We start from the raw sequence: 42,349 nt of genomic DNA on the forward strand, positions 1-42,349 counted from the left end.
TCGCCGGCGTCGGCCTCGTCGTCCCGGAGCCGGAACTTCTGGACCTTCCCGGAGGGGTTCTTCGGCAGTTCGTCGACGAAGTAGTACGCCCGCGGTCGCTTGAAATCGGCCAGGTCGTCGCTCTCCCGGCAGAACGCGTCGAGCGCGTCGGCGCCCGTCTCGCCGACGACGTAGGCGACGACGCGCTGGCCCCACTCGGCGTCGTCCTCGCCGACGACCGCGGCCTCGACCACGTCCTCGTGGCGGAAGAGTACGTCCTCCACCTCGGCGGGGTAGACGTTCTCGCCGCCGGAGACGATCATGTCGTCCTTCCGGTCGACGACGTAGAGGTAGCCGTCCTCGTCGCGGTAGCCCAGGTCGCCCGTGTAGTACCACTCCCGGCCGTCGGCCTCGCGGAGCGAGTCGGCCGTCGCCTCCGGCCGGTTCCAGTACTCCCGCATCGTGCAGGGCCCGGTGAACAGTATCTCCCCGATAGCGCCCTGCTCGACGGTCGCGTCGGGGTCGGCGTCCGGCTCGACGATGCGGACCTGGTGGTTGAGCGCGGGCAGCCCGGCCGAGCCCTGCTTAGTGCGCTGCTCCTCGGGACTCTGGAAGGTGCCACAGGGGCCGATCTCGGTCATCCCGTACGCCTGGACGTACTCCTCACAGAGGTGCTCCATGCAGGCGTCGAGCACCTCCTTCGGCATCGGAGCGGCGCCGTACAGTCCCAGCCGGAGCGAGGAGACGTCGTGGTCGGTCTCGGCGGCGGTTCGGGCGACCCCGTTCCACGCCGTCGGCGCGGCGAAGAACACCGACACGTCGTGGGTCTGGATGGCGTCGAGCACGTCGACCGGGTCGAACTCGTGATGGATGACGTTGGTCGCGCCGACCTGGACCCGCGGGAACAGGTTGGCGTGCAGCTCCGCGCAGTGGTACAGCGGGAGCGCCGACAGCCCGACGTCACTGCGGGCGAGGTTCATCTCCGCGATACAGAGCAGGCTGTGCTCCATCATGTTCCGGTGCTCGTGGACGACGCCCTTCGGTCGGCCCGTCGTCCCGGAGGTGTAGATGAACGCGTACGGGTCGTCCTCGGCGACGGGCACCCCGGGTCGCTCCGGGCTCGCCGACGCCAGCAGGTCGTAGAAGTCCAGGTCCCCATCGGGCACGCCCTCGTCGATGTAGACGTACTCCTCGACGGTCTCGAGGTCGTCGCGGGCGCCGTCGACGGCCTCGCGGGTGTCGGCCTCGTACAGCAGTACCTTCGATTCGGCGTCGTTGACGATGTACTCCACCTCGCCGGCCGGGAGCCGGTAGTTCAGCGGGTTGAAGACGGCGCCGAGCTTCGTGCAGGCGTACACCGCGACGACGATCTCGGAACCGTTGAACAGCATCGTCGAAACCCGGTCGCCCTTCTCGACCCCGAGGTCCGCCAGCGCGTTCGCCAGCCGGTTGGCCTTCCGGTCCAGCTCGGCGTACGTCCAGTACTGGTCCTTCCGCGGGTAGACGACGGCGTCCCGCTCGGGGTGGAGGTCGGCGGTCCGTTCGAGCGCGTCCGCGAGCGTGGCGTGTGATGCCATGCTCCGGGCTGGGGGTGCCCGCGACAAAACTGTACGGGCGGGGCGGGGGCGTCCGACCTGTGGAGCCGCCGCGACCGGTCCGGGCACCCCCGCTGGCGAGCAGCCGAGTGAACCGGGTGACGACGCCCCCTCGTGCCGTGCCCCGCGAGACCGGCCGCCGACCCTCGCTGCTCCGGACGAGTTCTCGCGGCGGGTAACGAGTGACTATCCGGATTAACGGGCGATTAGGGCGGGGAAATCACCCGCTCGGGCCCGCTACCGGGCGACGATCGGCCAGGGGTGTCGACCGGCGCCTCCGAGCGAACTATGGATAACGGTTTTCACCGGGGCCGGGCGTGGTGATATCATGGGGGGTGACCGTGCGACAGACGGTGGTACTGCGTTCCCGTCACGGGTCGACAGCGAGGACCGGGGCCAGTCCGAGGTCATCGGCGTCATCCTGGCCACGTCCATCACCGTCGTACTAGCGGCGGTGATGGGCCAGTACGTGTTCGGGATCAGCATCATACAGTCCCCGGAGCAGTCCGTCGGGCCGCAGGCCAGCTTCGACACGACCGCCGAGAGCGACGGCGACCTCAGGGTCCGACATACGACCGGTGACCGCGTCGACCTGGACAGGGTCAACATCACCGGCTCGGACCACGGGGAGTTCCGGAACTCCGTCCTGGACCCGGCCGACGACGACGGCGAGTGGACGGCCAGCGAGTCGATCACGCTCGACAGTGGCAACCTGACCACCGGTGAGACGGTCCGCATCACCTGGAAATCCTCGACCACGGACGACTCCACGGTGCTCCTCAACTACGAGTACGACCCGTAGAGACTCCGGGCCCTACACCCGGTCGATGACGTCGCCGAACCGGGACAGCGCCCGCTCGGGGTCGCCGTCCTCGCGGGCCTCCGAGACGCCGACGAGGACGTGGTCGACGCCCGCGTCGTCCAGCCGCCGGAGGTAGTCGACGAACCACTCCCGGCCCGCCCGGAAGCCCTGGTGGGCGTGCTCGGGGTCGGCGCCGGGGTCGTCCGCGAGTTCGGCCCGCAGCGCCATGAGGAACGGCTTGTCGCCCGCGGCGGCCCGCCAGTCCGCGAGGTACGTCTCCAGCGTCTCCGCGGGCAGGTGGTAGAACAGCCAGCCGTCGCCGTAGGCGCCGAGCCACTCGACCCGCTGCCGGGAGTGGCCCGTCGGGAGCAGCGGGACGGACCCGGTCGTCGGTTTCGGGACGAGGTCCAGCTCGCCGTCGAGCTCGCCCCACCAGCCCGCCCGCTCGGGGAACGGCTCGCGCCAGCACGCCCGCATGACGCGCACGGATTCGCGAAAGCGGGCGCTTCGCTCCGTCAGGTCGACGTCGAACGCGTCGTACTCCGGGTCGCGGTCACCCGTCGCGACGCCCAGCACGAGCCGGCCGTCCGACAGCCGGTCCACGGAGGCGGCGGCCTTCGCGACGTGTGCCGGATGCCGCAGCGGGAGGACGACGCTCGCCGTCCCGAGTGCCACCTCGTCGGTGTGCGCGGCGACGTGACCCAGCCACGGGAAGGTGTCGTAGGTCTGCCCGGTGTCGCGAAAGCGGGGCCAGCGGAAGGGGACGTCGCGAGCCCAGAGCCCGTCGAACCCGACGGCCTCGGCGTGGGCCGCGAGCGCCACCTCGCGGTCGACGGGCGGGCGGGACTGCCGGCTGTCGGTGAGGGGGAAGCCGGTGCCGACGGTGAGGCCGTCGCCGCCGAACAGGCGCTCGAAGCCCGCGTTCCGGTGGTCGTCGGGCACACGCCACCGTGGGGGCGGCGGGAGAAAGTGGCTATCGGTCCGGTTCGGTTACCGGTAGTCCGGAACCAGCGGGGCGCCGAAGGTCCGCTCGGGGAGGGCGCGGCGCTCCCCGCCGTCGGCAGTCGGTCGGGTCTCCTCGGTCTCCGTGGTCGATGTCGGCATCTCCGGGACGAGCGGGGCAGGGGTCATCTCTCGCGTCATACTCCGGGTAATAAGGACGACGGAAATAAGGTTAATGATTGATAATGGGGTATACCGGCAAGGCTGTCCGGAGCCGTCGGTCGGCGGCCCGAGCGCCGCGGCCACACACTTATTCGGCAGGCGGTCAACCCTTCCCGCCACCCATGCGCGCCGCCAGACTCCACGCGTACACCGAGGAGATGAGTGAGGCGCTCAGCATCGACGACGTCCCGCGGCCGACGGCCGACGGGCCCGACGACGTGGTCGTCGAGGTCCAGGGCGCCGGCTGGTGCCAGACGGACAACCACGTCGTCGAGGGGATGTGGACCGACTACGTCCCGCAGGAGCTGCCGCTGACACTGGGCCACGAGAACGCCGGCCGCGTCGTCGCCGTCGGCGAGAACGTCGAGACCGTCGCCGAGGGCCAGCCGGTCATCTGCCATCCGGTCCGGACCTGCGGCGTCTGCCGGCCCTGCCGGCAGGGGGAGGACATGTACTGCGAGAACGTCGCCTTCCCGGGGCTCACCCACGATGGCGGCTTCGCCGACTCCCTCCTCACCAACGAGCGAGCGGTCATCCCGCTCCCCGACGGCGTCGACCCGACCGACATCGCGCCCCACGCCGACGCCGGCATCACCGCGTACCACGCGGTCAAGAAGGCGACCGCCGAGTTGAACCCCGGCGACACGGCCGTCGTCATCGGCGTCGGCGGGCTCGGCCACATCGGCATCCAGTGTCTGGACGCGATGAGCGCCGCCGACATCGTCGCGCTCGACCTGAAGCCGTCGGCCCGCGACCTGGCCGCCAATCTCGGTGCCCGCCACACCTTCGACCCGGCGACCGACGACGTCCCGGCCGAGATCGAGGCGCTCACCGACGGGACCGGCGCCGCACAGGTCCTCGACTTCGTCGGCGCCGACGAGACGACCGCGCTCGGCCCCGACATCGCGGCCCCCGGCGCCGACCACCACGTCGTCGGCTACGGCGGGCACGTCCATCAGCCGTCACAGACGCTGGTCGACGGCGAGTTCGGCTACCGGGGCACGCTGGTCGGGCACTACACCGAACTCCAGGAGCTCGTCGCCCTGGTCGACCGCGGTGACGTCGACCTGCACACGACCCGCTACGACCTCGCGGAGATCAACACCGTCGCGGAGAAGTTGGAGCACGGCGAGATCGACGGGCGGGCGGTCATCACGCCCTGACGCCGGCTCCCCCCCTCACGTCGCACGCGACCCGGACGAGCGGCGACCGTCGTCACCCGGTGGCACCCCGCCACGGCCGTCTCACTCGATGCCGTGGTCCTTCAGGAACCCGTCGGTGATGAGGCTCGCGTAGAACGACTCCACGCGCTCGTCGTACGGGGGGGCGATGTCGATGAGCTCCGCCGCGACCGCCGTCTTGGTCCCCTCGCGGGAGTCCGCCCCCTCGTGCAGTTCGAGGATCCGCTCGTCGAACCGCTGGAGCTCCCGCTCGGCCGTCTCGAAGGCGGCCGCCGGCTCGTCGGGCCAGACCCCGAAATGCGGGAACACGATCCGCTCGGGGTCGAGTTCGCGGAGCCGGTCGATGGCGCCCCCGATCCGCGCCACGCTGAAGTTGGGCAGCGAAGCGGGCGGAATCCAGCGGTCGACATCCCGGAACTGCATGCCCAGGCACTCGGCCGCGAACAGCAGGTCCCGCTCCGGGTTCCAGACCGCGAAGTGGTCCGGCGAGTGCCCCGGCGCGTGGACGAGTTCGAGCGTGTTCGCGCCGATGTCGAGCGTCGTTCCCTCGTCCGACACCGTGACGATGTTCCCCTCCGGAACCGGCCCCTGTTCGCCCATCTCCGAGAAATGCTCGCCCATGGCGCGACGGCTGCTCTCGACCAGCCCGGCGGGGTCGGCCAGATGCGAGGCCGTCAGTTCGTGGATGTGGACGTTCAGCTCCGGTGCCGCGTCGACCAGCGCGCCCGCCCCGCCACTGTGGTCGGTGTGGACGTGCGAGAGGACCAGATGCTCCAGATCCGCCGGCGCGACGCCGCACGCCGAGAGCCCCTCCATCAGTCGGCCGGCGCTGGCGGCGGTGCCCGCGTCGACCAGCGTCGGCTCCTCGTCGTCGAAGAGGTAGACCGACGTGACGCCGGTGTCGAACATCCCGATGTCGATGCCGAAGACCCCTTCGGCGACCTCGAAGGTCGTCATGCCGCAGTGTTGGATGGCATCCGAAAAGCCCGTTTCGGCGGGGACGCGGCTACGTCGAACCGGTCCGATGTCCGCGTGACCGCGCTCGCGCGGCTGACGGAGGACCTGCCGTCGATGGCCGCCGCCGAGATCGAGCACCGGTGAAGTGGGCCCACCGGGGGGCATCGAGCCGGGACGGACGGCCCCCGGCTACCGGGGGACACGTCGCCCCGGGAGTCGGAGGGGTCCGGGGGCCGGTGGGGCCGCCGGTCATCGGTCCTGCTCGTCCGGCCGGGCAGGCCGGGAGCCATCGGCGCCGCCGTCGGTGGCCCGCGCCTGCCGGTCACGGACCCGCTCGACGGTCGCGGCCTCGTTCGCCCGGAGATCGGCGAGGAAGCCGAACAGGTCGGCGAAGTCGTCGCGGTCCTCCTGCACGAGATGCTCGACGTAGCGGCGCTTGCGCCGGAACTCGCGCTCGACGTCGGCCACCGGGCGGTCGGTGGCGCGGCCGAGGCGGTCGAAGACCCGCGTCCGGTCGCTCGCGGTCGCCTCCCGGTCGGCCCCCCCGGACCCGTCGAGCGCGAACGCGTGCCGGAAGCTCCCGTCGTGCTCGCGCTCGGCGACCCGGTTCCAGTAGATGGGCGTCCCGTCCTTCTCGATGACGCCGTGGTCCCGCCCCCGCTCGCCGGGCGTGTCGAGGGCAGCGTACTCGGTCTCGGAGCAGAACTCGACGGCCTCGGCGACGTAGCGCTCGCCGGCCGCGTGCCTGGGGAAGACGACGAGGTCGATCTCCCGGAGAAGGTAGGCCGGCAGCCCCTGCTCGACCACGCGGTTGACGAGCTTCTCCACGTCCTCGGCGTGGGTGGTGCCGAGGATGCCGTGGCCCGTGTTCAGGCTCTCTCCGAACGTCTCGAAGGATGCGGGGGTGTTTATCTCGGCTATCACCTCGGTATCCGGGTTCAGGTAGTTCGCTTCCGTCATCAGGTCGGCCATTGTCACGCGTTTGAACTCGTCCTGGTGGTCGCGCGTCGACAGCGAGACGCCCGTCTCGTGGGGAAGCCGGACCTCGCGGGAGCCCTCGTCGATACTGACGGGTCGGTCCTGGTAGTCGATGAACGGCATATGGGCGTTCATCAGCGTCGTCTTGCCCACCCCGGTCGGCCCGGAGAAGAGGACGACGCCGTGGTGCTCGTAGAACTGCCACAGCAGGGCCACGAGGTCGACCGAGAGGGCGTCACGGCGGACGAGGTCGACCGGCGTGAGCGCGCCGGGCGCCTGCTTCCGGATCGAGACGTGCGGCCCGCCCTCGGTGATGGCCGGTAGGGCGACCGCACACCGGATGGTCTCGTCGACCCCGGGCGGGTCGAGGTTCACCTTCGCGGAGGGCTGGCTGGCGTCGAGTTCGACCCCGTCGGCGGCCGCCAGCTTCCGGACCACGTTGATGAACGTCGGCTCGTCCGCGAACGAGAGGTTGGTCGGGACGCGCCGTTCGGGGCCGTCGCGACCGGGGCCGGGGCGTCGGTCGTCGGCATCGCCGGCCTCGCTGCCCGGGGCGTCGCTCCGGGGGACCACCTTCACCCGCTCGCCGACGCGGTTGGCCTCTACGTCCTCCAGATGTGGGTCCCGTATCGGCACCGTCAGCGGCCCGTAGCCGACGAAGTCACGGAAGACGTAGTAGACGAGGTCGTCCAGCCGGTCGGTCGCGTAGCGCTCGTCCGCGGGCGGCACCGCCAGCCCGTGTTCGGCCAGCGCCGACCGGAGCCGGTGCCGGGTCGCGGCGAGCCAGGCACGAGTGTTCCGTGCGGTGAGCCGCCGCGAGAGTAGTTCCTCGGCCCGTTCCCGAACGAACGCCGCCCGGTCACGGTTCCCCGTTCCCGTCGGCGCGTCCCCGACGCTCACGCCGTCGCCACCGAGGACGACGCCGGTCCCCGTCTCCCAGACGCGCTCCTTGCATGCGGCGACCAGCGCCTCGTCACCGGGGAGCAGATCGGGCTCCTGGACCGCGTACTTCGACACGAACGGGTCGCCGCCGAGGGTGTGCTCGCGGTACCTGACGACCGGTACCTCGAACCCGCGGAAGTCGACGGTGTACCGGGTCGACCGCTCGCTGGCGAACCGCGACAGCAGTTCCGCGTCCGGGTCGACGACGCCGGTCCGGGCGGGGGCGAAGTCGGCCGTGTGGACGATGAGACGCCCGTCCGTCCGCGGCTCCTCGCCGTCGTCACTGGCCCAGGTGGCGTCGCCGGCCGCGTCGCCCCCGGCCGGCCGGGTATCCGCGACCTCGATCCGCTCGTCGAGCGCCAGCGGCGTTAGCTCCCCCAGACAGCGAACCTCCCGGAGCGCGTGGTACTCGACGCGCCGGCGCCCGTCGGCCGACAGGTCGAGCAGCCGGTCCAGCACCCGCTCGTGCTTCCCGTCGAACCCCTCACGGACCCGCTCCCTGGCCCCTTCCCGGGTGAGCGGCCGGTCGGGCGGCGCGTCGGCGAAGTAGTCCCGTAGCCGGTCGAGTCCTGCTTCCCCGGCCCCGGACAGCGACGGCTCCCGGACGGCGTACGAGAACGCGACACCCGACCCGTGGCGGTCGCCGGAGCGCTCGCGGACGGTCACGACGACGCCCGGTGCTACCTCGTACTGCGCCCGGACGCCCGGCGCGTACCAGGCATCCGGGCTGTCCGGGGGCTCGGGCGCCGGCACGGTCGGTGACTCGGTCACGGGCAATCCGTCCGAGTTTTCGGACTTAAATCTATGGAATCAGAGATGAACTAATGCCCGCTCGCGCCCATACGTACACCAGGGGCTCGCCAACGCCGCGGCCGCCGGTATCCGACCCGCGTTCCCCCGGCGGAGCGGCACCGTGACGCCCCGCCCTCGCCCGGGTTTTTAACCGTCTGACCGGCGTCTGACGGGATACTAAGCGGTTTTGAGTATTTATCTAGTTGATATGGGCGAGGCGACCAGACTGGCGGTGAGCAATCAGAAAGGGGGGGTGGGGAAGACAGCAGTGGCGATCAACGTTGCCGGCGGGCTGAGCGACCGGGGCCGTGACGTGCTGTTGGTCGACCTCGACCCGCAGGGGAACGCCACGGAGAACCTCGGGATGCGCGAGCGGTACGACGACGAGCCGCCGTCGCTGTTCGACGCGCTGAGCGACCCCTCGATGCGGGACCGGATCGGCGACCTCGTCGTGGAACACCCGGAGATGGACGTCATCCCCTCGAACATCGACATGACGGCGGTCGAGCCGGAGCTGACCCTGTCCCGACGGTCCGGGGAGCAGCTCGACCTCGCGTTGGGACACGTCGAGGACGCGTACGACTACGTCATCATCGACTGTCCGCCGTTCCTGGGCAACCTGATGGACAACGCGCTGTACGCGGCTCGACACACGCTGGTCCCGGCGCTCGCCGAGACCACGAGCAAGCGCGCGTTCGAACTGCTGTTCGACCATATCGAGGCACTGGAGCGCGACTACGACATCGGGATTCGCGAGTGCGGGGTCGTGGTCAACCGCATCGACGTCCGGAAGCGGCAGGCGACGGAGATGCTCGACTGGATCGAGACCGCCTTCGAGGACACCCCCGTCTGGCGGGAGCGGGAGCGAGCCGCCGTCCAGCGGGCGCTCGCGGAGGGCGGCTCGCTGTTCCTCGAAGCGCCGGACTGCGACCAGTGCGGGACGTTCGCCGAGATCGCCCGGACGCTCGACCGGCAGTTCGAGACCGTGGAGCCACAGCCATGACCGACGACCGCTCCGAGCGACTCCGGAAGCGACGCCGACGGTCCCGACACGCGGACGACGGTGATTCCCCGGAGGCAACCGACGCTGCCGAAGAGCCGTCGGAGGCCGACGGCGGGCGCCGGGACGGCGCCGAACCGGCCCAACCCGCCGAACCGTCCAAACCGTCCGAACAGCCCGACGGGGACGTGGCGACCAACGGCGAGGCAGCCGCGGAGTCCGGGGACGATGCGGCCCGCGGGAACGGCGACGCGACGGACGGCTCGGTCAAGGACAGCCAGGTCGGGACCTACATGTACCTCCCGAAGTCCCAGACGCGGTCGCTCAGCCGCGTCTACAACGTGCTGAAGGCGGAGTACGAGTACGAGTTCGACGAGCCGTTCGAGAAGAACCGCCACTTCTACCCTCTGGTCGTCCGGTACGGGCTGGTCCGGCTGGAGGGGATGGACGCCGCGGCGGTCCGGGACCGACTGGAGGAGTTGGAACGATGAGCGGTATCGACGACCCGGCCCGGATGGTCTCGGAGTTCTACCGGTCCGTCTTCTACCGTATCGAGAACCCCACCCTCATCATCGGCCCGGAGTTCGTCGTCCGGGACGCGAACCCCGCGGCGGCGACGTTCCTCGGGTGCGACGACCCCGACGAGGTGGTCGGGACCCACGTCCAGGAGATCGTCGTCGACGAGGACGTCATCGCCGCGGTCGCCGAGCGGGTCAGCCGGGACGACCGCTGGACCGGGGAGGTGCGCATCCGGACGTTCGACAGCCGCATCTACTTCGGCAAGGGCTCGGCGGTGCCCGTCGAGGCCGATGACGGCGACCAGTACATCGTTGGGCTGTTCACCGACCTCACGCAGCGCCGGCGTCACACCCGCTCGCTGAAGGTCCTCAACCGGGTCCTCCGGCACAACATCCGCAACGAGGTGAACGTGCTGCTCGGCCACGTCGAACTCCTCCGGGAGTACGTCGGGGCGGAGGGGGAGGAGTCCCTCGACGCGATGTCCGAGACCCTGCGCGACCTGATCGACCGTGCGGACGTTGCACGCGAACTGGAGACCACGATACGGGGGAACGACCGGGACGTCCTCTCGTCGGTCGACCTGACGGCCCGCCTCGAACGGGCGGTCCGGACGGCCGAGGCCACCCTCGACGCGACGTTCGAGTACGACCCCGACGGGTCGGTCGCGGTCATCGCCGACGAGGCCGTCGGGACGATGCTGGACGAGGTTCTGGAGAATGCCGTCGAGCACAACGACGCCGACCGGCCGCGGGTCCGGGTCACCACGACCGTCGACGAGGACGAGGCCGTCGTCAGGGTGGCGGACAACGGCCCCGGCGTGCCGCCCGGGGACCGCGACCGGATCTTCGGGCGCGAGGAGATTGACCAGACTCACCACGGCCAGGGGTTCGGCCTCTTCTTCGTCGACCAGGTGATGATGAACTACGGCGGGCAGATCGAGGTGGACGAGTCCGACCTCGGCGGTGCCGAGTTCAGGCTCCGGTTCCCGCGGGCGCGGTGAGCGCCCCGCGGCCGCGATGAGCGGCCACACGGGCGCCGGGGACGCCCCCGGACGGGATGGCCGGCGGCCGGCTCACTTGTAGCCGCGGGCCTTCACGTCGACCTCGAGGAGGTAGCGGATGCCGTCGATGAAGCCGTCGAGATCGACCGAGTCGACGCCGTGGTCAGTCGCCGTCAGGTCGCCGTAGATATCGTTCCACGTGCGGAGGAGGTCGTGCTCGATGTCGGTCCCCCTGATGCGCTCCACGAGGCGGTCGACCGGGACGGACCCGGCCTGGAGCTCCGCCCGCGTCACCACTCCCTGCTCCATCGCCTCGACCACCACCCGCGAGGTGAAGTCGCCCTCCGCGAGCTCCCGCTCCCAGGTCGTGACCCAGTTACCGATCCGCACCAGGCGCTGGGCCTCCCAGGTCACGTCCCGGAGCGTGGGGAGATCCGCCGTGTCGAAGCCCGGTGAGAACGCGAGGTCGATGTCCACGTAGAGGTAGAGCAGCATGTTGTGGGTGTCGTACAGCTCGGCCCCCGTCCGGCTGGCCAGGGCCGGGGACTCGTTGACGAGCCGGTTGAAGTCCATGCTGTTGAGCGACTGCCGGAGGTCGAAGTCGAACAGCTCCCCGAACCGGTCGCGGCGCGGCGCGTCGTCGAGATGGCTCTCGGTCGCCTCCCAGGCGTGCCGGAGGAGTTCGTAGGCCCCGTCGTCCACCCCGGCCGTGGGGGCGCTCGCCCCCGCGAACGGGATCTTCCGCCCGGCCTCGAACGTCTCGCGGTCGCGGTGGCGCTCGGAGAGGTCGTCCAGCACCGTCATGAACACGGAGAGGCCGAACTTGGCCCGCCGGGCCGCCGCCGTGTGACGGTCCGGCACCGACGAGAGCCGGAACTCCGGGAAGACGTGCCACAGCCACTTCCACAGCAGCCGGCTCCGGTCGGTCGTCACCTCGTCGTAATGGTCCAGCAGGGGCTGCAGCTCCGCCGGAACGCGCTCCCCGTGGAGCTGCTGCAGAACCCCCGTCCCACCCTGTTCGAGTGTGGTCGCCATACACTGTCACACGACCCCGTATGTGAAAATGTTTTCCCTGTTAGCAATGTATGGCGGTAGCAAGACAAAAATATTTGTCATAGGTTGGATATTCGAACTCGTTTTCATATGTTCGCCAGTAGAACCGTCCGCACTCGCCGAGCGCGTTCGGACGGCTCAGGTGGTTTGGACGGTTCGGGTAGTTTGGATAGTTCGGACAGTTCGGATACGGTCCGCCGTCACCCGGGACGGATACCGACCACGAGGCCCCCCTCACACCGGTTCGACCGACCGCCCCCGGTTTCGGGTCCGTGTCGCCCGACACGTCGCTCACCGAGCGGGATATCGGTTCGACGGGGCGCGTCGGAACCAGTCGTGGGTGCCCCACACCCCCCCCTCGCGGGAACCGAGCGCTCGGCTCGGACCGAGGCCGCCGGTCGCGTCCCCGGGGTGGGCAGGCCAGCGGCCGTCAGTCGACGGTCCCGACGCCGCCCGGCCGTTCGCGGTCGGTACCGCTGACGGCCCACAGCCGGTCGGGACCGGTCGGCATGGGCGCCACCCATCTTGACGATGGACCTCACGCGCGTATCATGCTACCCCCCGGAAGTCGTGCACGGCGTGCACGGCGCGCCTCGGTGAGCCCGCGTGTGGTCACCTCACGTCCGGCCTCGCCCCCTCCGGCGGCCGTCGGGGTCGGCCGCACTCCGACAGGTTGTGTAGTCACCTCGCCACCATCGTAATTATGTCCCAGGACGACGCGTCCGAGCCGCTGGAAACGGTCCGTTTCCTGGCGCGTGCGGACTCGCGGGTCCACATCGTCGAGGCACTCCTGGCGGGCCCGGCGACCCAGCGCGAGCTCCGGGCGCGACTGGACGGCTCCCGGACGACGGTCGCGCGGGCGCTTCGCTCGCTGGCCGAGCGCGGCTGGGTCGCCGACGAGGACGGCACCTACCGGCTCACGCGGCTCGGCCGGCGCATCGGGAGCGAGTTCGTCGGGCTGCTGGGGGCGGTCCGGACGACCGAGGAACTGGAGACGTTCCTCACCTGGTTCCCCACCGACCTCGACGCCCCCGACTTCGGGTCCGCGACGGACGTCACGGTGACCACGCCCGGCGACGGGGAGCCGTACGCGCCGGCCCGGCGGCAGGCCGAGATCCTCCGAACGGCTGACCGGCTCCGCATCCTGCTCCCGTCGGTCGACATCGAGGCGACCCGGTCGCTCGCCGAGCAGGTCACGGAGCGGGGACTGGCGGTCGAGACGGTCGTCGACCCGGCGCTGGAGGCGACCATGGCGACCGAGGAGTTCGCCCCGCACGTCCGGCGCACCATCGAGACCGGGCGGTCGACGGTCCACGTCGCGGCGTCGTCGGTTCCCCTCTACCTCGGACTAGCGGGTGACGGCCGCGTCCAGGTCGGCGTTGAGGACGACGAGGGGTTTCCCCGCGCGCTGGTCGAGACGACCGACGACGCGGTCCGGGCGTGGGCGGAGGCGACGTACCGGGAGTACCGCGAGGCCGCCCGCGAGAGACCGGCCGCCGAGTTCTGAGCCGGTCGCCTCACGCCACCCGGAGCGAGACGCTCCCCAGCGAGCCGAACGCGGCGGTCACGGCGTCACCGGGCCCGACGGGGACCGCCTCCGTCAGCGAACCCGTCGAGACCAGCGCCCCGGCCGGAACGTGGTCGTCCCGTTCCGCGAGCCGTCCGGCCAGCCACGCGACCGCCTCGGCGGGGTGGCCCAGCACGTCGGCCCCCGTGCCGGTCGCCCGGAGCGACCCGTCGACGCGTAGCTGGACGGCCGCGGACCCCCAGTCCGTCGCCGTCGGGTCCGCGGCCGTGGGACCCGGGCGGAGCCGTGCCGCCAGCGCGTTGTCGGCGACGGCGTCGGTCGCCGTGAGCCCGCCGTCCATCCGCCTGTCGACCACCTCGATGACGGGGACGACGGCACGGGTCGCCGCCAGCACCTCGTGGACGGCCGGCTCGCCGGAGAGGGGCTCGTCCATGACGAACGCGAGTTCGGGCTCCACCCGCGGCTCGATGAGTTCGTCGCTCGCCACGACGTCCGCGTCGAGGAGCGCGTCGTCCAGCAGCCGGCCGTGTGCGGGCTCGGCGACGCCGTACTGTGCCTGTATCGTCCCGTTGGTGAACCCGAGTTTGTAGCCGACCGGCTCGGCGCCCGCCTCGCGCCGCCGGGCGAGTGTGGCCGCTTGGACGGCGTACGAGTCGCCCATCGAGAGGTCGTGGCTCGCCGAGAGCGGCGCGACCGGGTCGGCCGTCGCGTACGCCTCGAACAGCCGGTCCCCGAGCGCGTCGGTATCGGTCACGGGCCCCGTTTGGAGGGCTACCGGCTAAACGCTGTGGCCGGGTGGCCCGACCTACAGCGACGCGTCCGGGGCGAGGACGACGTTCGTGTCAGTCGTCCCGTCGACCGGCTCCCAGCCGTCGTGGCTCCTGACCTCGACGGGACCGAACGTGTCCCGGCCGGTCTCCCCGGCGCCGCTCGGCGCCTCGACGAAGTAGGTGAACGCCCCGTCGGCCGCCGGCTCGAACTCCACGTAGGTCGTCCCGTCCTCGGTCCGCTCCGTCCCGTCGCCGGACAGGACGGTCCAGCCGTCGGGGACGCGGTCGCGGAGCCGGACCGGCTTCGAGGCCGAGACGGAGACGTCGACCCGGTCGGTCCCGCCGCCGGTGAACACGCGGGCGTCGTCGCTCCGGGTCACGTCGAGCCGCGGCGGCCCTGCTGCCGTCCCGCAGACGCGGACCGTGTGCGTGCTCTCGCCGGCGGGCACCGACACCGTCAGCGAGCCCCGACGGCTCGCCAGCGTGATTTCGGCGTCGGTCGTCGACGCGACGGCGAGGGTCAGCTCGCGGCCGGGGTCGATGGCGGCCGCCTCCAGCCAGAGCGTCACCTCGTCGACGTCCGCCAGCGTGACCTCGAGTTCGTTCCGGGCCCGTGGCGCGCTCAGCGCGGACTCCCAGTCGATGCCGCGCTTGGGATGCGGCTCGGGCTCGGTCCCCTCGCCCCACGTGACGAGGACGTGGTCCAGGCCCAGGTCGCCGAGTGAGCCGATACCGTAGCCCCAGTCGTCGTCGCCCGCGTCCGCGCCGGTCCGGTCGATGCCGACGGCGATGGCGGCGGCGTCCGTCCGCCGCATCGATGTCAGCGTGAAGCGGTAGTGGACGCGGTCATCGTCGGTGAGGCGGGTCCGGAACTCCAGGGGGTCCGCCGCGTTGTTGACGTAGTCCTCGCCGGTCAGCGGCCCGGCCGCGAGTCGAGCCGCGCCCGGTGGGGCGCCGGATCTCTCGACTGCGGTCGCAGTATCGTACGCACTCGGGCTCCCGCTCGCGTGGCCGCTCGTGAGCCTGCCGTGCGAGCGGCGTCTCGGAGCGATGACGTGGTCGGTCGTCCCGATACGGTAACCGACAACTCTCAGCGAGAGCCGTCAGCAACCAGGGACACGGTGCTCGCAGCGAGTCACCCGTCCCCGGCGGGCGCGGCGCTCCCGGGGGGCGTGAACTCGCCGCGGCGCGTCGCCGCCCGCAGTCCCAGCTCGGCGATAGTCCCGCCGCTCTCGACGGTCCGCCGGAGCGCGTCGAGCGCCCGCTCGAGCCGGTAGTCACTGGCCGCGTCGGCCAGCTCGCGGTCCAGCGCCTCGACCGCCGACCGCGCCGCTTCGCGGGTCTCTAGTGCGTCGTTCGCGACCTCCGCCTCCGCATCGCCGACGACGACGGCCGTCCCCTCATCGACGACGGACCGGGCGTCCCGGCCGAGCGCCCCGAGTTCCTCGGCCGGGAACGCGTCGGGAAGCGTCTCGACGGTCGCGGCGACAGTCCCGACGGTCTCGGCGTTATCGGCGACCCGTTCCAGTTCGCGAGCGGCGGTCCGCAGCTCGAACAGCTCCGACCGGCTCAACCCTAGCGCGTCGATCTCGTCGAGTCTTGAGAGCCCGCGCCCGAAGTGCCGGTCGATCATCGCGTACAGCCGGTCGGCCTCGTCGTCGCGGTCGGCGCCGGGTGGCGCCTCGTCGCCGGCGAGCGCGGCCATCGCGTCCCGGTGCATCGAGAGCGCGGTGTACCGGAGCTGCCGAACGGACTGGCGCACCGACACCTCGCCCGCGTCGAGCAGCGTCTGGACGGTCAGCTCCGTCTCGGTCTCAGTGGTGAGCGCGACCCCGACGAACGCGCTGGCGACCCGCTCGACGGCCTGCCGCTGGGCACGGGTGAACCCCGCCGGCGCCCGGAGGACCAGTTCCTCGAACCCCGCGGCGTACGACGCCCTCACCGTCCGTTCGAGCCGCGCGGGCGACTGGTCGCCGACGGTGAACTGGACCTGGGACGTGGCGTCGTCCGCGGGCGACTCCGGCTCGATTACCAGCTGCTCGTCGCCGTGGATGTCGATGTAGACGGTCGTCCCGGCGGTGATGCCGGTCCGCTCCGCCCACTGTTTCGGAAGCGATACTGTGTATGTCCCGCTGCCGACTTGCTGGACCTTACGTTGCTCCATCAGTAGATCAGCTCCGGGTCGCTCTCGACCATGTACAGCGTTCGCGTGGCGATGTTGACCGTGTGGTCGTCGATGCGTTCGAAATCACGGACGGTGAGGAGCAGCCGGGAAACATTATCCAGCAGCCGTTCCAGCTCCCAGGCATCGGTCGCGGCCTCCCGCTCGATGAGGTCATGAGCGACCGCGTCGGAGGCCCGCGCACACAGCGCGTCGATCTCGTCGTCATCCGCGTGGATGGATTGGCACGCGGCGGCGTCCCGGCCGGTGTACGCGTCGAGGCTCCGGCGGACGAGCGACCGGGCTGCCGACCCGATATCGGAAACTGCGACCTCCGGCGTGAGGTCACCGCCCGTGTCCGCGGCGTACCGGCCGAGGTTCGACGCGAGATCGGCGATTCGTCCGAGGTCGGTGAGAATATCGAACGAGGCGGCGACGAACCGGAGGTCGCCAACGGCCGGCTGCTGGAGCGCGAACAGGTCGATACACCGGGATTCGAGCCCGAGATACCGCCCGTTTACCGCGGCGTCCCCCCCTGCGACCTCCTGGCCGAGCGCCCCGTCGCCGGTCCGGAGTGCCGTCAGCGCCTCGTCGAGTCGGCCGAGCACGAACTCCCCCATCACGGGCACGTCGTCGCGGAGGGCGTCGAACTCGTCCTGGTGCTGCTCCCGAGCCATCGCTCTCACCCGAACTTGCCGGTGATGTAGTCCTCGACCCGCTCGCTCCGGGGGTCCTCGAACACCTGGTCCGTGTCGCCGTACTCGACGAGTTCGCCACCGGTGAGGAAGACGGCCGTCTGGTCGGAGATGCGGGCCGCCTGCTGCATGTTGTGGGTGACGATGACGACGGTGTAGTCCTCGGCCAGCTCCTCGATGAGGTCCTCGATCTTCGAGGTGGCGATGGGGTCGAGTGCGGAGGCGGGCTCGTCCATCAGGATGACCTCCGGGTCGACCGAGAGGCAGCGGGCGATGCAGAGCCGCTGCTGCTGGCCGCCCGACAGCCCGAGGGCGTTGTCGTCGAGCCGGTCCTGCACCTCGTCCCACAGCGCCGCGTCGCGGAGACAGCGCTCGACCAGTTGCTCGCGCTCGTCCTCGTCGCTCCGGTCGAGCAGCCGCGCCAGCAGCCCCGTCTGCAGGTCGCCATGCTTCTCCGGTCCGTACGCGATGTTCTCGCGGATTGATTTGGGGAACGGGTTCGGTGACTGGAACACCATCCCGACGCGCTTGCGGAGTTCGACCAAGTTCACGCTCTCCTGGTAGATCTCCTGCCCGTCGATCCGGACGGAGCCGTCAACCTCGGCGCTCCGGATGCGGTCGTTCATCCGGTTGAGACACCGGAGGAACGTCGACTTCCCGCAGCCCGAGGGGCCGATGAGCGCCGTGACACTCTCCTCCGGAATCTCGATGGAGACCTTCTTCAGCGCGTAGTCGTCGCCGTAGTAGACGTCGAGGTCCTCGGCAGCGAGCTTCGTCCGACCGTCGAACACGTACTCGCGCCACTCCTCGCGGACCTGTTCTTCGGTCTCGCCGCTGGTCGTCTCGAGGGGCTGGTCCGTTGCTGTCTCCGTTCGTTCCGCTGTCTCTGTTGTTTCACTCATGATTGAAGCCGCCTCCGGAAGTAGTACCGCGCGCCGATACCGATCGCGTAGAAGGACAACACCACCACCAGCAGGATCAGTGCCGTCGCCCACTGGAAGTCGGCCGGGTTGGCGACGGTGTCCCCCAGGCCGACGCCGGCCGTGATAAGGGCGTACAGCTGGAACGGGAGCGCCGTCGTCGCCTGCAGCAGTTCAGGGTTGGCGACGAACGGCGGCGCACCCGTGAACTGGAACCCGCCGATGACGTCGACGGTCTGTCCGCCGGGGACGAACGTCCCGCCGGTCATCGTCAGCAGGATGGGGGCCGTCTCGCCGGCGATTCGACCGACCCCGAGGATGACGCCCGTAACGACACCGGGCAGCGCCGCCGGGATGACGACGCTACGGATGGTCTGCCACTTGGAGACACCCAGTGCCGCGCTCGCGTCGCGGTACTCGTCGGGGACCGCGAGGATCGCCTCCCGGCTCGTGATGAGCACCAGCGGGAGGAGCATGAACCCGAGCGTCAACATCCCCGAAATCAGCGACTTGTTCCCCCCGAAGCGTGGGACGAGGAAGGCGAAGCCGAACAGGCCGAACACGATGCTGGGCGTGCTCCAGAGCCCGTTGGTCGCCACCTCGACGGCCTGTGTCAGCCGGCCGCGCTCGGCGTACTCAGTGAGGAAGATCGCCGCGCCGACCCCCAGCGGCACCGCGAACACCACCGCGCCGATGACGAGCCAGACCGTGCCGACGATCGCCGGCAGCACCCCCTGGAAGTCGTTCAGCAGCGCGGCCCCGTTCATGACGAACGGGAGCGAGAACGGGAGCGCGACCGAGACGCCGAACAGTCCGACCTCCGGCCCCACGCCGGGACCGAACTCGAAGCCGGTCAACAGCCCCGGAACCCCCCGCAGGGTGGTGAACGCGATCAGGACGAACAACACGCCGATGATGGCACCGGCGTTCACGTAGACGAGCACGTACGCCCCGATGTGACGACCGCGAGCGCCGAACCCGCCGTACGCTTTGGCAGCGGCCCAGCCGGAGATGAGCGCACAGAGCAGCGTCAGCACGGGGATGACGAACTCCGCGGTGAACGACGCCTGCTGTTCGAAGCCAAGAGCCCACACCCACGACGGTCCGATCGTCCCGGTGACGAAGACGATACCCGTCAGCAGGGTGAGCGCACCCGCCGGGAGCGTCGAGCCGATGTCCTCCCGGGGGAGCGCGGTCAGCGCGAAGGTGCCCCCCCCGACCACGGAGGCGACCAGGAACGAGCCGAGGCTCCCCAGCCCGGCCGTCTGGGAGGCGACCAGCCCGCCGATTACGAACCAGATAGTCGAGAAGGCAGTCGCCGCGACGAGGCCGGCGCTCGGGCTCGGCTCGGTCTCGACGTAGCCGAGATACGAGCCGACGCCGAACGTGATCACGGCGCCCCCGAGCGCCATCAGTATCAGCCCGAGCAGCGTGACGACCGGCACGCCCGCGACGGGCTCGCTGATCGTGATCGCCTCGAACAGCGCCGCCAGCGCCAGCGCGAACAGGAGGACCGCGAGGCCGACCGCCCCCGCCGCGACCGCGTTCGTCTGCGAGGTTCCGCCCGTGACGAGGTCGCCTTCGGTCGCACCCGCCATCAGACATCACCCCCGAACTTCCGGCGCATCCGCCACTCGATGTACTGTGCCCCGATGGAGATGACGAGCACCGTGATGAACAGGATGACGCCTGCGACGAACAGCGCGTCCATCTGGAGCCCGTCGGCCTCCCCGTAGTTGTTAGCAATGAGTGAGGTGAGCGTCGCCTGGCCGTAGAAGACGTTGTACAGCGGCTCCGTCAACTGCGGCACGCCCCGGAGCATGACCGTCGCGGCCATCGTCTCGCCGATGGCCCGCCCCACGCCCAGCAGGACCGCCGCGGAAACCCCCGAGAACGCCGCCGGCAGGGTGATGGAGGTCATCGTCTGCCAGTCCGTCGTTCCCATCGCGAGCGACCCGCTCTTCATGGACTCCGGCACGCTCGAGAGGGCGTCCTCGGCGACGGAGACGACCGTCGGCAGCGCCATCAGCCCGACGACGATCCCGACGAACAGGTACGTCCCCTGTCCGGTGGTCCGGAACTGGTCGGCCGCCCACGGGCTCAGGATGGTGAACCCGATGAACCCGTAGACGATGGAGGGGATACCGGCGAGGATCTCCACGCCGGGCTTGATGACCTCACGGACGACCGGGGGGGCGATTTCCGAGAGGAACAGCGCCGCCGCGATGCCCAGTGGCGCGGCGATGGCCGTCGCGATGAGTGTCACCATCACCGTCCCGTGAATCATCGGGATCATCGAGTACCGGACCGGCGGGGAGACCGCGTCCCACTGCGTCTGCGTGAACAGCCGCAGTCCCGGCACGGTGATGCCGGACACGGTCACGCTCTCGTACTGGATGACGGGGAGCGACTCGACGAAGATGAACACGGTAATCAACAGCAGGATCAGAATTGTCGAGACCATCATCGAGAACGTCAGCACCCGGGCGGTCAGGCCCTGATGGCGTGCCCAGCCGTACCCCGCGCTGCCGAGGAAGACGACGAACGGAACGATCGTCAGCGGCGAGACCGCCAGGAACCCGGCAAGTGCCGCCAGCAGCGAGACCGCCATGACCCCGACCGTGACCAGTGCCTCCGGCTCGGTCTCGTCGACGAAATCGCGGAGCTGGCGGCGCCGTCGCGCCAGCCTGCCCGTCCCGGCGCCCGCCTCGTTCGATGTACGTGCCATGATGTGTGGTGTGCGATGGATCGGAAGGGTCGCAGTCGGTCCTTCGTTGGCGGGGACGCCGTCTCAGGCCTGTTCCGGCAGCTTGTCCGACTCGGATTCGAGGTCCTTCGTCGGAAGCGGAATGTAGTTGTTCTGCTCGACGAAGACGATCTGGCCGAACTCCGTCAGGAACATGTTGAGGAAGGCACCCTCCCGCTTATCCGTCCCACTGGGGGTGCCCTCCGTGATCTTCGTGTACATGTGGAGGTCACGGTTCAGCGGGTACGCGCTGTCGAAGATGGTGTTCTCGGCGTCCTTGTCGGGTTTGTAGACGGTCCCCTCGAAGTTGATCGCGATCGGCTGGACCGACTCGCTGGTGAACGCCAGCGCCATGTACGCGATGGCGCCGTCGTTGTTGGAGACGGCCTCGGCGACCTGCTGGTTCTGCCCGAACCGGGAGGCGACGCCCGGCATCGGGGCCTCGGCGTCACCCAGCATGTTGAGCCGGAACGCCGTATCCGTCCCCGAGCCCTCCGCGCGGCCGATGACGAAGACCTCCTGATCGGGGCCGCCGACTTCTGACCAGTTGGTGATCTCGTCCTGGTAGATCTTCCGGATCTGCTCACCGGTGAGCTGCTGGACGCCGTTGTCGTAGATGTCGCTGCTCACGACGACCGGCTGGCCGTCGCGACCGACGACGTGGTCGACGAACTGCTCCTCGGCCTCGGAGTCGCTGATGCCCAGTTCCGCCGTGATCGGGCCGGAGGAATTCCCGATGTCGACCAGTTCGTCACGGACTGCCTTGCAACCCGTACCGGAGTGACTCAGGCTGACCGTCGTGTTGTACGGCGGGTTCGAGCGCTGCTCCGTCGGCTCGAAGCCGTACAGGCCCGCGAAGTAGTCGGCGAGGTTCTGGTCCGTGTCGAGTTCGTTCCAGCCAGGGACTGTACTCTCATCGTTCGAGCCCCAGTACTCGCCGTCGCTCGTCGGCGCGTTGGCGTTCCAGTAGGAGCTCCCTTTGTTCGAGATCGGGTATACCGTCGAGGACCCCTCGGCGGTGAGCAGTGCTGCACCGCTCCCACCATCGCCGCCGTCACCGCCGCTGCCATCGCTACCATCCTCCCCGTCGTCACCGCCGCTGCCATCGCTACCATCCTCCCCGTCGTCACCGTCGCCGCCATCTCCCGTGCAGCCCGCCAGCCCCGCCGCTCCGATGGCGCCCGAGGTGACGAGGAACTTCCGCCGTGATACGCCGGTGGCCGTTGTGCCATCAGACATCACCTGAATCCATCCGGGATTCGATTAAATCAGTTTATAATACCGATACGGGCCAGTACGCGCCAATATAGAGACAATTAATTGGCCCCGTCACCCCATATTCCGGCCTATTCCAGTATAAAGAGCTATATAACATGTAATACCCCTAAATGCGCTAGTTTTCTCGAACGTAGCAATCTGACAGAAGATATACTAACCTCTGTAGAAACCGAACGGTATGAGCGAGAGCGAGTCCACCGGCCGACCGGTCGAGGACGTGGTTGCAGCGGTCGTCGACGGCCGCGACCGCGACCCCGAGACGGTGCGCGAGGCGCTGGATCCGGTGACCGACGACGGCGTCGTCACGCGCGAGGCAATCGAAGCGGCCGTCTCCGACACCTCCAAGATCGCCGCCACGGCCGAGACGCGGGCCGAGTTGGCCAGCATCGCGTACGATGACGCCGTGGACGCCGCCACGCCGGTCGACGACCTCGCTATCGTGATGAGCCGACTGGACGAGTACGCGGACCGGCTCGACACCGTCGAGGCGCGGGCCGCCGCCCTCACCGACGACCTGCGGGCGCCCGTCGAGCGGCTCGGCGACCTCGGCGCGGTGTACGAGCTGGCGACGGGGCTCCGTGAGACTGCGGCGACCGCGCAGGCCGTCGCCCGGACGGCCGACGAACTCTCCGTCGACCTAGAGGCGTTCGAGGCGTGGCTCGACAGCCCGGAGCGACGGTCCGACGAGTTCGCCGAGGACGTCGACCTCGTCGACGAGTCACTGGCGGAGCTGTCCGACGCGGCCGCCGCGCTCCCAGCGGAGAGCGAGGCGCCCGCGGTCGACTGGGCAGACGCGACCATGCGAGCGCGCGTGCTCGACCTGTTGGTCGCCGACCTCCGTACCGAACTGACCGACCTCCAGACGTGGGCAGGCCGCGAAGACGAACCATTCCGTACCGGCTTGGACGGCCGTGTGGCGGACCTCGAGGGGCGTGTCGAGGACCTGCACGACGTGCTGGCCGAGTACGCGGAACCGGCCTGGCGCGATCGGTTCGGGGACGACCTCGCGGCGTTCGACCGCGACCTCGATGGGTTCGAACCGCCGGTCGACTGGGAGCGCGTGCGGGAGACACTGGCGGCGCGGCGGGAGCGGGCCTTCGAGACCCGCTAGGCGACCCACACCGGCCGGTCGACACGCGTGGTCCCGACCGCCCGGAGCCGGTGTCGGATCTCCACCCGGACCGGCTCACCGCGGACGGTGGTGTCGTACCGGACCCGGACCGACCGGATTAGCCCCGTCTCCGTCACGTCCAGTCGCGCGGTGACGTTCCGGGGTTCGCGCACGGAGAGCGGGACCAGCGTCGCCGGGAGGGTCGGCAGCTCCGTCGAGCGGAGGACGGCACCGTCAGCGGCCGACTCGACCCGGTAGGTCCCGCCCTCGAGGACCTGCTCGCGGAGCATCAGCCATCGCTGGAAATGGCTGGGCGCTGACGGGAACTGCCCCTGTTCGATGCGGTTGCCGGACGCGTCGAAGGTACGAACGTATGTCCCCGAGCCGTTGGTCCAGAGCTCGCTTCGCCCGATGGCGGGCGACAGCGGTCCGGAGCTGTTGATCTCGACACGCTCGAACAGCGTGCCGTCAGCGGCGACCCGCCGGTCCCGATGGATGCGGGTCGTCCAGTTCGTCCCCCGGATAGTCACCGTCCGGGTCAGGTGGTAGCCAGCCGAGCGCCCGCTCGCGTCGGCCGCGAGCAGCCGGTCGGCGTCGATGGCCGTCGGCTCCCCCTCGGTCGCGGGCACGCCCGGCGCGACCGGCGCGTCCTCGGGGACTGACGCCGGTGTCAGGGTTTCCGTCGTCGTCCCACCTGGGGCGGCGAACCCGCCACACCCGGCCAGCAGCACGAGACTGAGGAGGACGACGAGGGGCCGGTGACGGGACATCCGTCGGGGCTATGTCGACGACGGGGTTAGCTCTTGCCCGGATACTCGGTGCATCCGGGATGTATAGGGCACATTGCGATAGAATCGCGGAAGTAATCCAGATATCTATATAGAGTCGGGATACCGGGTGCCGGCGGTGATTCGGCAGGAGCGTCGGCGTGGCGCTCTCGGCCTCACGGGACTCCGAGGCCGCCGGTGACCAGCCGGACACCGACGACGGTCAGCAGGCCCAGCACGACGGCCCGGCGGGCCCGCTCGCTCACGCCGGTCCGGAGCCGCTTGCCGACCGCGACGCCGACGGCGGCCGGGACGGCGGCGACGACCGACGCCCCCGCGACGGCGGGACTCGGGTAGAGCCCCAAGGCCCCCGCGACGGCGACGCGGATGCCGTTCAGGCCGAGGAAGACGAGCGCGACGACGCCGACGAACAGGCCGTGCGAGAGGTCGAAGCTCCGGAGGTAGGCGATGAGTTGGACGCCGACATTGGTGCCGCCGAACAGGAGTCCGGAGATAGCGCCGATACCGACCATCCCGGCGCTCGACGCCCCGACCTCGCTCCTGCTGACCGCGTCGAGGCCCGGCAGCGGGACGACCCGCTGGCTGCTCGCCACGAACCCCAGCGTCAGGACGCCGAGCCCGACCCGGAGCGGCGCCTCGGGGAGGCTCTCGAGCACCGTCATCCCGACGACCGTGCCCACGAGCGCCGCGCCGATGAGCGGCGCGAACCGCCGGCTACAGCTCCGGAGCTCCTCGCCGGTGAGGTCCCGGACCAGCGAGACGTTCACGGCGAGGATGGGGACGATCATGAACACGACCGCGGTCGCCGGCTCGACCACCGTCGCCAGCGCCATCGTCCCGACGACCGCGAACCCGAAGCCGGCGAGCCCGTTCGTCGCGCCGGCGACGAGGATGACCGCCGTCCCGATCGCGACCAGGGTCGGTGTGAGCGCCGCGGTCATCGGTCGCCGCTCCCCCCGAGGCGGGGGCCGGTCGACTCGCGGTGCCGGCGTGGCTCGGACATTCACGCGAACCGTCTCCCCCTCGACACATAGCGGTGCCGACGGACGACGGCGGCGAGGCGGCCGTCGACCGGCAGCGTCCTCTCGATGCTGCTGACGGTCGATTCGACCCCGTCGATCGCCTGGCGGTCGGGGTGATCCCTCGCCATGGGACTCCGTTCGGGGGACCGGAACCCCGGCACACCGGCCGTGGAACGGCGTCGCACCCCGCCCCGGGCGGGTCTCTCCTCGCACTACGGGTACGCCCGTCCCCGCCCTAATGGGGCGTTTAATCAGATATTAGGGATACTGTCGTCGAATCCCTCGCACATCGGGGCAATCAGACGTTCTCAGCGCATACCCGGGCCTCTCGTACTCACCGGGTCGGGGCCGGGACCCGCCTCGCACCGTACGCCGACCTCCGGTGGGAGCGTTCCCGGGCCGCTCGACGCGCTCGGGACGGCTCGGTGCCGGATTCGGGCTCCGCCCCTCGCGCGGCGCCCGCCGTGCCGTCCGTCCCGGTCGCACACCCGACCGGCATCTTATCACCGTGCCGCCAGTTGTTCCGTACGAATGACCGACGACCCGACACGGGTCGCCATCGCCTGCCAGGGCGGGGGGAGCCACACCGCGTTCACCGCGGGTGTACTGCGGGGGCTGTTCCAGGACTGGCCGGACCGCTACGAACTAGTCGGTATCAGCGGCAGCTCCGGCGGCGCGTTCAACGCGCTGGCCGCGTGGTACGGACTCGTCACCGCGGACGAGGAGCGGGCTGCGGCGCTGCTGGGGGCGGTCTGGGACGACCTGGCGGCCGACGGCCTCGGTGACCGGGTCGCCAACGACTGGGTCGTCGGGCTCTCGCGCCTGGAGAACATGGGCGTCCCGGTGCCGGAGGTCAGCCCGTACCGGTCGCCGGGGTCGGAGTTCGGCCAGCGGGAGCTCCGTGAGACGCTCGAACGACATATCGACTTCGACGAGCTGCCGGATCTCTGTGGCCGCCGAACGCCGGAGCTGGTCGTCGGGACGGTCGACGTGAACGGCGGCGAGTTCGAGACGTTCACCAACGAGGCCGTGACGACGGAGGCCGTGCTCGCGTCGGCGGCGGTGCCGAACCTGTTCGAGGCGGTCGACATCAACGGCCACAGCCACTGGGACGGGCTGTTCAGCCAGAACCCACCGATAGACGACCTGCTGACGGTCCCTGCCGACCGCAAGCCCGAGGAGCTGTGGGTGATCCAGATCAACCCGCAGGAGCGGGCCGAGACGCCGACCTCGCTGGCGGAGATCGCCGACCGCCGCAACGAGCTGTCGGGCAACATCTCGCTGAACCAGGAGCTGCGCACCGTCGAGCGGGTCAACCAGTGGATCGACGAGGGGCATCTCCCGGAGAGCGACTTCTCGCGGACCGAGATCACGCGCCTGGAGATGGACGGGGAGTACCACTGCTCCACGAAGCTCGACCGCCGGCCGTCGTTCATCGAGGAGCTGCTGGAGCGCGGCGCGGCCCGGGCCCCGGAGCTGTTCGACGAGTGAGCGGCGGTCGCGCGCGGCCGCCGCTCTCCGCCGCTCGTAGCCTGAGCCCCCGCCTCGTCTTCGGTCGCGACCGGACTCCCCGACCGCCCGGCCCCGTCCGTCGGACTAGCGCCACCCGCCCGGGACCGATGTGGACGGGGATGCCTCCGGGGTCGAACCGGACGGCATCCACGTCCCTGGCCATCTCCGCGAGGAGGACCGCTACGCGATGCTGGACGCGCTGGAGTCACGGACCGTCACGGCCCACCAGGAGATGACGTGGCTCTCCGGCCAGGTCGATCCCGCATCGAGCCAAGATACGAACCGGACCGCGACATCCATGCGTCCGCGAACGGGAACATCAGTACGATAGCGTACGCCCGACCCCCGTCCACTGCCGGGCGGGACGTCATCCGACGGTCCGGCTGGTCGGGGGTTCGGCTCTCCTGAGGTCCTCGACACCACGTCGTCTCAGTGCGATAGCCACGGCACCCGGTCGGCGTCGGTTCCGGACGGTCACTCGCGCGTCGACGGCTTGTCGCCACTGGGTGCCAACGGTCGACTCACCGGTTCGTACCCCTGGTCGACCCGCGTCGCTATACCGGCGTGATCACGTCCGGTCCGTCGGCCCGCGATTCGATCATCTCCCCGCACTCGGGACATTCGTAGTCGAGACGGTCGGAGTGGATATGGATGATCCAGTCCCCGTTGACGTCGCTCTCGTCGTCACAGTTCGGACAGTGGAGCGCTACCTTGCGGTACGGCCGACGCTCCAGCTGGTCGTTGGAGGGAGACATCTTCACGGCTACGGCCTGACGGGGTATAACCTCGCGGTTCTCCGCGTCGGCACGCGACCGTCGGGTGCGCCCGGACGAGGACCCGTGGACCGGGGCGGCCGCGGGGTCCTATCGCCGACTCGGCGGCGCTCGTGACCCGTCCCGGGACCGCCGCGGCTGCCCGTCCCGCGACCCGATACGGGACGGCCCCGAGAACTCGACATCACCCCCGTCGCACAGCGGACCCACGTTTATCCGGCCGGGCCGCGGCCTTCCGCCCATGAGCACCTTCGTTGTCATCGGCGGCGACGCCGCCGGTATGTCGGCCGCCAGCAAGGCTAAGCGCGACGACCCCGACCTGGACGTCGTCGTCTTCGAGAAGGGCGAGTGGGTCTCGTACGGCGCCTGCGGGCTCCCCTACTACGTCAAGGGGGAGATCCAGGACATAGAGAGTCTCGTCTCCGTGACGCCCGAGGAGTTCCGCGAGGAGCGGGATATCGACCTGCGGACCGGACACGAGGTCGTCGCCGTCGACCCCGAGGACCGGACGGTCACCGCCCGCGGTCCGGACGGCGAGGTCGTCCAGCCGTACGACGACCTGCTGTTCGCGACCGGCGCCGCCGCCGTCACGCCACCCATCGACGGCCTCGACCGCGAGGGCGTCTACACGCTGGGCTCGATGTCCGACGGGAAGGAGCTCCGGGAGTACGTAAGCCGTGCCCGGTCGGAGGGCGACCTGCGCCAGCCCGACGAGGGCCCGGCCTGTCAGTTCCTCGGGACCTGCAACGGCCCGGTGGGCGTGGTCGGCGGCGGCTACATCGGCGTGGAGATGGCCGAGGCGCTCGCGGCTAACGACTTCGAGGTCCACCTGTTCCAGCGCGGCGACCGGGTCCTCAAGTCGTTCAGCGAGGCGACCAGCGAGACGGTCCTCGACCACCTCGACGAGCAGGACGTCCTCGTCCATCTCGGCGCGTCGGTCGAGGCACTGGCCGGCGACGACCGTGTCGAGGCCGTCGTCACGTCCGAGGAGCGGGTCCCGGTCGACATGGTGCTCGTCGGGACCGGCGTCGACCCCCGGACGGACCTCGCCGAGGCCGCCGGCGTCGAACTCGGCGAGACGGGCGCCATCGCCGCCGACGGCTACCGCGAGACCAACCTGCCGGACGTCTACGCCGCGGGCGACTGTGCCGAGGCGACCCACGTCGTCACCGGGGAGCCGGCGTACGTGCCGCTCGCGCTGACGGCCAACCGGCACGGGCGCGCCATCGGGCAGACCGTCGCGGGCACGCCGACGGAGGGCGGTGGCGTGGCCGGGACGGCCGCCATCAAGGCGTTCGAGATGGAGGCCGCCCGGACCGGCATCCTCGACCACGATGCGGCCCGCGACGCCGGCTTCGACCCGATCACGGAGACCATCACGGCGAAATCCCGCGCCGGCTACTACCCGGAGGGCGGCAGCGTCCAGGTGACCATGACCGTCGACCGGCCCTCCGGGCAGGTGCTCGGCGGGAGCCTCGTCTCCGAGTACGGCGAGGGCGCCGTCCACCGCAGCCACGCACTCGTCGGCGCCGTCACCGAGGGCGTCGCCGTCGACGAGTTCTCGAACTACGACCTGGCGTACGCCCCGCCGTTCAACACCACCTGGGACCCCGTCCTGACCGCGGCGAAGGTGGTCGACGGGACGCGCTGAGCGTGTGACATCGCGATTCCGGCCGAATCCATCGTACATATCCCGAAAATGATATCTATCCACGAAACGGTGGATGTAACCGAGAAACACGCCGAGTTCCGGGCCGTCGGTGGTGGACGGCGAGTCCGGGGACGGCCGTCGCCCGGACTACAGCGTATCGGGGCCGACGACGTAGTTGGTGTCCGTGCCGCCGAACTCCGACTCCGTCGCGCCCTGCTCACGTTCCTCCCCGCCGAACGTCTCGGGATCGACGGCCTCGGCCGTCGCCGGACCGAACGTGTACTGGCCGGTCTCGGCCGCGCCGCTCGGCGCCTCGACGAAGTATTCGAACGTCACCTCGCCCCCATCCACGTCGCCCGTGGTGACCGTCTCATCGAAGGTGACGACGCCGTTCTCGACGGAGTCGACATCACCGAACTCCTCGTAGACGTCCCAGCCGTCCGGGACCCGGTCGGTCACCGTCACGGCGTCGGTCAGCTCCTCGTTGAACCCGCTGACGGTGATTTCGACCTGGTTGGACCGGCCGCCGGTGAACACGGTCCCGTCGTCGTCTCGCGAGCCCTCCGGCTCGAGGTCGACCGTCCGTGGGTCGAACGCCTCGGCGGGGTCGAAGCTGACGCCCAGGTCGAAGTTCGCCTGGACGTCGTAGCCGTTGACGACGCCGGGGATGTCGACGATCTTCGCGACGACGTAGAACGTCCGCTCGGTCGGGTCGTCCCGCGAGCCCCGGTCCACGTCGACGGACACGGACGCGGTCCCGTCGGTTCCCCGGGCGGAGGCGACGACGTTCGGCTCGCCGTTTGCCGCCGGGCTCTCGGCGTCGTAGACGAACAGGTCGAGATGCGGCGTGTCGCCGGCCAGCCCCCGATTGGCGCCGGTGTAGCCGGTGAAGTCGACCGACACGTCCAGGCTGCCGCCGGGGACGTCGACGTAGCCCGCGACCGCCCGGGAGTCGACCGGGAGGTTCGTGCCGACGGCCTCCTCGGAGGTCGCCTCGTAGGTCTCGTCGCCGAGCACCGGGTCGGTACCGAGCAGGTTCCGGCTGACGGCGTCGACGGCGGCGTCGGGGTTGACGCGGCCGAAGCCCTCGTACGGGTCCCGGCCGCCGTGGGTGTACTGCGGCGCGCTCGGTGGCGACTTGGCCGCGTGGTACGGCGCGGCGGTGAACACGGTCTCGCTGGCGGTCGCGAGGACGACCTGCTTCAGCCGCATCACGTCCTCGAACCCGGTCTCGCTCGGCTCGGGGAGCGCGATGGCGTCGGGGGCATCCTCCTCCATCGCCTGCGCGACCAGGCCGGTGGTGCCGCAGGTGTACGGCGCCGCCATCGACGTGCCGCCCTTGCCGGTGTAGTCACGCGGCGGGTCCCCTTCGGCGTAGGCGGTGTCCTCGTCGCCGGTCTGGACCGCCCGAACGAGTTCGTAGTTACCGGGGATGGGGTAGCCGACATCCACCGGCAGCTCGCCGTCCGCCACGGCGGTCGCGAGCAGGATCGCGAAGTCGTTGACGTCCCCGCCGGGGGCGGTCACATCCGGCTTGCCGTCGACGTCGTCCTCGTCCTCGTCGACGGTCCCGATGCCGCCGGCGGAGTAGGGCGTCAGCCCGTCGAACGGGTCGGTGGCGGCCACCGAGATCGCCTCGTCCATGCCGGCCGGGACGCCGTTACCGTTGGCCGGGGTCATGGCGTTGCCCGCCGCCGCGACCGACAGGATGCCGCCCTCGGTTATCTTCCGGATCGCCGCGGGGATGTTGCTAAGGCTGCCGCCAGCGGCCCCGATGGGGAGGCCGAAGGCGAACCCCCAGGACATGTTGACCGCGCGGGTGTTGAACACGTCAGCGAAGGTATCCGCGAACCCGCCGAGGTCCTCGGTCGGGGCGGACAGCCCCTCGAGCCCGACCAGGCTGAAGTTCGGCGCGATGCCGGGATGGACCGCCTGGCTGCCGCCCGGCTGGCGAGCGCCGGCCGGCGGGGTCCCGTCGATATCCCCGGGGGCGACGTAGGAGCCGTAGGCGATCTCGGTGAGCCGTCCGGCGGTCGGGTTCCCCTCCTGGGCGCGCCCGCCGACCGCCTCGGTGGCGGCGTCCGTCTCGTAGGGTCGCACCCGGATGGTGTAGGTCGCGGTCCCCGCGTCATGCAGCGCCGGCTCGTCGGCGATGATGCTGTCGGTCCGGACGCCGGTGCTGTGGACGACCTCGTCCCCGTAGACGACCTCGAGACGGACGTTGTCGCCGATGGCGGAGGCGAACACGGTCGAGTCGGCCGCGACGTCGACCTCGTACTCGATGAAGTCACCCGGCAGCAGCGCCGCGTCCGGCCGCTCGTAGGTCGTGTTGTCGTAGTCGACGACCGACGCCTGTCCGGTGCCGGACATGATGCCGGCACAGTGGCTCCCGTGGCCGTCACCGTCGCGGGGCCGTCGGGCCTCCGTGTACCGGTTGGCCTCGTTGTACCAGCCGACCGTCTTCGGCGTCGTGGGGTCGACACCCGCCTGTCCGGGGTCGTAATCGATCTCCGCGAACGGGTCGACGCTGTCGGTCGACCCGAACGCGATGTCGGGCTGTTGGATCCCCTGTCGGTTGTTGACCGCGCCGCTGAACTCGTAGCTGGCGTTGGCGTTGATGTAGGTCTCGATGACCCAGCGGTACTTCGCGTCGGGTTCGATGCCGTTGGCGACGACCTGCTCGCCGGCGCCGGTTTGGGGATTGAAATCGGTGCCCGAACGGACGACCTCCCACTCGTCGTTGCTGTTCAGTTTCTCCAGGAACAGCTCGTTGTCCTGGCGCTGGGGCGTCCAGGTGAGCGTCCCCTCGAGTTGCGTGGGTTCGAGGTCCTCGTCGGACTCCTCCTCGGCTACCGTCGTCGGCGTGAACTCCACGATGACGTCGCGGCTGACCTGGCCGGCGTCGGCGACGCCGGGGCCGACCGTACCGGACTCCTTGAAGATCGCCAGCTCGGTGATCTCGACCTCGGCACCCGGGTCGGGGTAGCTGATGTCCTGCTCGTCGGCGTCGGCCAGGACCAGGTTCCCGTTGTCGTCGGTACTGGCGACGACGCCGTTCCACGGCCCGAGGTCGGGATGCCGGGCACTGAGCCCGGAGTCGGTGATGGCCAGCGTCCGGTCCGGGCGGCCGCGATAGCCCCGGTCCCAGACCTTCCGGGCCTCGACCGTCCGCCAGTTGAGGAGCCGGTCGTCGAGTTCGTCGATTCCCTGGGCGGCAGCCGTCCCGGCGCCGCTGGCGCCGAGCGCGGCGGCACCGAGCGCGACGCCCGACGTCTTGAGGAACGTCCGGCGTGGAAGCTCGCTTCCGCTCCGGTCACTGTCATTACTCATCGTATCGGTGACTCGGCAGGGGTGTCAAGAAGGGGTTCTGGCAAATCCGTCCAAAGGAGTGTGTGGGACGGAGGACGGCCGAAACCGGCGGATGAGGGTTCGTGTCACACTCGGCCGGTCACCGGAATCGGAGGCCGACACGGTGCGGAACCGCGGCGCCAGTACGGACGCTCGACCCGGGTCTGTGGGCCACCGGCCGAGCCGACCGGGCCGCCCGACGGCGGGGATGGTGGCTGACGGGCGATGGGGGGCGTCGGCCGCTACCGGCTCTCGGCAGCGTCGGTCTGCCCCCCGCCGAGGGCGTCCGTGACGTAGGCGGTCACCAGCTCCGTGACGGGCGCCCAGCAGCGGTAGAGTCGCCGGACGAGCGCCCCGAGCACCAGCAGCCCCAGGGCGAGGAAGCCCAGGTCGTAGAGGCCGCCGATGTCGAACGCCGCGAACAGGGGTCGGACCGCCCCCGCGAACCCCTCGTACGCGACGAGGACCGCGACGAACCGGACGAGGTACATGGCGCTCGCGCCCACGTGCTGGACAACCGTGTCGGTCCCGCCGAGCGACTGCTCGACCAGCCGCCGGACCGCCGGCGCCAGCACCACCAGCGCTCCGACCACGAGCGCCGTCGCGGCCGCGACGAGTACTGTCACCAGCGACACCGTGAGCGCGTCGAGGAGCCGGTCCGCGCCCGGGAGGAGCGCGACCAGTCCCAGCACGAACAGGAGCCCGACGAGGCCGAGACAGACCGCCACGACCCGCCGGACCGTCGACTCCTCGGCCGCCGGTACGAACCGGAGCGACCGGTCGTCGTCGCTGTCGACCATGGCACCCCGTTGGTTCGTCCCGCGGCCGATATAAGCGCGCTGGCCGCCGTGCGGGACGTTGACGAGGATGGGGGACACCGAACAGGGGTCCCGCCCACCGCGACGGGTCGCCGCGCGGTCCGCGGTCCTCGCGCTCGAGCGCTCGTCTCCGGGGGGCGGGCGGTGTCGGCCACCGCCACGGCGGCTCGTCGACCCTTCGTTTGTTCAGATTCCGTTCAGAACCGTTCGGCGGGCTGAATTCGGCCGAACGGAGTCCCTCTACTAACTACCGGCAGCGGATGGACTCGGATGCGATGAACCTGAGGCAACTCGCCGCGACACTGCTCGCGGTCACGATCGTCACTGCCGGTGCGGCCGGCGCCGTCGCCGCCGCCCCCGGCAACGCGCCCGACGACGCGGGCTCGCAGTCGGACGATGCACAGGACGACGACCACCCCGACGATGCGGACGCTGACGCGATGAACGAGCGCGCCGAGGCGGACCGCGCGAACGCCTCGGACCGTGCGACTGAGGACCCTGACGGGAACGCGTCGGTGCCCGCGGGCTCGGCTGGCGAGCGCGGCCCGCCGTCGGAGCTCCCCGGGCAGGTCCCGGCCCACGTCGGCGAGATCCACAGCAGTATCAGCAGCTACCTCGACGGGAGCATCGACGACCTCGGTCAGGCGCTCGCGGACGTGACCCCGGGGGAGGACACCGAGGATGCTGACGCCGACGAGGAGAGCGACGCGGCCGACTCCGGCAACGGGACGGCCACCGCGACGGCCGACGCCTGATGCGGCCCTCCGGTCACGACTGACCCCCCTCTCCGGTTCGCCGACGCCGTTGACACTCCGACATCGATAGCTCCTCGAGACCTGCCGCATCCACTCGGCAACTCGGTCCCGAGGCCGGTCACGTCCGAGGAGGTCCCTCGGCCGGCATCGAAACTGTGGATGTACACGAAGCGGAGACCTCTGTATCCAGCACGGCTGAGCCGACGCTCCGGGGGACCGTCAGCCACACGCTGCATAGAGCGCACGAGCCGTCCATCGACTCGGCCCGGTAGCCGGTGACCGGGCCGGACGACAGCATCGTATCCGCCATCCTCCCTGCGGGGGTCACCCCGGAAACAGGCTCTCCGAGAGGTACGCGGAGACCGTCCACGTCGGGTGGTTCACGACCTGGTTGATCTTCAGGTCGACGGCGGCCGAACAGAGCAGATACGCCTCCGTTCGTGTCAGCCCGCGGTGCTCGTGCAGGTGGTCGATCATCTGCTCGACGGCCAGCTTCGTCGCTTCCATCAGGCTATCAGCAACGCCGGTGGTTCCGTACACCGGTTCGTCGGCGCCGGTCGGACTGAACGGCCCTGTCGTCTCGAACCGTGGCTGGTCGATGTCCGGATTCGACCTGACCGAGAGCCGTGCAGTGACGAACATCGGTGCTTCGATTCCGGTCACGCAGACCTCGCCGTCGCCCTGTGCGCCGTGACAGTCGCCGATACTGAACAGCGCGCCTGCAACCTCGACCGGCAGGTAGAGCGTCGACCCGGCGGTGAGGTGTTTGATGTCCAGATTCCCCCCGACGCGCCGCGGTGGCGTGGTGCTGTGTTCCCCGTCCTCTGCGGGCGCGACGCCAGCGATTCCCGGGAACGGGTCGAGTGGGACCTCGATCCCATCGACGAATCGCCCGACGCCGTCATCGAGTTCCCAGATGTGGAGCCCCGGTTCGTCGAACTCGGCCGGGAGCAGTCCCTTGCTCGCTGCCGCGGGGTAGAAGTAGGTCACCCCGAACCCCTTGTGCTCGAAGTCGAGCAACTCGATCTCGAGCACGTCTCCCGGTTGGGCACCCTCTACGTGGACCGGACCCGTCAGCGGGTGGCCCTCGAACGACATCGCTCCGATGTCCTCGGCGGTCGAATCCCGGTCGAACGCGCCGTCCGGGGCCCCGCGACACTCGAACTCCACGACCGCGCCCGACTCGACCGTTCGGACGGGGTCGAGGCTGTTGTCCCAGCCCCCGATATGCACGTTGGCCGCACTGTCATCCAGTCGGTAGTCCGTCTCGTATCCGGCGGGCACGAGCGATGGACGACCGGCGGCATCTAAGATGTACCGCTCGGTCGGCCCCCGATCGCGCTGCCCCGAAGGAGCAGCCGAACCCCCCACCCGACCTCTCGACGGATCCGCCCCCGACGCCACATCTGTGGGGGCGTTCCGACCGCGGTTGAGTCGGGAGCGATTCGGCCCTCCGCCAGTACTAAACCCCGATTGCTACGTAGATACGCTATGGACGGAGCGTTCCCGCTCGAGGACCTCATTCGACTCCCGGATTTCCATAACCCCGTCGCCTCGCCCGACGGCGATACTGTCGCCTTCTACTACGACGAGACCGGGCGCGTCGAACTGTACGTGCAGGACCTCGACAGCGGCGACCGCACGCGGATCAGCGACGGAAACGTTCCGCGCAATGCCATCTATCCGCTGGGGTGGCGCCCCGACGGGGACGCCGTCGTCTTCCACGAGGACGAGGCCGGCGACGAACAGAACGATATCCACGAGATGACCCTCGACGGCGAGCGGACCCCGCTCGTCGAGCACGAGGGCCAGTGCCTGTTGCAGGATATCTCCCCGAACGGCGACCTGCTGTTCACCAGCACCGCTGGCGATCAGATGAACTGCTACCGTTACGACCGCGAGGTCGACGCGATCGATCGACTCACCGCCTACGACGAGCCCGTCCGGACCGCTGTATTCGCCCCCGACGGTGACCGGTTCTGTTACGTTACCAACGAAACCGACGAGACGGAGAACCGGGACGTCTACGTTGCGGACATCGCCGACTGCATCGAAACCACAGCACCGGCCGTCGAAGGCGCGGACGCGCCAGGCAACGACCAGCCGGCTCGGAAACTCGACATCGGCGCGGTCGGCTCCCAGACGAGTGTCGCCGATTGGGCGGGTGACCGACTGCTTATCGAGGACGACACCACAGGGTTCAGTCGAGGGGGCATCTACCACCGCAAGAACGACACAGTGACCTGGTACGGGCCGGGTGGCGTTGAGGAGTCAGCCCGTCGTTTCGCGCCCGACGGGGGTGTGATAACGCTGCGTCGCCGCGAGTGCGGGATGGTTCCTGTCCACTACACGGACCCGGACGACGGCTCCGAGTTCGATCTCCAGGAGGGGGTCGTCCACACCACCGGCGGCGGGTTGGACGGTGCGTCTACCTCGAACGGTCGCATACTTACGACGGCTCAGACTGCCGACGGCCGCGAACGCTTGCTGGCCTACGACCATTCGACTGGTGACGGCGACACGGTTATCGGCGCCGATTATGCCGACTTCGATCCCGAGACGTTCATCGACGCCGACTACGTCACCTACGAGTCACACGACGGCCTCGAAATCGACGGCCTGCTGTACGACTCCGGACGGCGTCCATCGCCCGCGCTCGTCATGGTTCACGGCGGCCCGCACGCGCAGAGCACCCGCCGGTTCAATCCGTTCGTCCAGTATCTCGTCGCGAGCGGCTACACGGTCTTCGCCCCGAACTACCGTGGCTCCATCGGGCGCGGTCGTGAGTTCACGGATGCGATTCACGAGGACTGGGGCGGCGACGAGCAGGGCGACATCCGCGAGGCGGGTCGCTGGCTCGGAGCCCGAAACTGGGTCGACGAGGACCGGGTCGCGGTCTTCGGCGGTTCCTACGGCGGCTATTCGACGTATTGCCAGCTCACCATGCATCCGGAGGAGTGGGCCACCGGCATCGCGATCGTCGGCATGACCGACCTCGAGTTGCTGTACGAGGAGTCGATGCCCCACTTCAAGTCCGCGCTGGAGGAGCAGCTCGGGGGAACTCCGGAAGACCGACCCGAGCGCTATACAGAACGTAGTCCCGTCGAGCACGCCGGGGAGATGGACCGCCCGATCTGTATCGTCCATGGCGTCAACGACCCACGCTGCCCTATCTCACAGGCCCGCATCTTCCGCGACGCTCTTCGAGATCGCGGCTGGACCGAGGGTCGAGGAGGCGAGTTCGAGTACTACGAACTCGGCGAGGAGGGCCACGGCTCCACGGACACCGAGCAGCGGATCCGACAGTATCGCATCCTCGTCGACTACATCGACCGCCGTCTGTGATCGGACGTGGTCGGTGAGGCGGCGGTCAGAGGGAGCCGAGCCGTCCGGAACTGAACCGCGGAGACGGCGGGGGAGGCGTACGGACTCGCGAGGGCTTCGTGACACCGCGTGCAACATCCGGACCGGCCCCGGTGCAGTTCGGGGAGCGGTCTCGCCGCGTGTGGGGGTTCGCCAGGCCTGCACGAACCTCGAACCGATCGACCCTGACACGGCAGTTGAACCGTCTCTCGAGGGCGGGCAGAGCGGACTCCCGGACGCCTCGCTGTGCGGCCACCGGCCACCTCTCGGCCGGTCCCGTCCTTCGAACGGGCGAGGCCGTCCCCCCCGGACCCATTCACCGGAGCGCCGTCGTAGCGAACGTGTCCGACTGCTGCGCTCGGTCCATCGGATTTCGCATCAACAGTTTCCCGAGGACGGCATCACGTGTGAACGACGGATGACACCACGAGTGCGACTCGACGAGTGGGAGACACTGACCGCTGAACTACGCCGATTCGGTCACGCGGGTGATCTGACGGTTACTGATGATCGGATCAGTATCGACTTCGGCTCTGCACGTGTCGAACTGTCGCGCGATGGGACGCTCCGGACCGGGATGCCGTTACACGACTTCAGGTACGATGGGGCCGTTGCCGTTGTCGTGGACCACCACGCCGGCACCATCACAGTCGACGCGGATGCGGTACGCTACAGCTTCAGGCGGCCGGACGGGTGACGACCACGGGAACGGATGCCCGACAGGACCGTATGCCAACAGCCATGCGGCTGTCCCTTTCACCCCAACTCGATACGACGCGAGTTCGGTACCGCAGGCAGAGCACGGAGCTATCGAACCGCTGGCTGGTCGTGGGCTCGACGCTGCCCTCACGAGCGGCCCGGATGTGCTCCTCGCTCTCGACCGGGTGCGTTGTGGCCGGGTCGATGACGTCCGACCGCGGCGGGTCGTCGTGGTCGTCGGCGACGACCGTCCCGCTGGCCTGCTCGAAGCGTCGTCTCCGTCCGTCGGTCGGGTCGAGTGCGGTTCGGTCGGTCATCGTTTACCCAGCGTTCGCAGGTGGGTGTGAGCCGCGGCACTCGGGTGAGCGACCACCCGACTACTCACGGTAGCGGCCTGCGTGGCCACTGGGCGGTCCGGTCTCCCCCCGCGGTTCTCGCTCCGCTCTATCCATCCCGAGCAGGTCGACCGGCGCGCAGAGTGGGTGCATCTCGCCGGTCGCATCGACCGAACTGTGACCCCACGGACTCCGGCTCGAAGGGGGTGTCCACGGACGCACCCTCCCGCCACGTTCTGTGAACCGCAGTCGGACTCACAGCACGGCGCGACGGGAACGCGACGGTCGTGACCGGCAGCCGTGCGAGGCGACTGCGTTCCGGCGTTGTGTGGGGAATACGGCGTGTCGGTGGCCGGGGTGCCGTACGCCCCGGTTAGAGGACACGGGGGGTCCCGGGCAGTGTTGGAGTACGGAGGCCGCGGCGAACACGGCGCGCGACGATCGCAAGACACCTCGGACCGGCGTTTGGTGCCTCGTGTCTCCGACTCGTCGTTGGCCACATCCACGCGTACAGGTCGTCGCCGCCCCCCGACGTACACCGTCCCATCGACCTCCGTCGGGACGGCGCCGATCCGCTCGACCAGCCAGCTCGCGGCCTCCCGGACTGCGCTCGGCCCGTCCGCGATCTCCCCGCGCGAGGAGCCCCGCCACCGTCTCGATGGGGTCGTCATTGACATGTCCTGACGTACCGTACGTTTTGCTGGTAGCTCTCGGTTTATGATTATCACAGATCTGGTACGAGCAAAATGGACGACACGGCGACCTCGAAACTGCCCGAGTCGACCATCGAAGCTCACACGACGATCGAGGAGCCCGAAGCCGGCGACGCGGCGGTCGTCGGGGAGTGCATCGCCGCGGGGGAGACCGCGATGACGGAGATCACCGACTACGACCAGAGCGATGCCGACGACCTCGCCCGGGCTGCGGCGTGGGGGGTCTACCAGGAGGACCACGCGGAATCACTGGTCGAGACGACGCTCGAGGCCACCGGCCTCGGCAATGCCACCGACAAGCGACCGAAGGTCCGAGAGTGGGTGAAGATCATCTTGGAGGACGCGCTCGACGAGCCCTCCGTTGGACGGATCCCCTGCAGCGACCCGGGGGTGGTCGAGATAGCCAAGCCCGTCGGCGTCGTCGGCGGCCTCGTTCCCTCGACGAATCCGGTCTCGACGGTGGCGAACCTGGCGATCCTCGCGCTGAAGGGCCGGAACGCGCTGGTGTTCTCGGCCTCGCCCGCCGGCCTCCCGCCGACGGCGGAGGCGGTCGGCTACATCCGTGCGGAGCTCGCGGCGGTCGGCGCCCCGCGGAACCTGGTCCAGGTTCTCCCCGCGCCGGCGTCGAAGCCGAAGTCGAACGCGCTGCTCGACCAGGCCGACCTCGTGCAGGTGACCGGCTCGGCGGCCAACGTCCGAGCCGGCCAGGCGTCGGGAACGCCGAACTACTGCGTCGGCGAGGGGAACCCGGTCGCGCTCGTCGATACGGGGGCCGACATCGAGCGGGTGGCGGCCGACACCGTCGACAGCGCGGCGTACGACGGCGGAACGGTGTGTGCCGCCGAGTCCTGTGCAGTCGCGCCCGAGGCGGTGTACGCCGACCTCCGAACTGAACTCGCGGCCGCTGGCGGCTACCGCTGTGACGCGGCGGCGACCGATCGGCTTCGGGAGACGCTGTTCCCGGACGGGTCGGGACCGGACCGCGCAGTCATCGGTCGCTCGGCACCGGACCTGGCCGCCGAGGCCGGGATCGATGTTCCCGACGGGACGACGACGCTCCTCGTCGAACCGACCGATACCGATACCGACCCGCTCGTCACGGAGTGTCTGTCGCCGGTGCTGGCGACGCTCTCGGTCCCGGACTTCGCTGCGGGACTGGACGCGACCGAGCGGATCCTCGACCGGGCGGGGGCCGGCCACAGCGTCGCCGTCCACACCGACGACCGCGAGCGGGCGTTGCGGGCCGCCCGGCGACTCGGGGTCTGTCGCATGGTCGTCAACCAGCCCGACCTGAACAGTTCCGGCCTCGCCGACAACGGCCTGACCCCGTCGCTCTCGATGGGTGGGGGCACCTGGGCTGGGAACCAGCTCGCACACAACCTCTCGTGCCGCGAGTTCATCCAGACGACCCGGGTCGCCTTCCCGGTCGAGAGCGATGCCACGGACGACGCCACGGTGTTCGCCCCCTATACCGAGGGCGCCAACGCGGACACCGCCACCGACGGCTGACCGCCGGCGACCGTCGGACTGATACGGCGGATTTCACCCGTGAGCGGTCGTGACGCGGCGTAGTCGGTCAGCGATCCGTCGCCGCAGATGACGGGCTTCTGCCCGACCCCGTCGAGGACCTGGCGGAATGTCCTGCACAGGGGGGCGGTGGTTCTATTGAAGCGGCGATGTGCTCATCTGTGGGCGAAGCACACTCCCTGCGCAGGGGTCGGAACCGTTGAGCGGAACGCGCGACCCGTGTGGTTACATCAACCTCCAGTGTAGTGGTGTTCTCTCGGTATTCTGCGAGATGATGGATCGGAATCAAACGACCCCGTCCGATCCGGTCTGGTGGCCTCGATCCTCCCAACCTACCGACCCTCCACCGTACTCCAGGCCGCCATTACCTACTCCCGGTTTGGACTCATCAGTAACAGATCCAGCGCAGAACACCGTGGTCTGGCCCCTGCCACGGTACTCAGTCATATCTCCGGGTATGCTGTACTCGGCTGTAATATCCGATTCTATCCCACAGAAGCGCCCGGATCGAACCAGCATCCATCACCTCTCTGAGAACATCGTGCTCAACTGCCGAGTCGCGTTCACTGGTCAGGTGGGAACGAGGTCCTGAACCCGTGGATGCAGGGACGTGCGTATATCCGGCAAGCCGATCAATCCTCCCTATCAGTTCATCGATCGATGCCGAGCCACGGCCTGTGGGGAGATCGTGGAGACGCATGTGGCACCCCCGATGACGCCTGTAGATCCGATAGATCGCCAGGGGGGCCCTCTGATCAGGTCCAATGTGATCGACGCGGGGCTCAACAGATCCGTCCGGTTCTCAGTGAACACTACACCTCCGGCCCCGGAAACTATCCCGCTCTGTTGCCTGCTTCCGCCGATGCTGCCAGCCTGACGTAGCGTTCCGCGTCGTCCGACCGTATCCGCCCGAGGACTCTCCGGTACTGACCAGAGTCGCCTCATCCTTGCCCGCGTAATCTTCCCCGGATCGGAGGCCTATCCCCCCCATCCCCGAGTAGATCCATCTCCTGAAGATCAAGCTCGGCTGGCTCTTCGGACGAGTAGGATATCTCATCACTCGCTTCGCCGTCCGGCCGTTCGAGAAACCGACGGCGATACCTGTTCTCCTCGATAGCGGATCCCTTGATCCCAACCTGATGACATCCCCTGATACGTGTCTCCAGTTCGGTCGTCCGTGTATATCATTTAGCATGCAGTCTCAGCAGGAATTTGACCCGCCGAACTCAATAAGACACATATCCCCGACTCTATACAGTAATATACGTGAGAAATAATGAAGGTGGAAGATCCCATCGATAGGTCACAGCAGCCAGCACCATCGGGGCTATACTGGTAGAAGTGAATACTGAACTGTGGCATACGCATCCGTTTCACGGTTCTTGGAACTCTCGGCAGCGGTGAGCATTGTTGGCTGTTTAGCCGCCGGAGTCACACCGGTGGTCGCTGGCGCGTCAGCGGCCTTCCTCGGCAGTATCACCTCCAGTGCAGTCCTCGGATTGGTGTTTGCAGGCCGGACTGTACAGCTACTCCGTGCGACTGGACAGGTCAGCCTCCCCGCAGCCGTGTTAACGACTGTCTTCGGCGGGTGGTTCATGTTGGCGCCGCTACTGTATGACGTGGGCTTCCTAGCGACAGCGGGTACCCAGTCGGCTGGAATGCTCATCTCGACGTTCTCGTTGTACGTCGTCATCGCTGGACTGAGCGACGGCCCGGCCTGATACCGACCCGCCCGCGGCCGACATCGACCCTCACCACAGTCCCTGTGCAGTGTTCAACTGGTCGGCCTTGCGGAGAGGCGTCGACGCGGACCATGGACGGGTCGACTGGCCCTCGCGACGAAACGGTGGCAACGCTCGCGACCGGGCGATGAC

The 42,349-nt window shown here is 69.4% G+C and carries 38 protein-coding genes (1 of these 38 only partly in view); 16 read left to right on the forward strand and 22 right to left on the reverse strand.

The features are described from left to right. Window positions 1-1,556: the 5' portion of a long-chain-fatty-acid--CoA ligase gene (locus tag DP107_RS13685; RefSeq protein WP_144262709.1), read on the reverse strand. It extends 25 nt beyond the left edge of the window; only the first 1,556 of its 1,581 coding nucleotides appear in the window; its start codon is at window positions 1,554-1,556; its stop codon lies off the left edge, out of view. Between the two features lie 346 nt (window positions 1,557-1,902). Here DP107_RS13685 and DP107_RS13690 point away from each other — a divergent pair, with 346 nt between their 5' ends. Then, the gene (locus DP107_RS13690; RefSeq protein WP_144262710.1) at window positions 1,903-2,376 is read left to right on the forward strand and encodes a type IV pilin; all 474 of its coding nucleotides are present in this window, start codon (window positions 1,903-1,905) and stop codon (window positions 2,374-2,376) included. A gap of 12 nt (window positions 2,377-2,388) precedes the next feature. Here DP107_RS13690 and DP107_RS13695 read toward each other — a convergent pair whose 3' ends face one another. Beyond that, a complete protein-coding gene (locus DP107_RS13695) occupies window positions 2,389-3,318 on the reverse strand; it encodes a TIGR03571 family LLM class oxidoreductase (protein WP_144262711.1) in 930 nt (309 codons plus the stop codon). A gap of 48 nt (window positions 3,319-3,366) precedes the next feature. Then, the gene (locus DP107_RS20140; protein WP_185977315.1) at window positions 3,367-3,519 is read right to left on the reverse strand and encodes a hypothetical protein; all 153 of its coding nucleotides are present in this window, start codon (window positions 3,517-3,519) and stop codon (window positions 3,367-3,369) included. 143 nt (window positions 3,520-3,662) lie between these two features. Here DP107_RS20140 and DP107_RS13700 point away from each other — a divergent pair, with 143 nt between their 5' ends. Beyond that, window positions 3,663-4,703 carry an NAD(P)-dependent alcohol dehydrogenase gene (locus DP107_RS13700; protein WP_144262712.1) on the forward strand — a complete coding sequence of 347 codons (1,041 nt, stop codon included), beginning with the start codon at window positions 3,663-3,665 and terminating at the stop codon, window positions 4,701-4,703. Between the two features lie 81 nt (window positions 4,704-4,784). Here the strand turns inward: DP107_RS13700 and DP107_RS13705 are convergent, their stop codons facing one another. Continuing rightward, window positions 4,785-5,678 carry an MBL fold metallo-hydrolase gene (locus tag DP107_RS13705; protein WP_144262713.1) on the reverse strand — a complete coding sequence of 298 codons (894 nt, stop codon included), beginning with the start codon at window positions 5,676-5,678 and terminating at the stop codon, window positions 4,785-4,787. A gap of 9 nt (window positions 5,679-5,687) precedes the next feature. Here DP107_RS13705 and DP107_RS21140 point away from each other — a divergent pair, with 9 nt between their 5' ends. Further along, window positions 5,688-5,822 (forward strand): hypothetical protein, encoded by a 135-nt coding sequence (locus DP107_RS21140; RefSeq protein WP_272949847.1) that lies wholly within the window; start codon window positions 5,688-5,690, stop codon window positions 5,820-5,822. A gap of 105 nt (window positions 5,823-5,927) precedes the next feature. Here the strand turns inward: DP107_RS21140 and DP107_RS13710 are convergent, their stop codons facing one another. After that, window positions 5,928-8,369: a type II/IV secretion system ATPase subunit gene (locus DP107_RS13710; protein WP_144262714.1), complete on the reverse strand. Its 2,442-nt coding sequence runs from the start codon at window positions 8,367-8,369 to the stop codon at window positions 5,928-5,930. A gap of 229 nt (window positions 8,370-8,598) precedes the next feature. Between DP107_RS13710 and DP107_RS13715 the strand changes: the two genes are divergently transcribed. Genes DP107_RS13715 through DP107_RS13725 form a run of 3 tightly spaced genes read left to right on the forward strand, consistent with a single transcriptional unit; the run spans window position 8,599 to window position 10,909 of the window. Next, on the forward strand, window positions 8,599-9,393 hold the full coding sequence (locus tag DP107_RS13715; RefSeq protein ID WP_144262715.1) for a ParA family protein: 795 nt from the start codon (window positions 8,599-8,601) through the stop codon (window positions 9,391-9,393). Continuing rightward, a complete protein-coding gene (locus tag DP107_RS13720) occupies window positions 9,390-9,881 on the forward strand; it encodes a mucin-associated surface protein (protein WP_144262716.1) in 492 nt (163 codons plus the stop codon). Before DP107_RS13715 ends, DP107_RS13720 begins: the two co-directional genes overlap by 4 nt. Next, entirely contained in the window at window positions 9,878-10,909 is a 1,032-nt protein-coding gene (locus DP107_RS13725; RefSeq protein ID WP_144262717.1) for an ATP-binding protein, read from the forward strand. Before DP107_RS13720 ends, DP107_RS13725 begins: the two co-directional genes overlap by 4 nt. Before the next feature lie 72 nt (window positions 10,910-10,981). On the opposite strand, the gene DP107_RS13730 is transcribed toward DP107_RS13725, so the two are convergent. Next, window positions 10,982-11,944 (reverse strand): hypothetical protein, encoded by a 963-nt coding sequence (locus tag DP107_RS13730; RefSeq protein WP_144262718.1) that lies wholly within the window; start codon window positions 11,942-11,944, stop codon window positions 10,982-10,984. A 721-nt stretch (window positions 11,945-12,665) separates the two neighbouring features. Here DP107_RS13730 and DP107_RS13735 point away from each other — a divergent pair. Beyond that, on the forward strand, window positions 12,666-13,469 hold the full coding sequence (locus DP107_RS13735; RefSeq protein ID WP_144262719.1) for a helix-turn-helix transcriptional regulator: 804 nt from the start codon (window positions 12,666-12,668) through the stop codon (window positions 13,467-13,469). Window positions 13,470-13,479: 10 nt separating this feature from the next. Here the strand turns inward: DP107_RS13735 and DP107_RS13740 are convergent, their stop codons facing one another. The 8 genes from DP107_RS13740 to DP107_RS13775 all read right to left on the reverse strand — a co-directional run bounded on the left by DP107_RS13740 (window position 13,480) and on the right by DP107_RS13775 (window position 22,021). Next, complete coding sequence (locus DP107_RS13740; protein WP_144262720.1) at window positions 13,480-14,244, reverse strand: 2-keto-4-pentenoate hydratase; 765 nt, start codon at window positions 14,242-14,244, stop codon at window positions 13,480-13,482. A 51-nt stretch (window positions 14,245-14,295) separates the two neighbouring features. After that, window positions 14,296-15,075 carry a hypothetical protein gene (locus DP107_RS13745; RefSeq protein ID WP_144262721.1) on the reverse strand — a complete coding sequence of 260 codons (780 nt, stop codon included), beginning with the start codon at window positions 15,073-15,075 and terminating at the stop codon, window positions 14,296-14,298. Between the two features lie 320 nt (window positions 15,076-15,395). After that, the gene (locus DP107_RS13750; RefSeq protein ID WP_144262722.1) at window positions 15,396-16,424 is read right to left on the reverse strand and encodes an AbrB/MazE/SpoVT family DNA-binding domain-containing protein; all 1,029 of its coding nucleotides are present in this window, start codon (window positions 16,422-16,424) and stop codon (window positions 15,396-15,398) included. Then, window positions 16,424-17,098 (reverse strand): phosphate signaling complex PhoU family protein, encoded by a 675-nt coding sequence (locus DP107_RS13755; RefSeq protein WP_144262723.1) that lies wholly within the window; start codon window positions 17,096-17,098, stop codon window positions 16,424-16,426. The genes DP107_RS13750 and DP107_RS13755 overlap by 1 nt, the downstream gene beginning before the upstream one ends. A gap of 5 nt (window positions 17,099-17,103) precedes the next feature. Beyond that, entirely contained in the window at window positions 17,104-18,018 is a 915-nt protein-coding gene (gene pstB / locus DP107_RS13760; RefSeq protein WP_144262724.1) for a phosphate ABC transporter ATP-binding protein PstB, read from the reverse strand. Then, window positions 18,015-19,634: a phosphate ABC transporter permease PstA gene (gene pstA, locus DP107_RS13765; RefSeq protein ID WP_144262725.1), complete on the reverse strand. Its 1,620-nt coding sequence runs from the start codon at window positions 19,632-19,634 to the stop codon at window positions 18,015-18,017. Before pstA ends, pstB begins: the two co-directional genes overlap by 4 nt. Next, a complete protein-coding gene (gene pstC / locus DP107_RS13770) occupies window positions 19,634-20,764 on the reverse strand; it encodes a phosphate ABC transporter permease subunit PstC (RefSeq protein WP_144262726.1) in 1,131 nt (376 codons plus the stop codon). Before pstC ends, pstA begins: the two co-directional genes overlap by 1 nt. 63 nt (window positions 20,765-20,827) lie before the next feature. Beyond that, window positions 20,828-22,021 (reverse strand): phosphate ABC transporter substrate-binding protein, encoded by a 1,194-nt coding sequence (locus tag DP107_RS13775; RefSeq protein WP_144262727.1) that lies wholly within the window; start codon window positions 22,019-22,021, stop codon window positions 20,828-20,830. A gap of 217 nt (window positions 22,022-22,238) precedes the next feature. On the opposite strand from DP107_RS13775, the gene DP107_RS13780 reads away from it, so the two are divergent. Continuing rightward, complete coding sequence (locus DP107_RS13780) at window positions 22,239-23,171, forward strand: halo transducer protein (RefSeq protein WP_144262728.1); 933 nt, start codon at window positions 22,239-22,241, stop codon at window positions 23,169-23,171. Here DP107_RS13780 and DP107_RS13785 read toward each other — a convergent pair. The 3 genes from DP107_RS13785 to DP107_RS20150 form a co-directional block, all read right to left on the reverse strand. After that, window positions 23,168-23,941: a hypothetical protein gene (locus DP107_RS13785; protein ID WP_144262729.1), complete on the reverse strand. Its 774-nt coding sequence runs from the start codon at window positions 23,939-23,941 to the stop codon at window positions 23,168-23,170. The genes DP107_RS13780 and DP107_RS13785 overlap by 4 nt on opposite strands. Window positions 23,942-24,114: 173 nt before the next feature. After that, the gene (locus DP107_RS13790; RefSeq protein WP_144262730.1) at window positions 24,115-24,900 is read right to left on the reverse strand and encodes a sulfite exporter TauE/SafE family protein; all 786 of its coding nucleotides are present in this window, start codon (window positions 24,898-24,900) and stop codon (window positions 24,115-24,117) included. Between the two features lie 62 nt (window positions 24,901-24,962). Then, complete coding sequence (locus DP107_RS20150; protein WP_185977317.1) at window positions 24,963-25,109, reverse strand: hypothetical protein; 147 nt, start codon at window positions 25,107-25,109, stop codon at window positions 24,963-24,965. 403 nt (window positions 25,110-25,512) lie between these two features. On the opposite strand from DP107_RS20150, the gene DP107_RS13795 reads away from it, so the two are divergent. Beyond that, on the forward strand, window positions 25,513-26,472 hold the full coding sequence (locus DP107_RS13795) for a patatin-like phospholipase family protein (protein ID WP_144262731.1): 960 nt from the start codon (window positions 25,513-25,515) through the stop codon (window positions 26,470-26,472). A gap of 130 nt (window positions 26,473-26,602) precedes the next feature. After that, a complete protein-coding gene (locus tag DP107_RS13800) occupies window positions 26,603-26,824 on the forward strand; it encodes a hypothetical protein (RefSeq protein ID WP_144262732.1) in 222 nt (73 codons plus the stop codon). A 223-nt stretch (window positions 26,825-27,047) separates the two neighbouring features. Here DP107_RS13800 and DP107_RS13805 read toward each other — a convergent pair whose 3' ends face one another. Then, window positions 27,048-27,248, reverse strand: a complete 201-nt coding sequence (locus tag DP107_RS13805) for a hypothetical protein (protein ID WP_144262733.1) — start codon at window positions 27,246-27,248, stop codon at window positions 27,048-27,050. 259 nt (window positions 27,249-27,507) lie between these two features. Here DP107_RS13805 and DP107_RS13810 point away from each other — a divergent pair, with 259 nt between their 5' ends. Next, window positions 27,508-28,917, forward strand: coding sequence for an FAD-dependent oxidoreductase (locus tag DP107_RS13810; protein WP_144262734.1), 1,410 nt, complete (start codon window positions 27,508-27,510; stop codon window positions 28,915-28,917). 147 nt (window positions 28,918-29,064) lie between these two features. Here DP107_RS13810 and DP107_RS13815 read toward each other — a convergent pair whose 3' ends face one another. Next, window positions 29,065-32,247, reverse strand: a complete 3,183-nt coding sequence (locus DP107_RS13815; RefSeq protein WP_144262735.1) for a S8 family serine peptidase — start codon at window positions 32,245-32,247, stop codon at window positions 29,065-29,067. Window positions 32,248-32,507: 260 nt separating this feature from the next. Then, a complete protein-coding gene (locus DP107_RS13820; protein ID WP_144262736.1) occupies window positions 32,508-33,065 on the reverse strand; it encodes a hypothetical protein in 558 nt (185 codons plus the stop codon). 293 nt (window positions 33,066-33,358) lie between these two features. Here DP107_RS13820 and DP107_RS13825 point away from each other — a divergent pair, with 293 nt between their 5' ends. Beyond that, window positions 33,359-33,838 (forward strand): hypothetical protein, encoded by a 480-nt coding sequence (locus DP107_RS13825; RefSeq protein ID WP_144262737.1) that lies wholly within the window; start codon window positions 33,359-33,361, stop codon window positions 33,836-33,838. A 324-nt stretch (window positions 33,839-34,162) separates the two neighbouring features. Here the strand turns inward: DP107_RS13825 and DP107_RS13830 are convergent, their stop codons facing one another. Beyond that, window positions 34,163-35,122 carry an acetamidase/formamidase family protein gene (locus DP107_RS13830; protein ID WP_144262738.1) on the reverse strand — a complete coding sequence of 320 codons (960 nt, stop codon included), beginning with the start codon at window positions 35,120-35,122 and terminating at the stop codon, window positions 34,163-34,165. 207 nt (window positions 35,123-35,329) lie between these two features. Here DP107_RS13830 and DP107_RS13835 point away from each other — a divergent pair, with 207 nt between their 5' ends. After that, window positions 35,330-37,183: a S9 family peptidase gene (locus DP107_RS13835; RefSeq protein WP_144262739.1), complete on the forward strand. Its 1,854-nt coding sequence runs from the start codon at window positions 35,330-35,332 to the stop codon at window positions 37,181-37,183. Between the two features lie 448 nt (window positions 37,184-37,631). Next, window positions 37,632-37,898: a hypothetical protein gene (locus DP107_RS13840; RefSeq protein WP_202877410.1), complete on the forward strand. Its 267-nt coding sequence runs from the start codon at window positions 37,632-37,634 to the stop codon at window positions 37,896-37,898. Here DP107_RS13840 and DP107_RS13845 read toward each other — a convergent pair. After that, entirely contained in the window at window positions 37,879-38,217 is a 339-nt protein-coding gene (locus DP107_RS13845) for a DUF7386 family protein (protein WP_238330881.1), read from the reverse strand. The two genes, DP107_RS13840 and DP107_RS13845, sit on opposite strands and share 20 nt — an antisense overlap. Before the next feature lie 764 nt (window positions 38,218-38,981). Between DP107_RS13845 and DP107_RS13850 the strand changes: the two genes are divergently transcribed. Together DP107_RS13850 and DP107_RS13855 are read left to right on the forward strand one after the other, a co-directional pair. Beyond that, window positions 38,982-40,457, forward strand: coding sequence for an aldehyde dehydrogenase family protein (locus DP107_RS13850; protein WP_144262741.1), 1,476 nt, complete (start codon window positions 38,982-38,984; stop codon window positions 40,455-40,457). Between the two features lie 1,373 nt (window positions 40,458-41,830). After that, window positions 41,831-42,196, forward strand: a complete 366-nt coding sequence (locus tag DP107_RS13855) for a hypothetical protein (protein WP_238330882.1) — start codon at window positions 41,831-41,833, stop codon at window positions 42,194-42,196. Window positions 42,197-42,349: the final 153 nt, after the last annotated feature.

Source organism: Haloglomus irregulare, from assembly GCF_007421925.1.
GTDB classification, from domain to species: domain Archaea; phylum Halobacteriota; class Halobacteria; order Halobacteriales; family Haloarculaceae; genus Haloglomus; species Haloglomus irregulare.

Bases quoted from the DNA above. Each gene is read 5' to 3' on its own strand.
- DP107_RS13690 (WP_144262710.1), top strand. From the start codon at position 1,903: ATGGGGGGTGACCGTGCGACAGACGGTGGTACTGCGTTCCCGTCACGG.
- DP107_RS20140 (WP_185977315.1), bottom strand. From the start codon at position 3,519: ATGACGCGAGAGATGACCCCTGCCCCGCTCGTCCCGGAGATGCCGACA.
- DP107_RS13700 (WP_144262712.1), top strand. From the start codon at position 3,663: ATGCGCGCCGCCAGACTCCACGCGTACACCGAGGAGATGAGTGAGGCG.
- DP107_RS13705 (WP_144262713.1), bottom strand. From the start codon at position 5,678: ATGACGACCTTCGAGGTCGCCGAAGGGGTCTTCGGCATCGACATCGGG.
- DP107_RS13715 (WP_144262715.1), top strand. From the start codon at position 8,599: ATGGGCGAGGCGACCAGACTGGCGGTGAGCAATCAGAAAGGGGGGGTG.
- DP107_RS13720 (WP_144262716.1), top strand. From the start codon at position 9,390: ATGACCGACGACCGCTCCGAGCGACTCCGGAAGCGACGCCGACGGTCC.
- DP107_RS13725 (WP_144262717.1), top strand. From the start codon at position 9,878: ATGAGCGGTATCGACGACCCGGCCCGGATGGTCTCGGAGTTCTACCGG.
- DP107_RS13730 (WP_144262718.1), bottom strand. From the start codon at position 11,944: ATGGCGACCACACTCGAACAGGGTGGGACGGGGGTTCTGCAGCAGCTC.
- DP107_RS13735 (WP_144262719.1), top strand. From the start codon at position 12,666: ATGTCCCAGGACGACGCGTCCGAGCCGCTGGAAACGGTCCGTTTCCTG.
- DP107_RS13745 (WP_144262721.1), bottom strand. From the start codon at position 15,075: ATGCGGCGGACGGACGCCGCCGCCATCGCCGTCGGCATCGACCGGACC.
- DP107_RS13750 (WP_144262722.1), bottom strand. From the start codon at position 16,424: ATGGAGCAACGTAAGGTCCAGCAAGTCGGCAGCGGGACATACACAGTA.
- DP107_RS13755 (WP_144262723.1), bottom strand. From the start codon at position 17,098: ATGGCTCGGGAGCAGCACCAGGACGAGTTCGACGCCCTCCGCGACGAC.
- pstB (WP_144262724.1), bottom strand. From the start codon at position 18,018: ATGAGTGAAACAACAGAGACAGCGGAACGAACGGAGACAGCAACGGAC.
- pstA (WP_144262725.1), bottom strand. From the start codon at position 19,634: ATGGCGGGTGCGACCGAAGGCGACCTCGTCACGGGCGGAACCTCGCAG.
- pstC (WP_144262726.1), bottom strand. From the start codon at position 20,764: ATGGCACGTACATCGAACGAGGCGGGCGCCGGGACGGGCAGGCTGGCG.
- DP107_RS13775 (WP_144262727.1), bottom strand. From the start codon at position 22,021: ATGTCTGATGGCACAACGGCCACCGGCGTATCACGGCGGAAGTTCCTC.
- DP107_RS13780 (WP_144262728.1), top strand. From the start codon at position 22,239: ATGAGCGAGAGCGAGTCCACCGGCCGACCGGTCGAGGACGTGGTTGCA.
- DP107_RS13785 (WP_144262729.1), bottom strand. From the start codon at position 23,941: ATGTCCCGTCACCGGCCCCTCGTCGTCCTCCTCAGTCTCGTGCTGCTG.
- DP107_RS13790 (WP_144262730.1), bottom strand. From the start codon at position 24,900: ATGACCGCGGCGCTCACACCGACCCTGGTCGCGATCGGGACGGCGGTC.
- DP107_RS20150 (WP_185977317.1), bottom strand. From the start codon at position 25,109: ATGGCGAGGGATCACCCCGACCGCCAGGCGATCGACGGGGTCGAATCG.
- DP107_RS13795 (WP_144262731.1), top strand. From the start codon at position 25,513: ATGACCGACGACCCGACACGGGTCGCCATCGCCTGCCAGGGCGGGGGG.
- DP107_RS13805 (WP_144262733.1), bottom strand. From the start codon at position 27,248: ATGTCTCCCTCCAACGACCAGCTGGAGCGTCGGCCGTACCGCAAGGTA.
- DP107_RS13810 (WP_144262734.1), top strand. From the start codon at position 27,508: ATGAGCACCTTCGTTGTCATCGGCGGCGACGCCGCCGGTATGTCGGCC.
- DP107_RS13815 (WP_144262735.1), bottom strand. From the start codon at position 32,247: ATGAGTAATGACAGTGACCGGAGCGGAAGCGAGCTTCCACGCCGGACG.
- DP107_RS13820 (WP_144262736.1), bottom strand. From the start codon at position 33,065: ATGGTCGACAGCGACGACGACCGGTCGCTCCGGTTCGTACCGGCGGCC.
- DP107_RS13825 (WP_144262737.1), top strand. From the start codon at position 33,359: ATGAACCTGAGGCAACTCGCCGCGACACTGCTCGCGGTCACGATCGTC.
- DP107_RS13835 (WP_144262739.1), top strand. From the start codon at position 35,330: ATGGACGGAGCGTTCCCGCTCGAGGACCTCATTCGACTCCCGGATTTC.
- DP107_RS13845 (WP_238330881.1), bottom strand. From the start codon at position 38,217: ATGACCGACCGAACCGCACTCGACCCGACCGACGGACGGAGACGACGC.
- DP107_RS13850 (WP_144262741.1), top strand. From the start codon at position 38,982: ATGGACGACACGGCGACCTCGAAACTGCCCGAGTCGACCATCGAAGCT.